The organism is Pseudomonas sp. C1C7 (genome assembly GCF_013359595.1).
Classification (GTDB): Bacteria; Pseudomonadota; Gammaproteobacteria; order Pseudomonadales; family Pseudomonadaceae; genus Aquipseudomonas.
In genome coordinates this window covers 87,599-134,655 of the sequence record NZ_JABFMP010000017.1, presented here as the reverse complement: position 1 = coordinate 134,655, position 47,057 = coordinate 87,599, and the positions used below count along the sequence as shown (strand labels likewise).

The 47,057-nt window shown below is 61.2% G+C and carries 42 protein-coding genes; 16 read left to right on the top strand and 26 right to left on the bottom strand.

Features of this window, described 5'->3' with window-relative positions:
• Window positions 1-230 precede the first annotated feature (230 nt).
• Window positions 231-1,199: a LysR family transcriptional regulator gene (locus HNO86_RS16155; RefSeq protein WP_175377941.1), complete on the bottom strand. Its 969-nt coding sequence runs from the start codon at window positions 1,197-1,199 to the stop codon at window positions 231-233.
• 263 nt (window positions 1,200-1,462) lie between these two features.
• Between HNO86_RS16155 and HNO86_RS16150 the strand changes: the two genes are divergently transcribed.
• The 4 genes from HNO86_RS16150 to HNO86_RS16135 are packed head-to-tail and all read left to right on the top strand — an operon-like array spanning window position 1,463 to window position 6,286.
• Entirely contained in the window at window positions 1,463-2,974 is a 1,512-nt protein-coding gene (locus tag HNO86_RS16150) for an efflux transporter outer membrane subunit (protein ID WP_175377940.1), read from the top strand.
• Between the two features lie 52 nt (window positions 2,975-3,026).
• Entirely contained in the window at window positions 3,027-5,222 is a 2,196-nt protein-coding gene (locus HNO86_RS16145) for an FUSC family protein (RefSeq protein ID WP_175377939.1), read from the top strand.
• Window positions 5,212-5,412, top strand: a complete 201-nt coding sequence (locus HNO86_RS16140; protein ID WP_175377938.1) for a DUF1656 domain-containing protein — start codon at window positions 5,212-5,214, stop codon at window positions 5,410-5,412. Before HNO86_RS16145 ends, HNO86_RS16140 begins: the two co-directional genes overlap by 11 nt.
• Before the next feature lie 10 nt (window positions 5,413-5,422).
• A complete protein-coding gene (locus HNO86_RS16135) occupies window positions 5,423-6,286 on the top strand; it encodes an HlyD family secretion protein (protein WP_175377937.1) in 864 nt (287 codons plus the stop codon).
• Window positions 6,287-6,412: 126 nt separating this feature from the next.
• Here the strand turns inward: HNO86_RS16135 and HNO86_RS16130 are convergent, their stop codons facing one another.
• The 15 genes from HNO86_RS16130 to yaaA all read right to left on the bottom strand — a co-directional run bounded on the left by HNO86_RS16130 (window position 6,413) and on the right by yaaA (window position 26,122).
• Window positions 6,413-7,237 carry an SDR family oxidoreductase gene (locus HNO86_RS16130; protein WP_175377936.1) on the bottom strand — a complete coding sequence of 275 codons (825 nt, stop codon included), beginning with the start codon at window positions 7,235-7,237 and terminating at the stop codon, window positions 6,413-6,415.
• Between the two features lie 35 nt (window positions 7,238-7,272).
• Window positions 7,273-7,737, bottom strand: a complete 465-nt coding sequence (locus HNO86_RS16125; RefSeq protein WP_175377935.1) for a multidrug transporter — start codon at window positions 7,735-7,737, stop codon at window positions 7,273-7,275.
• 233 nt (window positions 7,738-7,970) lie between these two features.
• On the bottom strand, window positions 7,971-9,422 hold the full coding sequence (locus tag HNO86_RS16120) for a mannose-1-phosphate guanylyltransferase/mannose-6-phosphate isomerase (protein ID WP_175377934.1): 1,452 nt from the start codon (window positions 9,420-9,422) through the stop codon (window positions 7,971-7,973).
• A 106-nt stretch (window positions 9,423-9,528) separates the two neighbouring features.
• Complete coding sequence (locus tag HNO86_RS16115) at window positions 9,529-10,185, bottom strand: alginate O-acetyltransferase AlgF (RefSeq protein WP_175377933.1); 657 nt, start codon at window positions 10,183-10,185, stop codon at window positions 9,529-9,531.
• Window positions 10,186-10,202: 17 nt separating this feature from the next.
• On the bottom strand, window positions 10,203-11,378 hold the full coding sequence (locus tag HNO86_RS16110) for an alginate O-acetyltransferase (RefSeq protein WP_175377932.1): 1,176 nt from the start codon (window positions 11,376-11,378) through the stop codon (window positions 10,203-10,205).
• Between the two features lie 11 nt (window positions 11,379-11,389).
• Window positions 11,390-12,955 carry an MBOAT family protein gene (locus HNO86_RS16105; protein ID WP_175377931.1) on the bottom strand — a complete coding sequence of 522 codons (1,566 nt, stop codon included), beginning with the start codon at window positions 12,953-12,955 and terminating at the stop codon, window positions 11,390-11,392.
• Between the two features lie 212 nt (window positions 12,956-13,167).
• Complete coding sequence (locus HNO86_RS16100) at window positions 13,168-14,307, bottom strand: mannuronate-specific alginate lyase (RefSeq protein WP_175377930.1); 1,140 nt, start codon at window positions 14,305-14,307, stop codon at window positions 13,168-13,170.
• 8 nt (window positions 14,308-14,315) lie between these two features.
• A complete protein-coding gene (locus tag HNO86_RS16095) occupies window positions 14,316-15,764 on the bottom strand; it encodes an alginate O-acetyltransferase (protein WP_175377929.1) in 1,449 nt (482 codons plus the stop codon).
• Between the two features lie 10 nt (window positions 15,765-15,774).
• Window positions 15,775-17,361, bottom strand: coding sequence for a mannuronan 5-epimerase AlgG (algG, locus tag HNO86_RS16090; protein WP_175377928.1), 1,587 nt, complete (start codon window positions 17,359-17,361; stop codon window positions 15,775-15,777).
• Between the two features lie 26 nt (window positions 17,362-17,387).
• Entirely contained in the window at window positions 17,388-18,872 is a 1,485-nt protein-coding gene (locus HNO86_RS16085; RefSeq protein WP_175377927.1) for an alginate export family protein, read from the bottom strand.
• Window positions 18,869-20,395 carry an alginate biosynthesis TPR repeat lipoprotein AlgK gene (gene algK, locus HNO86_RS16080; protein WP_178131236.1) on the bottom strand — a complete coding sequence of 509 codons (1,527 nt, stop codon included), beginning with the start codon at window positions 20,393-20,395 and terminating at the stop codon, window positions 18,869-18,871. Before algK ends, HNO86_RS16085 begins: the two co-directional genes overlap by 4 nt.
• Window positions 20,396-20,404: 9 nt before the next feature.
• Window positions 20,405-21,574: an alginate biosynthesis protein Alg44 gene (locus HNO86_RS16075; protein WP_175377925.1), complete on the bottom strand. Its 1,170-nt coding sequence runs from the start codon at window positions 21,572-21,574 to the stop codon at window positions 20,405-20,407.
• A gap of 36 nt (window positions 21,575-21,610) precedes the next feature.
• Window positions 21,611-23,092: a mannuronan synthase gene (alg8, locus tag HNO86_RS16070; RefSeq protein WP_178131235.1), complete on the bottom strand. Its 1,482-nt coding sequence runs from the start codon at window positions 23,090-23,092 to the stop codon at window positions 21,611-21,613.
• Between the two features lie 109 nt (window positions 23,093-23,201).
• Window positions 23,202-24,518 carry a nucleotide sugar dehydrogenase gene (locus tag HNO86_RS16065; RefSeq protein ID WP_175377924.1) on the bottom strand — a complete coding sequence of 439 codons (1,317 nt, stop codon included), beginning with the start codon at window positions 24,516-24,518 and terminating at the stop codon, window positions 23,202-23,204.
• Between the two features lie 824 nt (window positions 24,519-25,342).
• Window positions 25,343-26,122 (bottom strand): peroxide stress protein YaaA, encoded by a 780-nt coding sequence (gene yaaA / locus HNO86_RS16060; protein WP_175377923.1) that lies wholly within the window; start codon window positions 26,120-26,122, stop codon window positions 25,343-25,345.
• 250 nt (window positions 26,123-26,372) lie between these two features.
• On the opposite strand from yaaA, the gene HNO86_RS16055 reads away from it, so the two are divergent.
• From HNO86_RS16055 to HNO86_RS16030, 6 genes are all read left to right on the top strand, one after another.
• Window positions 26,373-27,506: a polysaccharide deacetylase family protein gene (locus tag HNO86_RS16055; protein WP_175377922.1), complete on the top strand. Its 1,134-nt coding sequence runs from the start codon at window positions 26,373-26,375 to the stop codon at window positions 27,504-27,506.
• A gap of 386 nt (window positions 27,507-27,892) precedes the next feature.
• Complete coding sequence (locus HNO86_RS16050) at window positions 27,893-29,287, top strand: PhoH family protein (protein ID WP_175377921.1); 1,395 nt, start codon at window positions 27,893-27,895, stop codon at window positions 29,285-29,287.
• Window positions 29,288-29,476: 189 nt separating this feature from the next.
• Window positions 29,477-29,950, top strand: coding sequence for a cyclic pyranopterin monophosphate synthase MoaC (gene moaC, locus HNO86_RS16045; RefSeq protein ID WP_175377920.1), 474 nt, complete (start codon window positions 29,477-29,479; stop codon window positions 29,948-29,950).
• A complete protein-coding gene (gene moaD, locus HNO86_RS16040) occupies window positions 29,947-30,189 on the top strand; it encodes a molybdopterin converting factor subunit 1 (protein WP_175377919.1) in 243 nt (80 codons plus the stop codon). The genes moaC and moaD overlap by 4 nt, the downstream gene beginning before the upstream one ends.
• A gap of 4 nt (window positions 30,190-30,193) precedes the next feature.
• Complete coding sequence (moaE, locus tag HNO86_RS16035) at window positions 30,194-30,646, top strand: molybdopterin synthase catalytic subunit MoaE (protein WP_175377918.1); 453 nt, start codon at window positions 30,194-30,196, stop codon at window positions 30,644-30,646.
• Between the two features lie 305 nt (window positions 30,647-30,951).
• The gene (locus HNO86_RS16030; protein WP_175377917.1) at window positions 30,952-31,728 is read left to right on the top strand and encodes an ABC transporter substrate-binding protein; all 777 of its coding nucleotides are present in this window, start codon (window positions 30,952-30,954) and stop codon (window positions 31,726-31,728) included.
• Window positions 31,729-31,834: 106 nt separating this feature from the next.
• Here HNO86_RS16030 and HNO86_RS16025 read toward each other — a convergent pair whose 3' ends face one another.
• From HNO86_RS16025 to HNO86_RS16005, 5 genes are all read right to left on the bottom strand, one after another.
• Window positions 31,835-32,476, bottom strand: coding sequence for a transcriptional regulator (locus HNO86_RS16025; protein WP_175377916.1), 642 nt, complete (start codon window positions 32,474-32,476; stop codon window positions 31,835-31,837).
• 105 nt (window positions 32,477-32,581) lie between these two features.
• Complete coding sequence (locus HNO86_RS16020; protein WP_175377915.1) at window positions 32,582-33,709, bottom strand: FAD-binding oxidoreductase; 1,128 nt, start codon at window positions 33,707-33,709, stop codon at window positions 32,582-32,584.
• A gap of 179 nt (window positions 33,710-33,888) precedes the next feature.
• Entirely contained in the window at window positions 33,889-34,836 is a 948-nt protein-coding gene (locus HNO86_RS16015; protein WP_175377914.1) for an ornithine cyclodeaminase family protein, read from the bottom strand.
• 127 nt (window positions 34,837-34,963) lie between these two features.
• Complete coding sequence (rhlB, locus tag HNO86_RS16010; protein ID WP_175377913.1) at window positions 34,964-36,451, bottom strand: ATP-dependent RNA helicase RhlB; 1,488 nt, start codon at window positions 36,449-36,451, stop codon at window positions 34,964-34,966.
• A 111-nt stretch (window positions 36,452-36,562) separates the two neighbouring features.
• Window positions 36,563-37,219, bottom strand: a complete 657-nt coding sequence (locus tag HNO86_RS16005) for an alpha/beta hydrolase (protein ID WP_175377912.1) — start codon at window positions 37,217-37,219, stop codon at window positions 36,563-36,565.
• 467 nt (window positions 37,220-37,686) lie between these two features.
• Between HNO86_RS16005 and HNO86_RS16000 the strand changes: the two genes are divergently transcribed.
• The 4 genes from HNO86_RS16000 to HNO86_RS15985 all read left to right on the top strand — a co-directional run bounded on the left by HNO86_RS16000 (window position 37,687) and on the right by HNO86_RS15985 (window position 41,866).
• A complete protein-coding gene (locus HNO86_RS16000) occupies window positions 37,687-38,718 on the top strand; it encodes an amino acid ABC transporter substrate-binding protein (RefSeq protein WP_175377911.1) in 1,032 nt (343 codons plus the stop codon).
• Window positions 38,719-38,783: 65 nt separating this feature from the next.
• A complete protein-coding gene (locus HNO86_RS15995) occupies window positions 38,784-39,965 on the top strand; it encodes an amino acid ABC transporter permease (RefSeq protein WP_175377910.1) in 1,182 nt (393 codons plus the stop codon).
• A gap of 10 nt (window positions 39,966-39,975) precedes the next feature.
• Entirely contained in the window at window positions 39,976-41,073 is a 1,098-nt protein-coding gene (locus HNO86_RS15990; protein WP_175377909.1) for an amino acid ABC transporter permease, read from the top strand.
• A gap of 28 nt (window positions 41,074-41,101) precedes the next feature.
• On the top strand, window positions 41,102-41,866 hold the full coding sequence (locus HNO86_RS15985; protein WP_016771581.1) for an amino acid ABC transporter ATP-binding protein: 765 nt from the start codon (window positions 41,102-41,104) through the stop codon (window positions 41,864-41,866).
• Window positions 41,867-41,968: 102 nt separating this feature from the next.
• Here the strand turns inward: HNO86_RS15985 and HNO86_RS15980 are convergent, their stop codons facing one another.
• A complete protein-coding gene (locus tag HNO86_RS15980; protein ID WP_175377908.1) occupies window positions 41,969-42,451 on the bottom strand; it encodes a type II toxin-antitoxin system MqsA family antitoxin in 483 nt (160 codons plus the stop codon).
• The gene (locus HNO86_RS15975; protein WP_175377907.1) at window positions 42,448-42,759 is read right to left on the bottom strand and encodes a type II toxin-antitoxin system MqsR family toxin; all 312 of its coding nucleotides are present in this window, start codon (window positions 42,757-42,759) and stop codon (window positions 42,448-42,450) included. The genes HNO86_RS15980 and HNO86_RS15975 overlap by 4 nt, the downstream gene beginning before the upstream one ends.
• A gap of 164 nt (window positions 42,760-42,923) precedes the next feature.
• Here HNO86_RS15975 and HNO86_RS15970 point away from each other — a divergent pair, with 164 nt between their 5' ends.
• Together HNO86_RS15970 and HNO86_RS15965 are read left to right on the top strand one after the other, a co-directional pair.
• The gene (locus HNO86_RS15970; protein ID WP_175377906.1) at window positions 42,924-43,583 is read left to right on the top strand and encodes a FadR/GntR family transcriptional regulator; all 660 of its coding nucleotides are present in this window, start codon (window positions 42,924-42,926) and stop codon (window positions 43,581-43,583) included.
• Window positions 43,573-44,880, top strand: a complete 1,308-nt coding sequence (locus HNO86_RS15965) for a CynX/NimT family MFS transporter (protein WP_175377905.1) — start codon at window positions 43,573-43,575, stop codon at window positions 44,878-44,880. The genes HNO86_RS15970 and HNO86_RS15965 overlap by 11 nt, the downstream gene beginning before the upstream one ends.
• Here the strand turns inward: HNO86_RS15965 and HNO86_RS15960 are convergent, their stop codons facing one another.
• The 3 genes from HNO86_RS15960 to HNO86_RS15950 all read right to left on the bottom strand — a co-directional run bounded on the left by HNO86_RS15960 (window position 44,881) and on the right by HNO86_RS15950 (window position 46,942).
• Complete coding sequence (locus tag HNO86_RS15960) at window positions 44,881-45,531, bottom strand: DUF1120 domain-containing protein (RefSeq protein WP_175377904.1); 651 nt, start codon at window positions 45,529-45,531, stop codon at window positions 44,881-44,883.
• A gap of 82 nt (window positions 45,532-45,613) precedes the next feature.
• Complete coding sequence (locus HNO86_RS15955) at window positions 45,614-46,237, bottom strand: DUF1120 domain-containing protein (protein WP_175377903.1); 624 nt, start codon at window positions 46,235-46,237, stop codon at window positions 45,614-45,616.
• 78 nt (window positions 46,238-46,315) lie between these two features.
• Window positions 46,316-46,942, bottom strand: coding sequence for a DUF1120 domain-containing protein (locus tag HNO86_RS15950; protein WP_175377902.1), 627 nt, complete (start codon window positions 46,940-46,942; stop codon window positions 46,316-46,318).
• Window positions 46,943-47,057: the final 115 nt, after the last annotated feature.

Here is a 47,057-nt window from a genome sequence, read left to right as displayed (position 1 = left end):
CTCCTCTCGATGTGTGCGGCTTCGCCGCACGGCGCTACGCGCCTCACCCCCGGATGAACGCCTCCACTCAGCCTGCCGAAGGGGCGGGTGGATCAAAATCAAAAGCAAAAGCGGTTTCGTGTAGGAGCTGCCGAAGGCAGCGATCTTTTGATCTTGTTTTTAAAAATCAAAAGATCGCAGCCTCGTTTCACTCGACAGCTCCTGCACGGGGGTTGTGAATGCCGGGTGGATCAGGTGGCCACCCGAGCCCCCGCCAGGCTGCCGCTCAGTTCATACGCCGCCAGTTCCGCCTGGTGCGCCGCCAGCAACTCCGGCAGGGATCCGCGCAGGTATTCGACCCAGGTTTTGATCTTTGCATCCAGGTACTGCCGGGACGGGTAGATGGCGTAGAGGTTCAGTTCCTGGGAGCGGTAGTTGGGCATCATGCGAACCAGCGAGCCGTTGCGCAGGCCTTCGATGGCGGCGTACAGCGGCAGGACGCCGACGCCCATGCCACTGGTGATTGCGGTTTTCATGGCGTCGGCGGAGTTCACCAGGAAAGGGGAGCTGTTGATGGTGACCATTTCCTGGCCGTCCGGGCCGTCGAAGGCCCATTTTTCCAGGGGAATGACCGGGCTGACCAGACGCAGGCAGGAGTGGTTGAGCAGGTCGGCGGGTTTTTGCGCGCAGCCGTTGGCTTTGACGTAGGCCGGGGAGGCGCAAACGATGCTGTAGGTGATGCCCAGGCGTTGGGAGACGAAACCCGAGTCCGGCAGTTCGCTGGCGAGGACGATGGACACGTCATAGCCCTCGTCGAGCAGGTCCGGGACGCGGTTGGCCAGGGTCAGGTCGAAGGTCACGTCCGGGTGGGTCTTGCGGTAGCGGGCGATGGCGTCGATGACGAAGTGCTGGCCGATACCGGTCATGGTGTGCACTTTCAGTTGTCCGGCCGGGCGGGCGTGGGCGTCGCTGGCTTCGGCTTCGGCCTCTTCGACGTAGGCCAGGATCTGTTCGCAGCGCAGCAGGTAGCGCTTGCCGGCTTCGGTCAGGGCGATGCGTCGGGTGGTGCGGTTGAGCAGGCGGGTTTGCAGGTGGGCTTCCAGGTTGGAGACCGCGCGCGAGACGTTGGCGGTGGTGGTGTCCAGTTGCACGGCGGCGGCGGTGAAACTGCCGGCCTCGGCCACGTAACTGAAGGCGCGCATGTTTTGCAATGTGTCCATGGGGTGCTCTCGGGTTCGATGGCAAATTGTGACACGAAGTTTCAGGGGCTGAGACCCCCGACTTAGGGATTATCTCGTTAACGGTAACAAAGAATCACAGGAATCCCAGCTTATCGCCTGAAACGGCTCCCCATAGAATTTCGCCCATCTCTGTAGAAACTGCCGAAGGCTGCGATCTTTTGATTTTCAAGATCAAGATCAAAAGATCGCAGCCTTCGGCAGCTCCTACACGGGCCATCTATCAGCCTCAGGAATCTTCAGCAGTGCCGCGTCGCATCAGCAGAGCGCTCGAGTCGCTCAGTGTTTTGGCTTTAACCCTGGCAATCAGCGGCTGCATCGGAACCGGAGGTATTGCCCCGCAGGGCAAGGCGCTGGAGGCCAATTCACTGGCCACCGACGAAGCCATCCAGAGCGCCGCTCAGGATGCGCACTGGCCCACCGCCCAATGGTGGCAGGCCTATGGCGACCCGCAACTGAATCGCTGGATCGACCTTGCCGTACAAGGCAGCCCGACCATGGCCATGGCCGCGGCGCGGGTGCGTCAGGCCAAGTCGATGGCCGGTTTCGCCGAGTCCGCCGAATCGCTGCAGATCAATGGCGAGTCCACCCTCAAGCGGCACAACTGGCCCACCGACCCGTTCTACGGCCCGGGCGATCTGGCCAACACCACCACCTGGGACAACAACGCCGCGCTGGGTTTCAGCTACGCCCTCGACCTGTGGGGCCGCGAGAGTAACAACACCGAGCGTGCGGTGGACATCGCCCACATGACCGTCGCCGAAGCGCGTCAGGCCCAGCTCGAATTGCAGAACAACATCGTGCGGGTCTACATCGAGCTGTCGTTGCATTACGCGCAGCGGGACATCGTCGAAGCGACCCTGCATCAGCAACAGCAGATTCTCGATCTGGCGCAAAAGCGTCTGAACGGCGGCATAGGCACTCACTTCGAAGTCAGCCAGGCGCAGACGCCGCTGCCGGAAACCCATCGGCAAATCGATGCGCTGGACGAAGAGATCGCCCTGAGCCGCAACCAACTGGCCGCACTGGCGGGCAAGGGGCCGGGCGAGGGCGCGCAGTTGCAGCGTCCGACGCTGAAGCTTGGCGCCGCGCTGAAATTACCCTCGGCGTTGCCCGCGCAACTGCTCGGCCAGCGTCCGGACGTGGTCGCCAGTCGCTGGCAAGTGGCTGCGCAGGCCCGGGGTATCGATGTGGCCCACGCCGGTTTCTACCCCAACGTCGATCTGGTCGGCAGCCTGGGCTACATGGCCACCGGTGGCGGGGCGCTGGAGTTCCTGACCGGCAAGAAACTCAACTACAGCGTGGGCCCGGCGATTTCCCTGCCGATTTTCGACGGCGGCCGTCTGCGCGCCGAACTGGGTGAGGCTTCGGCGGGGTACGACATGGCGGTGGCCAGGTACAACCAGACTCTGGTCAATGCACTGAAGAACATCTCCGATCAGTTGATCCGCCGCGAATCGATGGACAAGCAGCAGTCCTTCGCTGCCGAGTCGGTGGCCACGGCGCAGAAGACCTACGACATCGCGATGATCGCCTATCAGCGTGGGCTCACCGATTACCTCAACGTGCTCAATGCGCAGACGTTGTTGTTCAAACAGCAGCAGGTCCAGCAGCAGGTGCAGGCGGCGCGGTTGAGCGCCCATGCGGAGTTGGTGACGGCGCTGGGTGGTGGGTTGGGGGCGGGGAGTGATGTGCCGCAGGAGAGCGAGACCGTTGCGCCTAAAACTCCGCGCCTATTGCAGAGCCTCGTCAATTGAACACAAACCCAGTTGTTCTGTGCCATGACTGATATTTACTGAGCAGGTTCCCATGACCCCCATGCCCGCCCCTCTGCGCTGGCTCCACTCCCTCGAATGGCGCCGGGGTTTCTTTGACTGGGCACGCAGCGACGGCGTGACCTGGGTCTACATCTTCAAGGTGCTGATCGCCGCGTTCCTCACGCTCTGGCTCGCCATGCGCCTGGAGCTGCCGCAGCCGCGCACGGCGATGATCACTGTGTTCATTGTCATGCAGCCGCAATCCGGCCAGGTGTTCGCCAAGAGCTTCTATCGCTTCCTCGGCACCCTGGCAGGGTCCGCGGTGATGGTGGCGCTGATGGCCCTGTTCGCGCAGAACACCGAGCTGTTCCTCGGCGCGCTGGCGATCTGGGTCGGTGTCTGCTCGGCGGGCGCGGCGCGCAGTCGCAACTTCCGCGCCTACGGTTTTGTGCTGGCCGGTTATACGGCGGCGATGGTGGGATTGCCGGCCCTGGCCCATCCCGACGGCGCGTTCATGATGGCGGTATGGCGGGTGCTGGAAATCTCCCTGGGGATTCTCTGCTCGACCCTGGTCAGCGCCGCGATCCTGCCGCAAACCTCCAGTGCCGCCATGCGCAATGCCTTGTACCAGCGCTTCGGCGTATTCGCCCTGTTCGTCACCGATGGCCTGCGCGGGCGCAGCAAGCAGGAGGCATTCGAAGCCGGCAACGTACGCTTCATCGCCGAGGCGGTGGGCCTGGAAAGCCTGCGCAGCGTCACCGTGTTCGAAGACCCGCACATGCGTCGGCGCAACGGTCGACTCAGTCGGCTGAACAGTGAGTTCATGGGCATCAGCACCCGTTTCAACGCCCTGCATCAGTTGCTCGAACGTTTGCGCGGCAGTTGCAGCGAGCAGGCGGCCGCGGCGATCAAACCGGGGCTGCAGGACCTGGCCGAAGTGCTCGACGGCTTCAGCGGTCGCGCCCTGACCAACGCCGATGCGGCGCGTCTGGTCACCGCCTTGACCGCCTACAAGGAAGGCTTGCCGGCGCGGGTGCGCAGCCTGCGCGCAACCTTCCAGGCGAGCCAGCCGAGCGACGCCGAATTGCTGGATTTCCACACCGCCTACGAACTGCTCTATCGCTTCGTCGACGACTTGCACAGTTATGCACAGACCCACGCTTCCCTGGCCGATCACAGCCACGAGCGCGAGCACTGGGACGAGCCTTTCACTCCGCAGACCAACTGGCTGGCGGCCGCCGCTTCGGGCATTCGCGCCTCGTTCATTCTGCTGGTGCTGGGCAGTTATTGGGTGGCCACCGCGTGGCCGAGCGGGGCGACCATGACCCTGGTGGCCGCTGCCACCGTTGGCCTGTCCGCCGCCACGCCGAACCCGAAACGCATGGCCTTCCAGATGGCCTGCGGCACCTTCCTCGGGGCGCTGATCGGTTTTGCCGAGATGTTTTTCATCTTCCCGCACATCGATGGTTTCCCCTTGCTGTGCGTGATGCTGGCGCCGGTGTTCGTGCTCGGCGCGTTCCTCGCCTCACGGCCGCAATACGCCGGGGTCGGGGTGGGCTTGCTGATCTTCTTCAGCATCGGTTCGGTGCCGGATAACCTGACCATCTACAACCCCTACACCTTTATCAACGACTACATCGCCATGGTGATCGGCATGCTGGTGTGCGCGGCGGCGGGGGCGATCATCCTGCCGCCCAACAGCCGCTGGTTGTGGCGCCGGCTGGAGCAGGATCTGCGCGGCCAGGTGGTGTACGCCATCAGCGGCAAGCTCAAGGGCCTGGCATCGAGTTTTGAAAGCCGCACCCGCGACCTTGTCCACCAGGCCTATGGCTTCGCGGCGGGGCAGCCGCAGGTGCAGCGCAATCTGCTGCGCTGGATGTTCGTGGTGCTCGAAGTCGGTCACGCGATCATCGAGTTGCGCAAGGAACAGGCGACGTTGCCAGTACACCCGGCCTATGCCGAAACCCAGCCGTGGCGCCAGTCGATCCGCGTGATGGGCCGCGCGCTGGTGCGACTGTTTTTGCAACCGGGGCAGAGCAATCTGGAGCGTGCACTGGTGGCGGTCGATCATGCGATCAGTCGCGTGCAGGCCACCGACGAGCCCTTCGCCCCGCACTTCGACACCTCGGCGTTACGCCGGGTGAAAAGCTACCTGCACTTCATCCGCACTTCGCTGCTGGACCCGCAATCGCCACTGTCGCAATACGCCCGGGCGACCCAGCCCCAAGGACTCGAACATGCCCCGTGAAATCGCCTTCCACGGCGTGTACATGCCGACCATGACCCTGATGTTTCTGATTGCCGCGGCACTGGCCTGGGGGCTGGACCGGTTTTTTTCAGGCCTGGATCTGTACCGCTACTTCTGGCACCCGGCGCTGCTGCGCCTGAGTCTGTTTACCTGTCTGTTCGGCGCCATGGCGCTGACTGTCTACCCTTGAGAACGCCCTGATGAAAAAGCTTTTCAGCCTGCTTGCGACCCTGCTGGTACTGGCCCTGGCGATATGGATCGGCCGGACCCTGTGGGTGCATTACATGGAGACGCCGTGGACCCGCGACGGACGCGTGCGCGCCGACATCATCAACGTGGCTGCCGATGTCACCGGCGAAGTGGTGAACGTGCCGGTGCGTGACAACCAGCTGGTGAAGAAGGGCGATCTGCTGATGCAGATCGACCCCGAGCACTATCGCCTGGCGGTCAAGCAGGCGCAGTCGCTGGTGGCGTCGCGCAAGGCGACCTGGGAGATGCGCAAGGTCAACGCCCATCGCCGCGCGGACCTGGACAACCTGGTTATCTCCAAGGAAAACCGCGACGACGCCAGCAACATCGCCGACTCGGCGCTGGCCGACTATCAACAGGCCCAGGCGCAACTGGAAGCGGCCGAGCTCAATCTCAAACGCACCGAAGTTCGGGCGGCGGTGGACGGATACGTGACCAACCTGAACGTCCATCGTGGCGACTATGCGCGCATCGGCGAAGCGAAAATGGCCGTGGTCGACATGAATTCGTTCTGGGTCTACGGCTTCTTCGAAGAAACCAAGCTGCCCCACGTGCGGGTCGGTGACAAGGCCGATATGCAGCTGATGAGCGGCGAGGTGCTCAAGGGCCATGTGGAGAGTATTTCCCGGGGCATCTACGACCGCGACAACCCGGAAAGCCGCGAGCTGATCGCCGACGTCAACCCGACCTTCAACTGGGTGCGCCTGGCACAGCGAGTGCCGGTGCGGATCCACATCGATGAAGTGCCGGAAGGGGTGCTGCTGGCGGCGGGGATTACCTGCACGGTGGTGGTCAAGCAGGGTGATGGTGCATAACCGGCAGACCGGGTCGCCCCAATCGCGGGCAAGCCCGCTCCCACAGTGATCGTCGGTGAACCGGGATTTTTTATTCACCACGAAACCTGTGGGAGCGGGCTTGCCCGCGATTGGGGCGACTCAGTCTCAAAGCTGCCCGCGCAAGCCGAACCGCTTCATCAACGTCGACTCCAGCAACCCCTTGGGCAACAGGGTCGCCAGCAGCGGCAACGCCCGGCTGCCATTGCCCAGGCGAATCAGGCGCGGCGGCTTGCTCTGCTGCACGGCCTTGAGCAGCCCGGCGGCGAATTCACTGGCGGGCGTCGGCTTGTCCTGGGACGCCCTGGCCCGCGCACGAATGCCTTCGCGCAGCGGGAACCATGGCGATTGTTCGCTGATCAGTTGCTCGGCTTCATGACCGGCGTTCTTGGCAAAACTGGAAGCGATGGCGCCGGGCTGCACTTCCATGACCCGCACGCCGAACGGCGCCAGTTCCATGCGCAAGGCATCGCTCAAGGCATGCACGGCGGCCTTGGACGCGCAGTAGGCGCCAGCGAACGGGGTGACCAGCACGCCGGATACGCTACCGACGTTGACCACGATGCCCTTGGCCCGGCGCAGTACCGGGAAGAGGGCGCGGGTCACGCCGACGATGGCGAACACATTGGTTTCGAACTGGCGCTGCATAGCCGGCACACCGCCATCGAGCAACGGACCCATGGCGCCGTAACCTGCGTTGTTGATCAACACATCGAGGCCGCCATGTTGCTGGTTGATCCGCTCGCTCAGTTGCTCGAGCGCCTGGCCATCGTTGACGTCCAGTTGCACGGCGTTGAAGCCGGCAGCAGCCAACATCGCTACATCTTCAGGCTTGCGGGCGGTGGCCCAGACTTTGTAGCCGGCGACCTTGAACGCATCGGCCAGGGCGCGGCCGATGCCGCTGGAACAACCGGTAATCAACGCAACGGGCATGGCGCGGTCCTTGTGCAATCAGTTGGGAAAAGGGGTCAGTCGGAGAAGCTGCCTTGCAAACGCTCGGCGCGAAACTCCAGGGTTTCCGGGCGATAGCCGGGGCGTAGTGGCGGCAGCGGCAGGCAGTCGTCCCAGCTATCGCCGGCCTGTAATTCGCCGGGGCCACGGTAGCGTGGGGCGGTGTATTGGTTATCGGCGAGGTTGACGGTGTCACCCGGCGCGTAGGCCGCCACCCGCCAGCGCAACTCGGTCAGGGGCACGTCGTTGCCGTTTTTCATGGTGAGTTTCAGCGGACGGTCGGCGGGGCACTGTTGCGGTGCGTAGCTGATGCGCAGCTCCAGGCGTTGCAGTTGCTTGAGTTCGCGGTGATCCATCCAGACCACCCAGGTGGCGACCAGGCCCAGGCCGATGGCGGCCGCCAGTGAAACCGGCAGGGCCTTGGCCGGATAGCGCAGCAACAGGATCACCCAGGTGATGACCAGCAGGATGCCGATGAGCATGACGCAAAACCTCGGGAGCAGAGGAGAGCATCCTACCTAAGGGTGGGTGAGGTTGGCGATGGGAAGGGCAAAGTCAAAAGATCGCAGCCTTCGCCAGCTCCTGCAGGGAAATGCATTCCAATGTAGGAGCTGGCGAAGGCTGCGATCTTTTGCTTTTTAAAAAAGCCCCTGACCAACCCACCGCGGATAGGGAACGCGGCAGGCCGGTCAGGGGCTCAAGGTCTTGCCGGAACCTACTGCGCGATCGTCTTCACCGACACACCGCGCTCAATCGGCGTCGAGCGCCCGTAGATATCTTCGAACCGCTCGATATCGTCCTCGCCCAGGTAGCTGCCCGATTGCACTTCGATGATTTCCAGCGGGATCTTGCCCGGGTTGCGCAGGCGGTGAACCGAGGCGATCGGGATGTAGGTCGACTGGTTTTCGGTCAGCAGGAACACGTTTTCATCGCAAGTCACTTCGGCGGTGCCGCTGACGACGATCCAGTGCTCGGCGCGGTGGTGGTGCATCTGCAGCGACAGACACGCGCCCGGCTTGACCGAGATGTGCTTGACCTGGAAGCGACCGCCCATGTCCACCGAGTCGTAGGAACCCCACGGACGATAGACTTCGCAGTGGTTCTGGGTTTCGCTGCGGCCCTGTTCGTTGAGGGTGTTGACCAGCTGCTTCACGCCTTGGACCTTGTCCTTGTGCGCGATCATCATGGCGTCCTTGGTTTCGACCACCACGATGTTTTCCAGGCCGATCACCGACACCAGCTTGCCGTTGCCGTGGATCATGCAGTTCTTGCTGTCCTGCACCACCACATCGCCCTTGGTGACGTTGCCGTTGGCGTCCTTCTCGTTGACTTCCCACAGTGACGACCAGCAGCCGACATCGCTCCAGCCGGCGGTCAGCGGGACCACGCAGGCGCGCTGGGTCTTTTCCATCACCGAGTAGTCGATGGAGTTGTCCGGGCAGCAGGCGAAGGTGGCTTCGTCGAAGCTCACGGTGTCCATGTCCTGCTCGCTGCGTTCCAGGGTCAGCAGGCAGTTGTCGTAGATGTCCGGATCGTGCTTTTTCAGCTCTTCCAGGAATCGGCTGGCGCGGAACAGGAACATGCCGCTGTTCCAGAAATAACCGCCGGACTGGACGAACTCGGTGGCGCGCTTCACGTCGGGTTTTTCGACGAAGTGCGACACGCGGCTGACGCCTTCGGGCAGCAGCGAATCGTTGGTCGACTTGATGTAGCCGTAGCCGGTTTCCGGTTTGGTGGCTGGTACGCCGAACAGCACCATTTCGCCGTTTTCGGCGGCGACGGTGGCCAGGGCCAGGGCGCGTTGCAGGGCTTTCTGATCGTCCAGCACGTGGTCGGCCGGCAGCACCAGCATCAACTCGTCGCGACCTTCATTGACCAGCATCATCGCGGTCAGCGCCACGGCCGGCGCGGTGTTGCGCCCGAACGGTTCCATCAGGATGCGCTGGGTTTCCAGTTTGCGGGCGGCCAGCTGCTCGTTGACGATGAAGCGGTGGTCCTTGTTGCAGACCACGATCGGCGCGTCCATGCCTTCGAACACCAGGCGCTCCAGGGTCTGCTGGAACAGGGTGTGCTCGCCGGTCAGGGCCAGGAACTGTTTCGGGAATTGCTTGCGCGAAAGCGGCCAGAGACGGGAACCGCTACCACCTGACAAAATCACCGGAATCATGTTGTTACTCCTTAAAAGCAGTTGGGAGCTACAAGCTGCAAGAGGCAAGTCAGAGCCGTTCTGTGCATAGCTTGTAGCTTGTAGCTTGTGGTTCGAAGCTCGCGCTTCAGCGCGTGGACACCGGGCGTTTCACCCAGACAGGCGACAGGCTGCTGCCGCTGCCGGTGACGTACAGCACGGCGGCTTCACCGCGTTCCAGGGCGACCGGTTTCACGTCGCCGACTTTCGTTGCGCCATCGTATAGCGCCAGGCTGACTTTCACCGGGTTGATTTCACGTTCGCCACGGCCCTTGGCCGCGACGTTCGGCACCACGTCGGTCTTGCCGTCTGCGGTTTTCAGGGTCAGCGCCTTGTCGCTGAGGTTCTGTACGCGTACCAGGGATTTCTGTTTGTTCTTGAACGGCGGCTCTTCGATCAGTTGCGGCGCGCCGCTGGCGTTGTTGACCAGGGTGTAATAGTGATCGCTGGCCAGTTTCACCGGCAGGTTCTGGCTGCCGACCTTGGCGCTGTAGTCGCCGCCGGGCATGAAGCTGAAGTCACTGCTCGACAATGGCGCGACATCGCTCAGGTTGGTGCTGCCCACGGTGGCGCTGACCTCGCTGTTGCTGGCGTTGTAGATGCGCACGAAGGACGAGCCCTTCGGCGCGGTCGGGCCGTACAGCGCCGCGTCGCCACCGGCGAAGGCCTGCATCGAGAGCACACTCATACCAGCAACCAGTGCAAAGGTCTTGGCGAGACGACGAGGAGTAGTCTTGAAAGTCATGGAAGTACCTCTCTCTTTCAGTTTTGCGCCCGGTCGGGCGTCTCGGATTTAGTGTTTACAGCTACGTTCTGTTGGCGCGCGCCGGCTTGTTTGAGCTCTGCGACCCACTGCGGGTCGGCGTCGCCGATTTCGTTGTTCACAGGCAGATATCGTTCAGGGAACTCCCAGATCAGCACCTGGGGCGGGCTGTTCTTGAAAGCGTCGCTTTTCAGGTAACTGAGCATCGGCAGGATCGGGCCGTGGCCGTCTTCGGCGTAATTGACCACGTCGCTGCGCAGGGCTTGCTTGAGCGCGCCCACAAAATTCCAGCTGGGGTTGGCGCTGTAGCTGGTGCCGACCAGTGCGACGGGCACTTCGGTGTTGGCGAACAGCGCGTCGTCGCCGGCAGGCTGACCTTCAGCCGCCACGGTGTTGCGCTTCTGCAGGGGTTCCTGCGCCGGCATCATGTTTTCGAACAGCGGGTCCAGCGGCAGGAACAGGCGCAGGTCGCCCTTGTGCGTGACCTTCTCGGCAGGTTCAGTGACGAAGTCCTGCGGTTCGCCGCTCAGCGGGTATTTGTCGGCGATGGTCCTGGCCAGGCGGTTGGCGGCAATCTCGGCGCCTTCCGGAGTCCAGTGGGTGTCGGTGCGCAGGAACACCTGCTTGCCGTTCTGCTTGGCCGTTTGCAGCGGGCCGAGCAGGTCAGGCGCCGGAATGCGGTCGGCGGCCAGGCGCTTGTGGAAGTCCTGGTAGAGGTTGGCGTGAATGCTCGCCGGTTTCACCTCGCCCAGATGCTCCGGGTACAGGCGCACCTTGGCCGGCACCACCGCCATCACAAGCTGAATACCCTTGGCCTTGAGAGTCTGGCGCACGCCTTCGACCAGTGCGTAGTTGCCTTGCAGGTTCAGCTCTTCGTTGACGCTGGGGTGGAATTCCTCATCGCTGTACAACCACTGGTCGCGACCGAGCACCACGCCCGGACGACCTTCGTTGAACAGTTTGAAATCCAGCGCCGCCCAGAGGTTGGTGCCCAGGCGCTTGATCGGGAATTCGTCGTCGTAGTGGGTCTCCACCGCCTTGGTCCAGCGGCCGTTGAGCACCGTCGCATCAGCATTGGTGCTGAAGCCCAGGAAGCTGCGAACCGACCACAGGCCCAGGGCCAGCAGGGTCACCAGGAACAGGGCGATGTAGAAGATGCGTAATGAGCGGGTCATGGTCAGATCCCTCAGAACTGGAAGTAAAGGAACGGCGAGAAGCTTTGCGCCGAGAGTTTGAGAATCGAGGCGATGAACAGCAGCAGTACCAGGGCGCGCATCACGTAGCGCGACCAGTCGGCACTCCAGTAGGCCGGTTGCACCTGGGCTTCGACGCCGACGGTGTAGCCAGGCTGGTGGATGCTGGCCGGGTTATCCCCAGGCACGGCCTTGATGGTGCCGGTGGTCGCGGCAGCCGGGCCGTCGGCATCGACGTTCACTTCAGGCTTGGTCTTGACCGGTGGCTGGTTGCTGTAGAAATCGCGCAGGCCGAAGAACGCCAGGGTCACGTAGGCCACGATCAGGGTCGCCACTTGCAGACCGGTCAGGTTGGCCTGATTGAGTTCCGACAGGTTCCAGTCGCCGAAGCTGAACATCGCGCCGTACATGCGGCCGGCGACGTGCAGGTTCTCGGCACGGAAGATCACCCAGCCCATCACCACCAGCAGGAAGGTCAGCACCCAGCGGATCGGGTTGAAGCTGCGCGGCGAGGTGTTCAGGCCGATGGCCTTTTCAATCGCCAGCCACATGCCGTGCCACGCACCCCAGACGATGTAGGTGATGTTCGCGCCGTGCCACAGACCACCGAGCAGCATGGTCAGGAACAGGTTGCGATAGGTCGTCAGCGTGCCTTTGCGGTTGCCGCCCAGGGTGATGTACAGGTAGTCGCGCAGCCAGGTCGACAGGCTGATGTGCCAGCGGCGCCAGAACTCGGTGATCGACTGGCTGACGTAGGGCTGCTTGAAGTTTTCCATGAAGCGAAAACCCATCATCAAGCCCAGGCCGATGGCCATGTCGCTGTAGCCGGAGAAGTCGAAGTACAGCTGCGCGGTGTAGGCCAGGGCGCCGAGCCAGGCATCGCCCGTGGTCGGGTTCTGCAGGGCGAAGCAATGGTCGGCGACCACCGCGAGGGTGTCGGCGATGAAGACTTTCTTGATGAAGCCCTGCATGAACCGCGTGCAGCCCTCGGAGAACTTGTCGAGGGTGTGGGTGCGGTTGTTGAACTGATCGGCCAGGTCGCGAAAACGCAGGACGGGGCCGGCGATCAGGTGCGGGAAGATCGCCACGAACGCCGCGAAGTCGATCAGGTTGCGGGTCGCCGGAGTGTCGCCACGGTAGACGTCGATGATGTAGCTGATGGACTCGAAGATGTAGAACGAGATACCGATCGGCAGCAGCACGTGGGTCAGGATGAACGGCTCCAGGCCCACCGAGGTCATCATCGCGTTGATGCTGTCGACGCCGAAGTTGGCGTATTTGAAGTAGCCCAGGATGCACAGGTCGACGGCCACGCCGAGCAACAGCCAGCGCTGCGCGGGTTTGGTCCTGACCCCGGCGGCACCGACTTTCAGGCCGATCCAGTAGTTCCACACGGTGACGGCGGCGAACAGCGCCAGAAAGTCCACACGCCACCAGGCGTAGAACACGTAGCTGGCGATCAGCAGCAGCAGATTGCGATAGCGTTGCCCGCTCAGGTAGTACAAGCCGAGAAAGATCGGCAAGAACAGAAACAGGAACACGTTGGATGAGAAAACCATCCCGATCTCTCCTTGTTTAACCAACAGTCAAGGGCTCACGGCCCCCCCAAACCCCCCACTGAAAACCGGGGGGATAACTCATATCTCACAGCTGACAATTGACTCTGTGGGAGCGGGCTTGCCCGCGATAGCGGTGGGTCAATCGACATCAATGTTGAATGTCTGATTGCAATCGCGGGCAAGCCCGCTCCCACAGGGATTTGTGTCTGCCTTCAAGAACCTTTATTGCCTTTTTCATTGGCCGGGTCATAGACCCTGGTCAGGTCACCCCCCAGGCGGAAGGTCTTGAACGGTTGCATGGAGTGCTTCTTCTCCAGCACATCCGCCGAGCAGCTGTAGAGGCTGCAGAACGGTTCGAGCCAGGCGAATTTCATGTCCTCTTTCAAGTCGGTCATGTCCTGTTTCTTGCCGTTCTTCTGCTCGAATTCATCCGGGTCTTTCACACCCGCGAGCACACGGTCACCCAGGCGTTTCAGGGCGCCGTTGTTTTCCTGGCGCAGGTCCACACCGTTGACCTGGGCGAAGCTGGCGATCATGGCCAGCGGCGGCAGGGCGTAGTTGTGGTAGGCGAGGGCGCGTTGCTGGCGCTTGAGTTCGTTGGGCAAGTAACCCTGGGCGTCGATCTGGTTGGCGCCGACCTTGAACTCCTTCACCGCCCAGTCGAACAGGTCGCGACGGTCGGTGGCGATGGACGTTGCCATCACCGACCAGGCGGCCCAGTACGAGTGGTTGTTGGTCTTGTCCAATGGCAGGTTGTCCCAGTCGCTGACCACCTGATCGGCCATCTTGCTGAACCAGGCTTCGATCAACTGCACCTGCTGCTGATGGTTGGCCAGCGGATGGGAGTCGGAGAACTTCAGGCGAAGGTACGACGACGCCATGCTGCCCAGGGCCCATTTGCGCATCGACTTGCCGGTGTGGTTGAAGTCCTTGGACATCAACGCATCGGCCTGGGCCCAGGCGGTCAGCCAGTTGAGCGTGCATTCCAGTTGTTCGGGGCGACCGTCACGCATGAACTGCATCACCCGCTTGGCGGTGCCGCGCTCGACCTTGGTGATGTCGGCGGTGCTGTCGCGGAAGGCTTTTTCCGATTGCACGTTCAGGGTCGCGCGGGCCTTGTCCGAGCCCTCGTACTTGCTGCGAAATTGCAGCGATCCGGTGTACGGCGTCGGCATTGCCTCGCAGCCTTCGCCGCCGTCGCCGGTCTTGACCTTCTCGATCGGCGCGAAGTAGCCCTGTGGCGGACGCAAGGGCGCCGCCGCCTGGGTCGCGCCGGCGAACATCGCCAGCCCCAGGAATGAAGAGCACAGCAGTGTCGGTGCCAACAGATTCGCAAGTTTCGGATTTCGCATGGCAGACCTCATTGCCCGACTGAAGCAGTGCGCTGCTCGGCGCCGGGGAATACGTTGCGTTTGCAGATTTTCGCTTCGACCTTCTGTGGCGCGGCGCCCGCTTCCGGACCCTGGACTTCGACGGCCAGCAGATTCTGCGAGGCCCAGTCTTCGTCGGTGCGCAATTCGAAGGCGAAACGCCCATCGGTTTCGGAGGTTTCCGGTTTCTCGATCTTGATGTCCTCGTGGCGCCCATTCATGTACCAGAGGGTGGCTTGCAGGGTTTTCACCGAGGTGTCGGCGAAGCGGATGTCGACCTGGTGACTGCTGTTCTGCAGGTTCAGGTTTTTGCTGTTGACCATCAGTTCGTTCTTGCCCGGTTTCAGGGTGGTGCTGCCGGACATCTGTGCATCCTTGCCTTCGCAACCGTTGTCCAGCAGCGCCATCATCTGGCGGTAGATGGTTTCCTGGTCCAGGCGGTAGAGCGGCGAGAATTCCCAAATGAGAATCTTCGGCGGGTTCTTCTGGAACTCGTCGCTGCCCAGGTACTGCAGCATCGAACCTTCCAGGCCGCCGCCGGGGAACGCCACGTTGAGAATGTCGGCGCCGATGGCCTCTTCGAGGAAGCCGGCGAAGTTGTAGTTCTTGCCACTGTGGGAGGTGCCGACGAGGGTGATCTGCGGGTTGCCGGAATCGCCGAACAGATCGCCGTCGCCTGCCTCGCCCTTGGGCTCGGTGGTGAACTGATCCATGTACTGGATCGCGTAGCTGGTGCCACAGAGTTGACCGGCCATGTTGTGCAATGTTCCGGTCTTGCCCATGCGACCCGACTTGTGGGTCTCGAATTCGCGCTTGGGAATGTCGGCGAACTCAGGCAGTTGCTTGACCTTCTCGGCGACGATCTTCGCCGTGCGCTGGGCGCCATACGGGGTCCAGTGCTGGTCGCCACGGAAGTAGAAATCGTGGGCGGGCAGGGTGTCCGGCAGTTGTTCGTTGGTGAGCGGCGAGAGGTCCGGCACCACGTAGCCCATTGCGGCGAAACGGCCGAGCATGGTCTTGTAGTTGCGCAGGGCCTTGTCGAAATCGAAGCTGGCTTTCTCCGCCGGGTTCAGCTTGTTGCGGTTCACCAGGCCACGGGTCGGCTGGTAGACGACCACCAGTTCCACGCCCTTGCTCTTGAACGCATCGTGCAGCTGCTTCATGCGCTTGTAGCCGGCAGGGGTGGTGTCGAATTCGGTGCGCAAGTCTTCCTGGGTCCGGAACAGCCAGTCGCCCTGGGCCTGGACCAGCGTGGTGAAGTTCTGCTGGTAGCGGGTGGTGTAGTTCTTCGCATCGTGGGCGGCCGGGCACAGGCTGCAGCAGGGTTCTGCCGAGAACTTCGGTGCTTGCACTTCATCTGCGCGAGCACCGGTGCTGGCGGCGAGAATGCCGGCGGTCAGGGCCGACAGACTGAGTAATTTGATCAGGTGTGGGTGCATAAAATTATCCTCAGTCCCGCATTTCGGTCTGGCGTTCGACAGGGTCGATCAGCACGGCTTTCTGCTGGCGCACCAGCAGGTCGAGAATTTCATCCTGGCGCTCGCCGAGAATCCCGCTGAAGCTGATGCCACTGGATTTGGTCGGTGCGAGCATGGACACGCGATACAGCTCCACGCTCAGAGGCGAGTCGATGGACAGCGGGCCGCTGCCGTTGGCCGCCAGTTCGCCGCCGACCACGATCAGCGAGACCTGGGCGTCGAAGGGGTCGAGCTTGATGTCACGGTCGGTGTCGGTCAGGTCCTTGATGTGCCCGTAGACACCGGTCAGGCCGTTGGCCATGGCGACGTTTTCATACAGGCGGATGTTCACGCTGTTACGAATGCGGATGCCGTGGCGGCGATTGCTCAGCACCTTGTTGCCCCACAGCAGGTTGTCGGCACTCTCGTAGAGGGTGATGCCGTCGGTGTGGTTCTGATAGACCTCGTTGTGGGCGATCAGGTTGTTGACGCTGTTACGGTCGATCACGATGCCCGACAGCTTGTTGTCGTAGGTGCGGTTGTTGAAGATGAAGCTGTCGTTGACCTCGCGGGAGATGATGATCCCGTGCTTCTTCTTCGTACCAAACACCGTGTTCTCGGCAATGATCAGACCGTGGGAACGGTCGTGGGGGTCGATGCCGTAGACGATGTTGTCCTTGTAGGTGTTGCCCTTGACCACAAAGCCTGTGGTCTCGTAGCAGTAGAAGCCGTACCACATGTCCGAGAACTCGGAGCCGACGATCCAGCCGGTCGGTTCAGGGCGCTTGAGCACCTTGGCCATGTTCGGCGTGTACTGGGAAATACTCACGCCGTAGGACTTACTGTTGGCGTAGCCGAAGCTGGCCATCTTGCTGTTGGCGATATAGGTCTCGGTGCCACCCCAGGCCAGCAGGAACGGACGGAATTCCTTGGGCGAACGGAAGGTGGCAGGAGCGTTTTCCTTCTCGCGCCAGCCGGTGATTCTGGTGTCACGCACGAACAGCTGGCCGTCGTTGACCAGGAACGAGCCGGCCTCCTGGGACAGGCGCAGTTCCTGGGTCTGCTTGTCGATTTCGAGGATGCCGTGGCGACCGACCACGATCGGCAATTTGGCCAGGAACACCCCCGGCGAGGTTTCGCTGAAGTACTGCTTGGGCAGCTTCTTCGCCAGGTCCTTGAGGTTCATGTAGCCGTCGTCGACGAAGATCGCCTGGGGGATGCCGTGCTGACGCACCACCCACTCGGCCATCTTGTTGTCGCCGCCGATGAAGTCCTTCAGGGCGTCTTCCTGCATCATCCGGCGCACGCTGATCTTGCCGGCCTTGCTGCGCACCACTTTGGCGGCGATGGCCTCGGCGGTGTAGCCCGAGAGGTCCGGCAGTTTCGGCGTCGCCATTTCCAGCGGCGCGGTGTCGGCGCTGCTGACGGTGTAGGTCTTGGCCTGTTGCAGTTCCTTGGCCATGGTCACTGGTTTACTGGGTTGAGAGGCCGGCTCCACATTGGCGAAGGCACTCATGCTGGCCAGCAGCATCGCGCCGGCCAACAGGCTGATCGAGCCTTTGAAGGCTTGATGATTCATCTGGGAGACTCCCTTCGCAATGTGCATCAGAAGCGCCAGATCACGTCGATGAACGCGCGGTGCATGTACGAATCGACTTCTTTGCCGTAGGCATCACCCGGCTTGAACACGCCGCCACGGAAACGCACCAGCGCCGAAGGCTCGTCCACCGCCTGGCTCAGCGAAGCCGGCAACAGGCCCTGCTTGAAGTACTTGGTGACCACCAGGTCCATTTCCTGACCCATGTCCTTTTCACCGTCGTTGAGCGGCAGCGACGTGCTGGATAGCACGGCGCCGGTCACGTCGTCGGTGTTGTTCTGCACTGCGTCGATACCGTTGCTGCCCACCGGCTTGTTGCCGTCGACACGCCAGAACTTGTGGTAGATCAGGCTGGCGTCGTACTGGTCGTTGAGCATCCACGAACCGAACAGGGTGGCGGTTTGCAGGTTGTTCATTTCGCCACGGAAGGCCTCGCCGAAACGGTGAACCCGCGAGCGGGTACCGGTGAAGTTCGAGCGGTTGCTTTCCAGGCCGTTCTGTTCGTAATCGGCGCTGGCACGGGCGTAGGCCGCACCCACTTGCCATTGCGGATCCAGACGCAGGCGCACGCCCAGGTCGGTGGCCCAGCCGTCGACGTCGCCGCTGCGCTTGGCTTGCGCGGGAGCGGTGCCATCGGCGTTCAGCGGGTTGACCGTGTCGCGGTCGCCGCTCATGCCGGTGATGCTGCCCCAGTAGTTGAGCTGGTTGGTGTTGCGCCAGTTGTAGGCGTCGCTGTCGGCGGTGAGGCCCAGCCAGCTGATGTCGCCGTTCTGTTTCTTGTCCAGGGTGTCGGCCGGTTCGCCCGGTGTCGGGTAGTCGAGCTTGCCGTCATCGTGGGTGTGATGGCCGCGGATGCCGACCCAGTTGCCCGGGGTCCACTGGTACGCGGCATCGGCGTAGGCGTGCAGGCGGTCCTTGTCTTGGGGCGACAGTTCCTTGAGGTCGGTGCGGTACTCGCTGAAGCGTTCGGCGATACCGGCGTTGGCGCGCAGCAGGGTGGTGTCGAAGGTCCAGTTCAGGGCTTCGATGTTGGTGTCGCGCCATTGGCCGTCGTCGTTGCGCAGGCGCTGGCGACCGAACTTGAGGATCTCGCCCGGGTAAGGCGTGAAGCCGCTGTAGCCGACCCAGAACTCGCGCATCGCCAGGTAGTTTTTCTTGGCCTTGCGATCGCCGTCGTCGGTGGTCTCGGTGCCGTCGGCCTGTTGCAGGGTGTCGGTCTCGATGATGTCGGTGGAGGTCACCGCCTGACCCATGGCGTAGGCGCTCCACGCGCCGCTTTCGCCATAGACCCAGGGACGCAGGTCCAGGCCCACGCCATTGACGTCGCCGCCGCCCTGGGTGCCCAGGTCACGGTCGTCTTCGGACTGGCCGGTGATTTTCACGTCCAGGCCGAAGTTCTTCGGCTCTTCAGTCATCGCCGCCAGTGTCGGGCAGGACCACAACACGGCGAATGTCAGGCCGATACCGGCTTGTACGAATGGATTCAACTTCATAGGGATTCCTCGCCGTCCTCTTCTTGCAGGGCGTGCAGTTGCAACGTGTTCTGACTCAAGGCGCCGCGGCTGGCCTGTTCCTGTTTCAACAGGCGCTGGGCCTCGGCAAGTTGCGCGGGCGGCAACTGGGCTTCGATGGTTTGCGCAAGTTCGGTGGCCTGCGGGGTGTTCTGGGCCTTGGCCAACTGGCTGAAGACGTAAGCGTTGAGCGGGTCGGGTTTGGTGCCCTTGCCTTGGGAAAACAGTTGGGCGATGGCGAAGTCGGCGCTGTTCTGGCCGTTGCGCGCAGCGGTCAGCAGATGGTCGAGGGCCTTCTGCGGATAGACCTTGCCCAGGTAACCGCGGCGATAGATCTGGCCGAGGTAGTAATCGGCGGCGACTTCACGGCCGACGGCTTTCTGGAAGTGTTCCTCGGCGACCTTGGCGTCGGCCGGGACCATTTTCCCTTCGTAGTACAGCTTGCCCAGCAGCAGTTCGGCGCGGGGCTGGTCGGCGGCGCGGCCGTTGTCCAGGTACTTCATCATCTGGTCGACGTCCCCCAGTTCCGGGAAGTCGTAGATCAGTTGCGCGAGGGTCACCCACGAGGCCGGGTAGCCCGGTGCGATCGGTTCGAGCAGCGACTGCGCGGTTTTCTCGTCGGTCTTGCCCAGGGTCGGATCGGCCAGCACGCGAGCGACGCTGTCCACGCGCTGAGCGGAGACGGTGCCGCGGCTGTGGGCCGCCTGCATTTGCTTGATCAACTCGGCCTGCTGTTCCGGCTGGGCCTTTTTCTGATAGACCGTGGCCAGTTCGACGTAGCAGATGTCGGTGGTGTTGATCGCTGCCTTGCAGATCTTTTCCACGTCATCCAGATGCTGGTCGTAGGTGCCCTGGGTGCGATACAGCAGCACTTGCGCCAGGCCCGCTTCCGGCTTGCCTTCGGCGCGCCACTGGCTGATCTGCTGCTGCGCATTCACGTTGGGAAAGCTGTGCGGGTATTGCAGGTACAGCATCGCCAGCGGAATCAGGGTGTTGCCTTCACCGGCGGCCGAGGCCTTTTTCAACAGGCCTTCGGCTTCGTGCTGTTCGGCTTCGGTGGAGCCGGGCTTGGCCACCAGCAGGCGACCCAGGCGTGCCTGGGCGCGGGGCGAGACGCTGGCCGCGGCGCGGTAAGTGGCCTCGGCCTGCTTCATCTGCGCCGGGTCGCGGCTGTCCACCTGGATATCGGCCAGACCGACCTGGGCTTCGCTGTAGCCCAGGTCCGCCAGCTGCTGATAGTTCGCCGCGGCGGTGGCGGTGTCGCCACGCTTGAGGGCTTCGTTGGCCAGGCGCTGGTCGGGCAGGCCGGCGCAGCCGGCCAGAGACACTGCCAGCGCCAGCGAGCACACCATATGACCCCTGTGGGAGCTGGCTTGCCAGCGATCAGCCGGGGTCGCGCTCGACCGGCTCGGTATTTCAGAAGGATTGAGGTGTCCCAATCGCTGGCAAGCCAGCTCCCACAGGGTATGTGGTGTTCTGAAGATGGATGGAATGGTCACAGGCATGTCCTCCGGTTACAGACCAGCAGCCATGGCTTTGTCGATCAGCCAGTTCAGGTTCGGGCCACGGTCGCTGTTCACTTCCACCGGGCGGCCGGCGAGGGTGCTGTCCAGGGCTTCGTCAGGCTGGATCAGTACGCGAATGTCGGAGGACAGGTCGGCGCTTTTCAGGCTGGTGCTGCTGACGATCTTGCCGGTGCGGGTCTTGTCTTCACCGGCGATCTGGAAGCGCACGGCGGTGCCTGGCAGCACGTCGCCGAACTGACGGTAGGAGAAGCGCGCCTCGACATTGGCTTCGGTGTTGCGTGGCACCAGTTGGAAGATCACGTCGCCCTTGCTGGCGTACTGACCGTTCGCGACCAGTTGCTGGCCCACGGTGCAATCGCACGGCGAAGTCAGGGTGCCGGTCATTTGCTTGCCGAACAGTTCCTCGACCTTGGCCGGCGCCAGTTGATCGCCTTCCAGGTGGCCCTTGAGCACGTCGAGCATGCTGGTGCTGAAGGTCGCCAGCGGTGCGCCCTTGGCCGCCACGCCGTCGGCTTTCACCAGGCTCTGCACGGTGCCGTCGCGCGGCATGGTGATGTTGATGCCCGGCACGCTGACCAGACCGGCCTGGGCGTGGCTGACGAAGTACATGCCGTACACCGATTTGAAAATGAAACCGAACGCCGCCACGCCGACAACGAAAACCCCCAGGCTGAAAGTCACGGCTTTCAGGCGCCCGAACGCGCTCATGCCATGGCCGCCGTCCTTGTTCTTGCGCGCCTTGGTGAAGTTGTCGCGCTGCAGGGTCGCGAGCATTTCGCCGATGCTGACGAGATCGCCGGCCAGGTGTGAAGTGATCAGGTGGCGCAGGGTCGAGATGTCCTGCGGCTCCAGGTTCTGGAACTGGCAACCGGCGCGACCGGTCTGGCGATCGTAGGAACGCACCTGCAATTCGACGTCCATGGCCAGGCCGAGGTTGTCGATGACAAATTGCAGGCGGGCCTTGTACACGTCGCCAGCCTTGAGCGGCAGCTGACCGGCGTTGAAGGCCAGGCCACCGGCGGACAGATCGATCACTCGTGCTTCGACCGGCGTACGGTCTGGGCCGAAAAACCGCAGCTTGGCCGGGATTTTGACCCGGGCGTGCTGGCGCTGGGCTTCGGATTCGTGCACTACGTTGGCGTTGACGGCGGTATTCATAAGGGGCGTTTTCCTAGTTAATTCAGGCGAGTTCGGTCAGACCATCATCAGCAGCACGGCGACGAAAATGCTGCCGGCGGAGAAGGTCATGGTCCGAGACGACCAGGTGTTGAACCAACGTTGAAAGCTGGCGAGATCACGGGACAGAGAGGTGGGCTGGCGAGTCCAGGACTGTTGGTCGAGGCGGAAGAACACGTAGATCTTCACCAGCGCGCCAACGATCTGGTTGTAATAGAGAATCGCCGGGTAAGCCGGCCCGATCCGGTGGCCGGAGCAGGACAGCAACAGGGTCAGAATCAGACGGGTGATGCCGATCCACAGCAGGTACACCAGGATGAACGCGGTGCCGTACTTGAAGCTGGCGAGCAGTGCCACGGTCAGGCCCAGAAGCGACGTCCACATCGACACGCGCTGATCGAACAGCACAACGGAAGTGAACGCACCCAGGCGCCGGATCCCCAGGCCCAGGGCACGGGAGTTCTGACGCAGGTTGTTGCCGTACCAGCGGAACATCAGCTTGCGGCTGGCCTTGACGAAGCTCTTCTCCGGCGGGTGCTCGACGGTGTTGATCGCGGCATCCGGCACGTAGAAGGTGTCGTAGCCCAGGCGCATCAGGCTGAACCAGCTGGACTTGTCGTCACCGGTCAGGAACTTGAAGCGGCCCAGGCGCCAGTGTTGCAGCGAGTCGCTTTCCACATCGGCGATGAATTCCGGGTTGGTCACCACGGTCGCGCGGAACACCGACATCCGCCCGGTCATGGTCAGCACGCGCTTGGACAGGGCCATCGAGCACATGTTGATGTGACGCTGGGCGAATCGCAGCTTGTGCCATTCGCTCATGATGTAGCCGCCGCGCACTTCGCAGAATTCGTTGGTGGTCAGGCCACCGACGTTGCCGAACATCTGGAACCACGGCACGGTCTTGCGCACCACGCCTTCGCCGAGCACGGTGTCGCCATCGATCACCGCCACCACGGCGCGGTCGTCCGGCAGGTGGCGGGAGATGGCGCGGAAACCGTAGGCCAGGCCGTCGCGCTTGCCGGTGCCGGGAATGCGCACGAAGTCGAGCTTGACCCGGGCAGGCGGGTTCATCCGCTTCCACAGGCTCTTGACCAGAAGCTCATCGGACATTTCCACGATGGAGCAGACCACGGTGGTCGGCAGCTCGCAGTCGATGGCTTCGCGAATCACCGAGCTGTAGACCTGCGCGGTGGTCAGCGCATCGATCCGGAAACTGGTGACCATCAGAAATACGTGGGACGGGTCCGCCGCCTTGCCCAGCTTGCGCACTTTGCGCCGCAGGTGCGGGTAGACCACGTACAGAAACAGCATGCCGCGCACAAAGTGCGTGGCCCCCATCGAGTAGCGCCAGATGCCGACGATACCGATCAGGAAAATGAAGTCCTTCGACTCGGGGTCGAACGTGGACACAGGCAGCGCAACGGCGATGCCCATCAACAGACTTAGATAAAACAGCCAACCGGCGGCCTGGAGCAGGCCGTGCTTTAGCCTGAGCATAATCGGAATCCTAAAGTCAGTTGCCTGAAGGCAGCTGTTAGCTTCAAGCCGCAAGCTGCAAGTGAAGAGCGGCTTACTTGCAGCTTGAAGCTTGAAGCTTGAAGCTGCCTTACCAGCAGATGCCTTCAGCGCGGCTTTGCGCGCTGGTGGCCTGAGACATGAAGCCCACCAGGTCGATCACTTGCTTGCCGTGCGGAACGTCCTGCACCAGGGCGCGGAACTTCTCGTCGCGGTTGCCCAGGATGATCACGTCGGAGCTGTTGATCACGTCGTCGAAGTCGGAGTTGAGCAAGGACGAGACGTGAGGGATCTTCGACTCGATGTAGTCCTTGTTCGCGCCGTGGACACGGGCGTATTCGACGTTGCTGTCGTAGATGCGCAGGTCGTAGCCCTTGCCGATCAGCATTTCGGCCAGGTCCACCAGCGGACTTTCACGCAGGTCATCGGTGCCGGCCTTGAAGCTCAGGCCCAGCAAGGCGACTTTGCGCTTGTTGTGGTTGGACACGATGTCGAAGGCGTTCTGCACCTGGGATTCGTTGCTGCGCATCAGCGAGTTGAGCAGCGGTGCTTCCACGTCCAGGGAGCTGGCGCGGTAGGTCAGGGCGCGCACGTCTTTGGGCAGGCAGGAGCCACCGAAGGCGAAGCCCGGACGCATGTAGTACTGGGACAGGTTCAGGGTCTTGTCCTGGCAGACCACGTCCATCACTTCACGACCGTCGACGCCGACGGCCTTGGCGATGTTGCCGATCTCGTTGGCGAAGGTCACCTTGGCGGCGTGCCAGACGTTGCAGGTGTACTTGATCATCTCGGCGACGGCGATGTCCTTGCGGATGATCGGGGCGTCGAGTTCTTCGTAAAGCGATTGCAGGACGTCGCCCGAGGCCTTGTCGAACTCGCCGATGACGGTCATTGGCGGCTGGTCGTAGTCGGCGATGGCGGTGCTTTCGCGCAGGAACTCAGGGTTCACGGCCACGCCGAAATCGACGCCGGCCTTCTTGCCGGAGCAGTCTTCCAGGATCGGGATGACCACGTTGGCCACGGTGCCCGGCAACACGGTGCTGCGCACCACGATGGTATGGCGGGTGGATTTTTCACGCAGGACAAAACCGATCTCGCGGCACACGGCCTCGATGTAGTTCAGTTCCAGGTCGCCGTTCTTCTTGCTCGGCGTACCGACGCAGATCATCGACAGGTCGGTGTCGCGGATCGCTTCGGAGAAATTGGTGGTGCCACGCAGGCGACCTGTCTGGATACCCTGTGCCAGAAGTTCGCCCAGGCCCGGTTCAACGATCGGCGATTTGCCGGCATTGATCATATCGATCTTGTCTTTGGCAACATCAACGCCAACGACGTCATGACCCCGTGCAGACAGGCAACCGGCACACACTGCGCCAACGTAACCCAAACCAAATATGCTGATGCGCATCGCAATTACCTCTCTATTATCAAGCCTGTAATAACTTCAGCCATTAGATGGCTATAGTTCATCGTTTTCAGCGTTTTAAATGCACTCGAAAGTGCGGCGCACAGGCGCAACAATGCCGTGTGGTGGCATGTAAGTTACGAGTGTCTAAATAAGTGCACTCAAGGTGTGCGTCGTCAGGGCTTATTGTTGTGGCGTGCCCTGTAGTGCAGCCAATCCTCTATTCGGAAGATATTCGTGCAACCTTTCTGTGCCATTGATGTCAGGCGAAAGCCATGAAAATCAAGTATTTGGGTGCTCTGCTGAGCACGCTATAGATGCGCTGCCCAAGCTCTGTTGGAAATAGCCATAGAGGGGTCTTCGCTGTCCGTTCAATATTGCCCAAATCAGGGATAAGTCTGTGGAAGTTACAGGGATAACTTCGCTACATGGATCTCTGTTCTGCGTAAGTTATTTCTCACAATCTCGAAGAAATTCGTTACCGGTGGTTCGAGCAGTGCATTCGGACATAGTTCCGATCCGGTCATCGTGATTTCTGAAATTTCTTGAAATATTGAGAAAGATGGCACTGCTTTCATATTGATAGCACTTGCCGTTTCGCCCTTTATATATAGGCGGATAATCGCAGGGGATAGTTTTTTGCCAGTACCGATAAAAATTTTCAGTGCCACTACTGAAAAAAATGATCGAAGTCGAATGAAACTAAAGTTAGAAAATTGACTGGTGTGTTTTTGGCGCCATAAAAATGGCGAATCGAGCGGGGAGCATAGGGGGTATCAGCAGAGCGGCGCAGAGTGGATTTCCACTGCTGCGCCGACTTTTACGGATCACTCGGGAGCGTGATCGCGCAGGAAAACCAGATTGTCCGGTTTGGATTGCTCGGCGCAGAAGCGATAGCCCTGGACGTCGAACTGTTTGAGGGCATCGGGATTATTGATCCGTTCCTCGATGACGAAGCGGCTCATCAGGCCCCGGGCCTTCTTGGCGTAGAAGCTGATGATCTTGTACTGGCCGTTCTTCAGGTCCTTGAACTCGGTATTGATGATGCGCGCGTTCAGGGCGCTGCGTTTGACCGCCGAGAAGTACTCGTTGGAGGCCAGGTTCAGCAACACATCGTCACCCTGATCGGCCAGGGCTTCGTTCAGCCATTCGCTGATTCGCGAGCCCCAGAAGGCGTACAGGTCCTTGCCGCGGGCGTTGGCCAGTTTGGTGCCCATTTCCAAGCGATAAGGCTGCATCAGGTCCAGCGGGCGCAGCAGGCCGTAGAGGCCGGAGAGCATGCGCAGATGCTGCTGGGCGTAATCGAAATCGGCTTCGCTGAAGGTTTGCGCGTTCAGCCCGGTGTACACATCGCCCTTGAACGCCAGCAACGCCTGTTTGGCGTTTTCCGGGGTGAATGCCGGGGTCCAGCTGCCGAAGCGTGCGGCGTTGAGCCCGCCGATCTTGTCGGAGACGTGCATCAACTCGCTGATCTGCGCCGGCGTCAGGTCACGCAGTTGCAGGATCAGCTCCTGGGAATGGTCCAGGTATTGCGGCTGGGTAAAGCGCTGGGTCGCCGGCGGTGTTTCGTAATCGAGGGTCTTGGCGGGTGAAATCACCATCAGCATGAAGTCGTCTCCTTTAAACGTGGGGGCGATTCTAGGGGGTTGTCGGTGTTGACTCCAGCTATCGGTGTGATAGGTGATCGGTGGTGTCATGGGACAAGATCGCAGCCTCGCTTCGCTCGACAGCTCCTACAGGTTCGAGTTGGCTTGGGAAGGCGGGACATTTGCAGGAGCTGTCGAGCGAAGCGAGGCTGCGATCTTTTGATCTTCCCGCGATATAGTGCCGCGCGGGTTTTGTTATGGAGACATCCCATTGCGTATCGCTTTTCTGTTCACGGCCTGGCTTCTGAGCCTGGGCGCCATGGCGGCGCCGGGTGAGGTGGCGACGCTCGATCGCGGCACCTGGCCGGAAAAACTCACTAATCCGACGCTGTTCGACGTGGCCTCGCGCGCCGAAATCCTCATGTTCGCCCGCGGACTGCTGGCCAGCGAAGCCCTGGATGAGCCCGCACTGGCCCAGCGCCTGGGCCTGCGCACGGTCAACATGGAATCGGTCAACCGCGTACGCGAACGGCTGTGGCAACGCCTGCTGACCAGCTTCAATTTCGCCCAGCAGAGCTGCGATCAGGATGCGTCCTTCTGTTTCCTGGTAGAGGACATGCCGACCCTGCGTGAGCAGGCCGGCAAATTCCAGATCGGCGAAGACAGTTACTACATCAAGTGGGCCGAACCCAGCCGCCTGTTCCACGCCCAATACCTGGACGAACAGCTGCGCAAGGCCGCGCTGTTCCCGCAGACCACCAGCGAAGTCGATCAATTCGGCGACTACGAACGCAATGGCGACGGCATGCACGACCGCCTGTTCCTGCTGACCTTCGACAGCGCCGCCAATGCCGCACCCGACAACACCGACTGGGTGGCCGATTACCTGCGCAAGGCGAACATGAGCGGCACTTTCTTCGTCCTTGGCAAGGACGTCCAGGCGCGTCTGGCGCAAGGGTCGGTGGCCAATCTGCAATCAACGTTTTCGACCCAGTGCGTCGGCGTGCAAGGCTGGGAATTCCGCTCCCACAGCCATTGGCAGGACTGGCAGGACTCGGTCCGGCGCAGCGTCGATCTGGTCAAGGGCAAGCTGCCGGAAAACTACGTCCCGTTGTTCCGTCCACCCGATGGCCAGCGCCGCGCGGACGCCGAGCCATTCTTCAAGTCCCAGGGCCTGCAGGTGGCCCTGTGGGACATCGACGCGCAGGACGGCGCCGGCAAACTCAAGGGCCCGCAGAGCGCGCAACGGGTGCTGACCCTGATGCTGCTATGGCGTCACGGCGTGATCAATTTCAATGTGAAGCAGGACGGGGTGAAAACCGCGTTGCCCTGGCTGCTGACGCAAACATCGCAGAGCGGGATCGGTTGGGAGGATTGCCAGGACGGATTTGCGCAGTCCCTGTAGCAGCCGGACGCAGGCTTCGCCAGCGGCTACAGGGGGCGCGTTTTGATTCAGAAGGGCAAAAGCCCGTAAACATTGGGTTCGGGGCGATTTTGGGAGGGATTTTGCAGCAGGTTGACTTCCGACTGTAAACGGATGATGGCAGTCCGCCAAGGGCTTTTCGTCACTCTGCAAAATAAACTTCAAAAAAGCGTCAAAGTGCTTTTTTCTGTCATGTGTTTTGGAGTATTACGAAGACAGACAGCCGAAACCTGCAGCACAGGTGGCGTCTTCCAAGACCCTACTCGTGTGCAGTTCACTTGAGTCCCCGCAGGTGAATTCGGCAGTCACTTCGAGGCGCATAACCGCCAAGGTATTGCGTCGAATGGCTCCCACAAAGGTGACCGAGTATGGATGATCACGGACGTAGCTCTTCTTCCAACCAGCCAATCCTTTATGTACTCGATACCAACGTATTGATTCACGATCCAAACGCGCTGCTCAATTTCGAAGAACACCACGTCGCCATCCCCATGACCGTGCTTGAGGAACTCGACAAGCTCAAGAGCGGGCATCACAGCGTTGCCGCCGAATGCCGCCAGGCCATCCGGCTGATCGACAAGACCCTGGGCGACGCCACGCCCGAGGATGTGGAACAGGGTGTGCCGATCCAGCGGGGCAAGGGTGGCCCGAAAGGCTTGCTGTCAATTCTGATGAGCAAGCAGGCGGAGCCGAATATCCTCCTGCCCGAACATCTGAACGACAACAAAATCATCAACCAGCTGATCGATCTGCAGGCGCGTCACCTGAAGAAGTCGGTGGTGCTGGTCACCAAAGACATCAACATGCGCCTCAAGGCCCGCGCCTGCGGGATTGAGGCCGAGGACTACAGCACTGACCAACTGGTAGACGACGTTTCGTTGCTGCCCAATGGTTATCACGATATCAAGGGCTCGTTCTGGGACCTGGTGAGCAAGGTCGAAACCCGTCAGGGTCATGGCCGCACCTGGCATCAGGTGAATCTGATCGACAACCTGCCGGCGGTGCATATCAACGAGTTCATCATCGACGAGCAGGGCTTCGTCGGCTGGGTCAAGGAAATCGACGGCGACCAACTGCTGATCCTGGACCTGCATCAGGAACCGCTGCTGCATCAGGAAGCCTGGGGCCTGAAACCCCGTGACATCTATCAGAGCCTGGCGCTGTTCGCCTTGCTCGATCCGGACATCCATCTGGTCAATCTGTCCGGGGCCGCCGGCTCCGGTAAAACCATCCTGGCCCTGGCCGCTGCGATCGAGCAGACCATGGTCAGCAAGCGTTATCGCCGTATCATCGCCACCCGCAGCGTGCAGGGCCTGGATCAGGAGATCGGTTTTCTGCCCGGCACCGAAGCGGAAAAAATGGAGCCTTGGCTGGGCGCCATCACTGACAACCTCGAAGCCTTGCACATGGATGACGAAAGCACCCATGGCAGCGTCGAGTACATCCTCGAGCGCGTCCCGCTGCAGTTCAAATCCCTCAATTACATTCGAGGCCGCAGCTTCCAGCAGAGCCTGATCCTGATCGACGAATGCCAGAACCTCACGCCGCACCAGATGAAAACCATCATCACCCGTGCCGGCGCCGGTTCCAAAGTGGTGTGCCTGGGCAACCTGGCACAGATCGACACCCCTTACCTGTCCGCGACCAGCTCCGGGCTTACCTACCTGACCGAACGCTTCAAGGACTTCCCGAACGGCGTGCACATCACCCTGCAAGGGGTGCCTCGCTCAATTCTGGCCGAATACGCCGAATCGCATCTCTAAGCTGCAAGCTGCAAGCTGCAAGCTGCAAGCTGCAAGCTGCAAGCTGCAAGCGGTACGAGTGATTTTCACTTGCCGCTTGAAGCTTGCAGCTTTCGGCTGCTTAAATGCTTGCTTCCATATTCACAGCTCAACAGCGCTTTTCACTTGCCGCTTGTAGCTTGCCGCTTGCAGCTGCCTCAAGGAGGCCCCGTGCTAACTCATCTCGATTCCCAAGGTCGCGCCAACATGGTCGACGTCACCGACAAAGACGTGACGTTCCGTGAGGCGACGGCCCAAGCGCTGGTGCGCATGCTGCCCGAAACCCTGCAGATGATCGTCAGCGGCGGTCACCCCAAGGGTGATGTGTTTGCCGTCGCGCGCATCGCCGGCATCCAGGCGGCGAAGAAAACCAGCGATCTGATTCCGCTGTGCCACCCGCTGATGCTGACCGGGGTCAAGGTCGAACTCGGTGCCGAGGGCGACGACAGCGTCCGCATCGTCGCGCGCTGCAAGCTGTCCGGGCAGACCGGGGTGGAGATGGAAGCCCTGACCGCCGCCAGCGTCGCGGCCCTGACCATCTATGACATGTGCAAGGCGGTGGATCGTGGCATGACCATCGAAAGCGTCAAGCTGCTGGAAAAGCTCGGCGGCAAGAGCGGTCACTTCCAGGCGGAGCAGCCATGAACGTCACCGTGAAGTTTTTCGCCCGTTATCGTGAAGCCCTGGGCATGGATTCGCTTGAGGTCCAGGGCCCGTTCGCCACGGTCGACGACGTGCGTGCGTTGCTGGCCCAGCGTGAAGGCGCCGAGGTGTTGAGCGAGCAGAACCTGATGTGTGCGCGCAACGAAGACCTGTGCCAGCTCGATGAGCCGGTGGCCGACGGCGATGAAGTGGCGTTTTTTCCGACCGTGACCGGGGGCTGAAACCATGGCGATCCGTGTCCAGCCCGAGCCGTTCGATCCAGGGGTTGAGGTGAACGCCATGCACGCCGCCAACGTTGGCGTGGGGGCGGTGGTGAGTTTTGTCGGTTATGTGCGCGACTTCAATGACGGGCTCGATGTGGCCGGGATGTTCCTTGAACACTATCCGGGCATGACCGAAAAAGCCCTCGGCAAGATCGTCACCGAGGCCGAGCAGCGCTGGCCGTTGCTCAAGCTCGAAGTGCTGCACCGCATCGGCGCGCTGGAGCCCGGCGAGCCGATCGTCTTCGTCGGCGCCGCCAGCGCCCATCGCCAGGCCGCCTTCGATGCCTGCGCCTTTGTCATGGACTACCTGAAAACCCGCGCGCCGTTCTGGAAAAAAGAGAACACCCCCGAAGGCCCGCGCTGGGTCGAAGGGCGCGACAGCGATCATGCGGCGGCGGATCGCTGGAAGCAGTAAGGCCTGTATCGCTCTCAAGTACGCCATCGCGGGCAAGCCCGCTCCCACAGGTTCAATGGTTTACACATATTCCGTGTGCGACACGGACACTGTGGGAGCGGGCTTGCCCGCGATGGCTTCAGACGAAACACAAAAAATCCTGCTGACTCACCTCCCGACCATTGGTCGGGTCCAACCCCGTTTGCCTCATTGACGGTTTGTACCTAAAAGTCCAATATGGATTTATAAGTACAAAAAAGGCTGTCCACCGCTATCGCTTTTTCTTCTGTCTTGCAAAACCAACAACAACCCGCGAGAGAACGAATATGAAGAAGTTCCCCCTCATCACCGGTCTGGCCCTGAGCCTGTTGGCGTGCTCCAGTCTGTATGCCGCCGAGAAAACCCTGCGTATCGGTATCGAGGCCGCTTATCCACCGTTTGCTTCCAAGACCGACAAGGGCGAAATCGTCGGTTTCGACTACGACATCGGCAACGCCCTGTGCGCCGAGATGAAGGTCAAGTGCGTGTGGGTCGAAGGTGAGTTCGACGGCCTGATTCCTTCGTTGAAAGTGAAGAAGATCGACATGGCCCTGTCGTCCATGACCATCAACGACGACCGCAAGAAATCGGTGGATTTCACCCACAAGTACTACTTCACGTCCTCGCGCCTGGTGATGAAAGAAGGCGCGGTGGTGGATGACCAGTACGCCAGCCTCAAGGGCAAGACCGTCGGCGTGCAGCGTGCGACCACCACCGACCGCTACGCCACCGAGGTGTTCGAGCCCAAGGGCATCATCGTCAAGCGTTATGGCAACAACGAAGAGATCTACATGGACCTGGCGGCCGGTCGCCTGGACGCGGTCTTCGCCGACACCATCCCGCTCAACGACTTCCTGTCGATGCCGCGCGGCAAGGGTTACGCGTTTGTCGGGCCTGAGCTCAAGGATCCGAAGTACGTGGGCGAGGGCGCCGGGATTGCCGTGCGCAAGGGTAATGCCGAACTGGTCAGCCAGTTGAACACGGCCATCGATGGCATTCGCGCGAATGGCGAGTACCAGAAGATTTCCGATAAGTACTTCAAGTCCGATATCTACGGCGATTGATAGCCAGTCTTCGCGGGCAAGCCTCGCTCCTGCAGGATTTCGCGTGACCTGCAGGAGCGAGGCTTGCCCGCGAAGGCGTCAGACCAGGCAACGCAAATTCCAGGGTTTAACCCTTCAACTCCTTCAAATGCTTATAAACCGTCGCCCGCCCCATGTTCAGCACATTGGCCACATAGTTCGACGAGCTTTTGCCTTTGAACGCCCCTTCGGCATGCAGGGCCAGCACCAGTTCGCGTTTGTGATCGCGGGTCAGCAGGTTCAGGCTCAGCTGGCGTTCGCGCAGCCAGGCGTGGAGGAAGGTGTTGATCCGTTCCTGCCAGTCATCGCGAAACAGCGCGTCCGGTTGCGGGATCAGTTTGGTCGGTGACAGGAACAGGTCCAGCGCGGCCTTGGCATTCTCGAACAGCGAAATATTCAGATTGATGCACAACACGCCCAGCGGATGACCTTCGCTGTCGCGCAGCACGGTGCTGACGCTGCGAATGTTCTGACCATCCCAATTGAGCTTTTCGTACGGCCCGATGTTTCGTTCGTCGACATCTTCGCTGAGCATGTCTTCCAGCGCCGAATCGTCGCCGACCACCCGCTTGGACAGGTTGTTGGCGATGTAGTCGACCTTCTGCGTGCGCAGGTCGTGCAGCACCACCTCGGCGTGGGGGAAGAACAGGGTGGCGATGGCATCGGCGATCGCCCGGAAGTTATCCAGGGCGGCGTCGTTCAAGGCCGGGTCTTTTTCGGGTGCGTTCATGCAGGGGGCTCCGGGCAGCATCAGCGCCCCGTGGAACGGGGCTCTGAAAGTGTGCCGCAATCGTGTCGGCGCGTCACGCGAGGCTGGCTCAGGTGGAGGTAGCGATCAGCCCAGGCGAGCGGGGGAGAGCATCTCGGCGTTCAGGCCGAAGCGGGTCAGTTGCTCGGGCAGCGCCGCGCCGCGAACCAGGGCGGCGCTGGCCTGGCCCATGGCCGGCGAGGTCTGGATGCCGTAGCCGCCTTGCGCCGCGACCCAGAACAGGCCAGGCACCTGCGGATCGAAACCGGACAGCAGATCGCCATCGCTGACGAAGCTGCGCAAGCCGGCCCAGGTGCGGGTCGGACGGCGGATGGTCAGGGTGGTGGATTCTTCGATCTGGTAGATGCCCATGGCGATGTCCAGCTCTTCAGGCTGTACGTCGTGGGGCTCGACCGGGTCGGCGTTGGCCGGCGAGCCGAGGAACATGCCGGCGTCCGGTTTCATATAGAAGGACTCGTCGAGGCTGACCAGCATTGGCCAATGGTGGATGTCCACGCCCTCGGGGCCGGCGAAGATGAAGGCCGCGCGACGCTTGGGTTGCAGGCCCAGCGGGCGAGCGCCGGCCAGTTCGCCGATCTTGTCGGCCCAGGCGCCGGCGGCGTTGATGATGATCTTCGCGCTGAAGGTGCCGGTGGAGGTCTGCACCTGCCACAGCCCCAGGGCGTCGCGGCTCAGGCCTTGCACTTCGCAGTCGGTATGGACTTCGCCCTGATTGCGACGGATGCCGCGCAGATAGCCCTGGTGCAGGGCATCGGTGTCGATGTCGCTGGCGGTCGGGTCATACAGCGCGCCGTGGACTTTCTCGCGGCGCAGGATCGGCACCCGCTCGCAGGCCTCGTCGGCGCTGAGCAGCTGCATCTCGGGCACCGTGGACTTGGCGCTCTGGTATTGGCTGTTCAGCTCGGCGGGATCACCGGTGAAATCCACAGTCATCTCGCCGCGCGGGGTCAGCAGCGGGTGTTCGCAGAAACCGCTGGGCGGGGCGTCGAAGAAATCACGGCTGGCCAGGGTCAGGGCGCGTACCTGGGGTGTGCCATAGGCTGCGGTGAACAACGCCGCCGAGCGCCCGGTGGAGTGATAGGCCGGGTGCGACTCGCGCTCGAGCACAATCACGCGCCCGTGCTGCGACAGCCAGAAACCGGTGGAAGCGCCGGCAATCCCGCCGCCGATGATGATGAAGTCTGCCTGGCTCATAGATAACTCCAGTGTGAGTGCAAAGCCGAAGATGTAAAAAAATCCTGTGGGAGCGGGCTTGCCCGAATCAGTTAAACCGCTGCAGGACCTGTAGCAGCTGGCGAAGCCTGCGTTCGGCTGCTACATGGAACGCGTTTTTCCTTAGTTGACCGGCAAGCCGGCTCCCACAGAGTTATGTGTCAGGCCTGCAGGCGATAGATGGCATTCGCCAACGCAATATCTTCCAGCCCCAAACCAATGGAACGGAAGAACACATGCCGGTCATACGCCGGGCGCTGCACTTTTTCGCTGAGCAGATCCGGCAGGTCGCCGAGGATCGCGCTCTTGTTCCAGCCATGCTGTTCGCCGGCGATCAGCATTTCCCCGGCCGAGCCCGGGGTGGTCACGCGGTAGTCGCAGAACACCTGCATGTCCTGGAGGCTCTGCGGCGGTACTTCGTGGGCGCGCGGGGCGTTGGTGCTGATGGAAGTAATCAGCGCTGGTTTGCTCAAGGTGGACGGGTCGATCACAGGGCCCGCCGACGAGGTGCACAGCATGATCACATCCGCATCGGCCATCGCCACTTCACGGCTGTCGACGATGTTCAGTCGCGGGTCGAGGCTTCTGATCTGCGCCTGCTCCTCGGCGCTGCTCTCGCTCAGGCCCGGCGAGTAAATGCTGATGCTCTGCCAGTCACGCAGACCCTTCACGTAATGCACATGGGCCTGGGCCACCTTGCCACTGCCGATGATCGCCAGACGCGAGGCCTTCAGCGGCGCCAGGGCATCGATGGCCACGGCGGTGGTCGCGGCGGTGCGTGCAGTGGTCAGCTCACCGGCATCGCACAGCAGCAGCGGCTGACCGGTCTGCATCGACATCAGCAAGGTCCAGGCCGTCACCAGCGGCTCCTGTTCGCGAACGATGTAGGGCGAAGTCTTGACCCCGTACACGCCATCTTCCGCCAGCACGCCCAGGTAGTTGATGAAATCGCCGGCCCCTTGTGGAAACTCCACCAGTTGCTGAGCCGGCTGCACCGCTTGCCCGGTAGCGAGGTCGCGGAACAGTTTGCGCAGGATCTGCGGTACGTCGACCTGGGCCAGCAACTCGCGGGCCTGAGGTTGGGTGATCACGTAGGGGGTGCTGGACATGGTCGACTCCGGAGGCGATTTATAAACTAATTTGTCCATTATGGACTTTTAGTCCTGATGAGCAATATCCGGGCGAAAAAAAAGCGCAGTCCGTTTCCGGCTGCGCCTCTTTCCCGCAACTCATCCGTCAGTGACGTTTGCGCTCAACCGCCCGCAACAGATGGGTCGGCGGCATTTCGCAGCTGATCTTCTTGCCCAGCATCTCTTCGATGGCCGGTAGCTGGTAGGAGTCGTCTTCGCCGGCAAAGCTGATGGACACGCCGTCGGCGCCTGCACGACCGGTCCGGCCGATACGGTGCACGTAGTCGTCCGGCACTTCCGGCAGGGTGAAGTTGATCACGTGGCTGATGCCGTCGATGTGGATCCCGCGACCGGCCACGTCGGTGGCCACCAGCACGCGGATCTTGCCTTCGCGGAAACCTTCCAGGGTCTTGATGCGCTTGTGCTGCGGCACGTCGCCCGACAGTTGCGCGGCGTTGATGCCGTCGCGCACAAGGCGTTCCTCGATGCGTCGCACTTCATCCTTGCGGTTGGCGAACACGATCACCCGCTCCCAGCCGTTGTCGTTGACCAGGTTGTAGAGCAGTTTGTATTTGTCGGCGCCGGCCACCGCATAGATGTGCTGTTCGACGTTGTCGCTGGCCACGTTGGTGGCTTCGATTTCGACGATGGCAGGATCGGTGGTCCACTGCTTGGCCAGGTTCATCACGTCGTCGGTGAAGGTCGCGGAGAACAGCAGCGTCTGGCGTTCGGACTTGGGCGGTGTCTGGCGAATGATCTGGCGCACTTGCGGGATGAAGCCCATGTCGAGCATGCGGTCGGCTTCGTCCAGCACCATCACTTCGACCATGTCCAGGTGCACGTCGCCGCGCTGGTTGAAGTCCAGCAGGCGGCCGGGGGTGGCCACGAGGATGTCGCAGTGACGGGCTTCGAGGTGCTTGAGTTGCTTGTCGAAGTCCATGCCGCCGACGAACGTCATGACGTTCAGGCCGGTGTACTTGGTCAGGTCCGCGGCGTCCTTGGCGATCTGCACCACCAGTTCGCGGGTCGGCGCGATGATCAGCGCCCGTGGCTCGCCCATGTAGCGCTCTTTCGGCGGCGGGGTCTGCAGCAGTTGGGTGATGATCGAAATCAGGAACGCGGCGGTCTTGCCGGTGCCGGTCTGGGCGCGGCCGATGGCGTCCTTGCCGGCGAGGGTGAAGCCCAGCACCTGTGCCTGGATCGGCGTGCAATAAGGAAAGCCCAGGTCCTGGATGGCGTGCATCAGTTCCGGGGAGAGTTTGAAGTCGTGGAAGCGGGTCTTGCCTTCCTGGGGCTCGACGACGAAGTCTTCGAGTTTCCACGGGATCACCGGGGCCTTGGGCTTCGGTTCGCGGCGGGGTTTGGCGGGTTTGGGCGTTTCGCTGCGTGGCTGCTCGGGCGCCGGATTGGCTGAGGGCGTACGCTTTGGCTCAGGTCGCGGTTCGTCTTTCGGTGCCGCTGTGGGAGCGGTCCGGCCAGGCTGATTACCGTCGGTGCGGTGGCTGGGCTGGTGAGACGGAGCGCTGGGGGCTGGCGCGAGTTGTTCGGTCTCGCTTTTACCGAACATTTTCTTGAGTGCTTTGAGCACGGTCATCTCATCAATTGGTTAAGGAATGTACGCCGGCCAGTGTAATGCAAGAAACGGGCGCGGCGTAGTGGGATGGATCAAAGGGCGCTTTTAAACACAAAAACGCCGGTAAAACGTTTAGCGCAAACGTTCAGCAAGCCACACACCGATGTCGCGAATTTCCTCGGGTAACACTTCGTGGGCCATTGGGTACTCCTGCCATGTCACGGTGACACCATGGGACTTCAAATACTCGTAAGCGGTGCGCCCCATCGAGTTTTGCACCACGTCGTCGTACTGACCGTGCAGCGACAGCACCGGAATGCGCTGCTGGCTGGCGGACAGTTCCAGCTCATCGCTGAAGGTCGGGGCATAGGTGGAGAGGGCAAGTACGCCACCGAGCGGACCCTGCCATTTCAGGAACGCGGTGTGTAATACCACCGCGCCGCCCTGGGAAAAACCTGCCAGGAAAATCCGCGAGGCGTCTATTCCGCTGGCTCGCTGTTGTTCGATCAGTTCGATTATGCGATCGGCGGAGGCTTCCAGCTGATCGCGGTCGATCGCTCGCGCCGGGCTCATGGCCAAAATGTCGTACCAGCTCGGCATCTCGTAACCGCCGTTGATGGTCACGGCGCGGGTCGGTGCCTGGGGCAGCACGAAGCGGGTGGTGGTCAGGCTTTCCTGCAGGGCTTCGGCCACCGGCAGGAAGTCGTAGCGATCGGCGCCCAGGCCGTGCAGCCAGATGACGCAGGCGTCTTCTGTCTTGGCGGGGTGAAGAATCAAGGGCTCGGACATGTCTGCTCCAATTGTGTGCGTGCGCTCTCATTAAGTGCGGGGCTTGAGGGCGCGTCTGGTTGATCAGTTACGAAGATGTCGCAAGGTTACAAGTTTTGCTATTGACCTGTCGCTTTCCCGCTTAATTGGTCGGTGTGGTACGGGCCTTGCTATAGGGGAGCTGGTACGAAGATCCCACATCTGGCGGTAACACTATCAGGCCATTTCTGGCGGTGGGATAGCAAAGAATCCGGTGATGGATGTTCGCCACAGGCCGCTACGGGCTTCGCGAACGTGAAAGGGCTACAGCCCGTTCGGCCGATTGGTGAGAAGTGAGTTGTCCATTATGTGGATTTTCTCCTACTAGACTCATAGCTACGGTCTCTGGTCGCTTGACCCCACAACAAGCCAACTCGGGTCAACAACGCCTCAAAAGGGTGCGGCAGGACTCACGCTCCGACACAACAAGAGCAAAACTGGAGGTTTGAATGAAGATGTTGAAATCCACCCTGGCCATCGTGACTGCTGCAACAGTTCTCGGTGTCAGCGGGTTCGCTCAGGCGGGTGCAACCCTGGATGCAGTGCAGAAGAAGGGTTTCGTGCAGTGTGGCGTCAGCGATGGTCTGCCGGGCTTCTCGGTTCCGGACTCCACCGGCAAGATCGTCGGTATCGACGCTGACTACTGCCGCGCCGTGGCCGCTGCCGTGTTCGGCGATGCGACCAAGGTCAAGTTCAGCCAGTTGAACGCCAAAGAGCGTTTCACCGCCCTGCAGTCGGGCGAAATCGACATCCTGTCCCGTAACACCACCATGACCAGCTCCCGTGACGCGGGCATGGGTCTGAAATTCCCTGGCTTCATCACTTACTACGACGGCATCGGCTTCCTGGCCAACAACAAGCTGGGCGTGAAGAGTGCCAAGGAACTGGATGGCGCGACCATCTGCATCCAGGCCGGTACCACCACCGAACTGAACGTTTCCGACTACTTCCGCGCCAACGGCCTGAAGTACACCCCGATCACTTTCGACACCTCCGATGAAAGCGCCAAGTCGCTGGAATCCGGTCGTTGCGACGTGCTGACCTCCGACAAGTCCCAGCTGTTCGCCCAGCGCAGCAAGCTGGCCGCGCCGAAGGACTACGTGGTGCTGCCGGAAACCATTTCCAAGGAGCCACTGGGCCCGGTCGTGCGTAACGGCGACGACGAGTGGCTGGCCATCGTGCGCTGGGTTGGCTACGCCATGCTCAACGCTGAAGAAGCCGGCGTGACGTCCCAGAACGTCGAAGCTGAAGCCAAGTCCACCAAGAACCCGGACGTCGCTCGTCTGCTGGGTGCCGACGGTGAATACGGCAAAGACCTGAAAGTGAAGAAAGACTGGGTTGTGCAGATCGTCAAGCAGGTCGGCAACTACGGTGAAGTGTTCGAGAAAAACCTCGGCAAGAGCACTCCGCTGGAAATCGACCGCGGCCTGAACGCGCTGTGGAACGCTGGCGGCATCCAATACGCACCACCAGTGCGCTGATGGTTCTATCACCCGGCAGGCCAACTGCCGGGTGATGTTCTGTTCCATTATTACCGGGGCACTTCATGCAAAATTCAATCGGCGCACCAAAGCAGAGACTCAGTCTCAGCGATCCTAAAGTGCGTGCGTGGCTCTTCCAGATCATCACCATTGTCGCGGTGGTCTCGATGGGCTGGTACCTGTTCGACAACACCCAGACCAACCTTCAGCACCGGGGCATCACCTCCGGTTTCGACTTTCTGGAGCGCAGTGCCGGCTTCGGCATCGCTCAACACCTGATCGACTACACCGAAGCGGACAGCTATGCCCGGGTGTTCGTCATCGGCCTGCTCAACACCTTGCTGGTGAGCTTCATCGGCGTGATTCTGGCGACCATCCTGGGCTTCATCATCGGCGTGGCCCGTCTTTCGAAGAACTGGATCATCGCCAAGCTGGCGACCGTCTATGTGGAGGTTTTCCGTAACATCCCGCCGCTGCTGCAGATCCTGTTCTGGTATTTCGCGGTGTTCCTGACCATGCCGGGGCCGCGCAACAGCCACAACTTCGGCGACACCTTCTTCGTCAGCTCCCGTGGCCTGAACATGCCGGCCGCGCTGATGGCCGACGGTTTCTGGCCGTTCGTGGCCAGCATCGTGGTGGCCATCGTCGCCATCGTGCTGATGAGCCGCTGGGCCAACAAGCGTTTCGAGGAAACCGGCGAGCCGTTCCACAAGTTCTGGGTCGGCCTGGCCATGTTCCTGGTGATCCCTGCGTTGTGCGCGCTGATCTTCGGCTCGCCCGTGCATTGGGAAATGCCGGTGCTCAAGGGCTTCAACTTCGTCGGTGGCTGGGTCCTGATCCCGGAACTGCTGGCACTGACCCTGGCGCTGACCGTGTACACCGCGGCATTCATCGCCGAGATCGTGCGCTCGGGCATCAAGTCCGTCAGCCACGGCCAGACCGAAGCGGCGCACTCCCTGGGCCTGCGCAACGGTCCGACCCTGCGCAAGGTGATCATCCCGCAAGCCCTGCGCGTGATCATTCCGCCGTTGACCAGCCAGTACCTGAACCTGGTGAAAAACTCCTCCCTGGCCGCCGGTATCGGTTATCCGGAAATGGTGTCGCTGTTCGCCGGTACCGTGCTGAACCAGACCGGGCAGGCGATCGAGGTGATTGCGATCACCATGAGCGTGTACCTGGCAATCAGTATCAGCATTTCCCTGCTGATGAACTGGTACAACAAGCGCATTGCGCTGATCGAGCGGTAAGGAAAAGCGCATGAGCACTCATACTTTCAAACCTGACATGCCGCCACCGAGCAGTAGCATCGGTGTGGTGGCGTGGATCCGCGCGAACATGTTCTCCAGCTGGCTCAACACCCTGCTGACCCTGTTCGCGTTCTACCTGATCTACCTGGTGGTTCCGCCGATCATCCAGTGGGCGATCCTCGACGCCAACTGGGTCGGCACCACCCGCGCCGACTGCACCAAGGAAGGCGCCTGCTGGGTGTTCATCCAGCAGCGTTTCGGCCAGTTCATGTACGGCTACTACCCGCCGGAACTGCGCTGGCGCGTGGACCTGACCGTGTGGCTGGCGGTCCTCGGTGCGGCACCGCTGTTCATCTCGCGCTTCCCGCGCAAAGCGGTGTACGGCCTGTGCTTCCTGGTGCTGTACCCGATCATCGCCTGGTGCCTGTTGCATGGCGGCGTCTTCGGCCTGCCGCAAGTGGCGACCAGCCAGTGGGGCGGCCTGATGCTGACCCTGGTGATCGCCACCGTCGGTATTGCCGGTGCGTTGCCGCTGGGGATCGTCCTGGCGCTGGGCCGTCGTTCGAACATGCCGGCGATTCGTGTGGTCTGCGTGACCTTCATCGAATTCTGGCGCGGCGTGCCGTTGATCACGGTGCTGTTCATGTCCTCGGTGATGCTGCCGCTGTTCCTGCCTGAAGGCATGAACTTCGACAAGCTGCTGCGGGCACTGATCGGCGTGATCATGTTCCAGTCGGCCTACGTGGCCGAGGTGGTGCGCGGCGGTCTGCAGGCGATTCCGAAAGGGCAGTACGAAGCGGCCGCGGCGATGGGCCTGGGTTACTGGCGCAGCATGGGCCTGGTGATCCTGCCGCAAGCCCTGAAGCTGGTGATCCCGGGCATCGTCAACACCTTCATCGCGCTGTTCAAGGACACGAGCCTGGTGATCATCATCGGCCTGTTCGACCTGCTCAACAGCGTCAAGCAAGCCGCCGCCGACCCGAAATGGCTGGGCATGGCCACCGAAGGCTACGTGTTCGCCGCCCTGGTGTTCTGGATTTTCTGTTTTGGCATGTCGCGCTATTCCATGCATCTGGAACGCAAGCTCGACACAGGCCACAAGCGCTAAGTCGCTACCTAATTTAGGAAGTTTTCCGATGAGCGAAGCAATCAAGAAGCCTGTGGGCCCTGAAGGCATTATTCAGATGCAGGGCGTGAACAAGTGGTACGGCCAGTTCCACGTGTTGAAAGACATCAACCTGAACGTCAAGCAGGGCGAGCGTATCGTGCTGTGCGGTCCGTCGGGTTCGGGCAAGTCCACCACCATCCGCTGCCTCAACCGTCTGGAAGAGCACCAGCAGGGCCGCATCGTGGTCGATGGCGTGGAGCTGACCAACGACCTCAAGCAGATCGAAGCGATCCGCCGTGAAGTCGGCATGGTGTTCCAGCACTTCAACCTGTTCCCGCACCTGACCATTCTGCAGAACTGCACCCTGGCGCCGATGTGGGTGCGCAAGATGCCCAAGCGCAAGGCCGAAGAAATCGCCATGCATTACCTGGAACGCGTACGCATTCCGGAGCAGGCGCACAAGTACCCGGGGCAACTGTCCGGCGGTCAGCAGCAGCGTGTAGCGATTGCCCGTGCGCTGTGCATGAAACCGAAAATCATGCTGTTCGACGAACCGACGTCGGCACTCGACCCTGAGATGGTGAAAGAGGTGCTGGACACCATGATCGGCCTGGCCGAAGACGGCATGACCATGCTCTGCGTGACCCACGAAATGGGCTTCGCCCGCACCGTGGCCAACCGCGTGATCTTCATGGACAAGGGCGAAATCGTCGAACAGGCCGCGCCGAACGACTTCTTCGACAACCCGCAGAACGATCGCACCAAGTTGTTCCTGAGCCAGATCCTGCATTGATCGGCACTGGGTAACGAAACTGGTAACGAAATAAACCCGGACCTGGTCCGGGTTTATTTTTGGGCGCGATTTACCGTCGCATGCAAACGTGTAGGGATAGCGTCAGGATGTGGTGAGGGTTTCGTGCTCTTTGTGCACGATGCTTTTCGAACCCCGCAAATCCGCACCTTCAGCCAGGGATTTCGCATCGACCAGTAAGTGCGGATACCGATCGAGCAGGCGCATCAGCAATACCAACGTCTTCGGCGCTAGCACCTCGCCGCGTTCGTAACGGGAAAAAGCGTTGTGCCCGCCTCCGGAGAGCAGAAGTACGGCTTCCCTTTGCGACAAATTCAGCTTGCGACGGATCTGCTTCATTTCGTTGCCGATCATCCGTCTGGCGGCAAGGACCAATTCATCACATGCGTCTGAATATCGCTCTGCGGAATCCGGATCGTGTATGACTTCCCCGCAGGCTTGGCATTCCCAGCCAGACAAGTCATCCAGCCGACGCTCCATGCCTTTGACGATCATGGTTTCACCACGACCTTCGAAATGCGTCATTCCGTCACGTCTGCCACAACTGAGGCATTGCTTTGTTTTCATGATTTTCTCTCCTTGAAAGAGATCACCGGAGGTTCACCGTTTGTGCAGCAGGTCACCTTGATGTAGATCTCCAAACCGCACGAATGAGTGTGATAGACGTCCTGCCAGACTCTGTGATCGTCATAGGTGGTCATCGATTTGTACAACATGTCGCGTTCCAGTTCGAAGACAGCTTCCTGCATTTCCGTGATGCTGAAACCGAGATCCCTGGCGTTTTCCCTCGCCGTCCTGGTAAACGCTTTTGCCCCCAAACGCCGCACATCCGCCTTTATCAACGCGAGGTTGTAATGAGGTGTTTTCTTTTCCATAAGAAACCAAACCCTGTCCCTGAAATTACCCTTAAAGGGTAATTTTGACTAATCGAAAATCCCGCTCTTTTCCCTCCCTCTGACCGTAGGCAGTTGCCGTCCTACTCGTAGCTGATTACCCTGTAGGAAAATTCATCCTATGATTGGATGAAAGGGCGAATTCCATGTCAGACATTTCTCCACTAGTAAAACGATCCTTGGTTGACCAGGCCCTGGATCAGTTGCGTCAGCGCATCAATCAGGGCGTTTGGGTGGTCGGCCAGCGCTTGCCCACCGAACCCGAGTTGTCAGCCGAACTGGGCATCAGCCGTAACACCGTGCGTGAAGCCATGCGCGTTCTGGCGTTTTCCGGGTTGATCGAGATCCGCCAGGGCGACGGCAGTTATCTGCGGGGGCTGGTCGATCCGCTGGACACCCTGAAGGTGTTGTCGCAGTGCTCGCTGGAGCATGCGCGGGAGACCCGGCACATCCTCGAGGTCGAGGCGATTGGCCTGGCGGCGTTGCGCCGGACCGAGGAAGACCTGGTGGCCTTGCGTGAAGCGCTGGGTGTCAGCGGCAGTCACTACCACGGCGATCTCGACACCTACATCGCCTGCGATCTGGTGTTCCACCGGCGTCTTGTCGACGCCGCGCACAACCCCACCCTCAGCGAGCTGTATCGCTACTTCTCCAGCGTCGTCGGCGAGCAATTGCGTCACTGCCTGAATGTCACCCCGCGGCGTCAGGCAGTGTTCGACCTGCATATCGAACTGCTCGATGCCGTCGAGCAACGCGACCCGGAACGGGCCAAAGCCTTGTCGAGGCAGTTGATCAATGAACCTTGAAACCGAGAACGCCATGTCCAGCAGCAACAGCCAGATCACCGAAGCCAAACGCAAGACGGAGCTCGAAGAGCTGCTGATCGATGCCGAGGCCGACGACGAGCAGGTCCAGCAGAGCCATCCGGTACTGCGGCGGCCATGGCTGTTGTTGCTGGGATTGATTCTGGTGGCGCTGAACCTGCGACCGGCGCTGTCGAGCATGGCGCCGATGCTCAGCGAAGTGTCCAAAGCCCTCGGTTTGTCGGCATCCCAGGCCGGTTTGCTGACGACCCTGCCGGTGCTCTGCCTTGGTCTGTTCGCGCCACTGGCGCCGGTGCTGGCGCGACGTTTCGGTGCCGAGCGCGTGGTGCTGGGCATTCTCCTGACGTTGGCCTGCGGCATCATCCTGCGCAGTTCTTTCGGTTCGATCGGCCTGTTCGCCGGTAGCGTTCTGGCCGGTGCCAGCATCGGTGTGATTGGCGTATTGCTGCCGGGCATCGTCAAGCGCGACTTCCCGAAACAGGCCGGGACCATGACCGGTGTCTACACCATGGCCCTGTGCCTGGGCGCGGCGATGGCGGCGGGGGCGACCGTGCCGCTGAGTGAGCATTTCGACAAAAGCTGGGCGCTGGGCCTGGGGTTCTGGGTAATCCCGGCGCTGGTCGCGGCGCTGTTCTGGCTGCCGCAGGTCGGCCAGAAACACGGCACGCACAACGTGGCCTACAAGGTTCGCGGTCTGCTGCGTGATCCATTGGCCTGGCAAGTGACCCTGTACATGGGCCTGCAATCGTCCCTGGCGTACATCGTGTTTGGCTGGTTGCCGTCGATCCTGATCGGTCGCGGCCTGACCCCGACCCAGGCCGGGCTGGTGCTGTCGGGTTCGGTCATCGTGCAGTTGCTCAGCTCTCTGGCCGCCCCGTGGCTGGCGACCCGGGGCAAGGATCAGCGCCCGGCGATCGTGATCGTCATGGTGATGACCCTCGGCGGCCTGTTCGGTTGCCTGTACGCACCGATCGAAGGTCTGTGGGGCTGGGCGATCCTGCTTGGCCTGGGGCAGGGCGGCACATTCAGCCTGGCGTTGACCCTGATCGTGCTGCGTTCGCGCGATTCCCATGTGGCGGCCAACCTGTCGAGCATGGCCCAGGGCTTCGGCTACACCCTGGCGTCCATGGGGCCGTTCGCGGTCGGCATCGTGCACGACTGGACCGGTGGCTGGAACGCCGTGGGCTGGATCTTCGGTGTGCTCGGCGTCGGGGCAATCGTTGCAGGACTCGGTGCCGGACGCTCGCTGTATGTGCAGGTGGTCAGCGAAAAGGTTTGATCACAAGTACACCACGTCCAGCGTCGCCGAGCCGTCGAGCAGCACATCGACGCTCAGGTCCAGTTCGGCAGTCGGCGCTATGACCGTCTCGACCGTCACCCGGCTCGTCAGCTGCTGGAGGGCAATCGGGCCCGCGCTGCTGCCGGCTACGTCGGTAAAGCCCAGGTAGCTGCGGGCGCCAATGGGAATGGATCGGCTATTGGATGAGCTCCAGGCCAGGCCGCCAGTGGTGGAGTCGGTTCGAAACACCTGCGACCAGCCATCCACCACCGTGGCGAGCGGATCGAAATTCAGCGAATACAGGCCGATCTTGTTGCTGCCGTTGTCGTAATTCAGGCCGTAGTAAATCTCGCTGTTGACGATGGCCGAGCCTTCGCGATTGTCGCGCATCGTCAGGGCGAAACGCGCAGGCGCGCTGCATTGGATGCTGAAGTCGAGCATCTGGTCGCGCAGTTGTGTGCGCTTGTCGACACTCAGGTCCTGCCGGGAGATCTTGCCGTAGTCGACAAGGCCATGGTTGGACAGGCTTGGGGTGCAGGCGGCGGGGGTGATGAGGCCATTGACCGTCAGGTCCACGGCGGACGCCGCGTGAACCATGGGCGTGATGCCCATGAGGAAGGTTGTCGCAAGCCATGGGGATCGACTGTGCATCGTGAGATCCTTTTCTTGAGTTTGTATGGTCGGGTGCCGAGATCGGTCTTTGCCCGGCATCCGATTCCGGGCAAAGACGGCGTTACAGGTACTTCATTTCAAGGGTGGCAGAGCCGTCGAGGTATACCTGCTGACTAAGGTCCAACTCACGGGCTGGCTTGATCCACGTCAGAAGTCTCAGAACAAAGGTCAGGTCTTGAACACTGATCGGCTGATTCCCGGTATCCCCTTGGGCTGCCACCGACACGTACTCTCCCGGCTCCCAGATCATGTGGTAGTGCCAGCCGGTTTCACCGTCAGGGGACTTGACCGTCCGTACCACTGCACCGTCGGCAAGCGCCGTGTGCATATTCAAACTGTACATTCCGATGTTCTGGGTGCCATTGATTTTTCCCAGGCCGAAAGTGGCATTTGAATCGTTCGAGTCGGCACGATTGTCGACACTCAACAGTGCGACCCGGGTAGCCCCTTCGCACTGGACTGACAGAGTCAACTCACGTTGTTGCAGTGCGGTATAGCCGTTCTGATTCAGATCTCTGGCCAAAATTTTTCCGTAGTCGGCGATACCACCATCCGACAGGTTCGGTGTGCATGCACTGGGCGTAATGCTGCCGGTGACAGACAGGTCGGTGCTCGATGCTGCCTGTGTAATAGGTGCCGCACTGATCATTGCGGCATAGGTAAATGCTGCGAAGTAATATTTCATTTGTTCATGCTCAATTTTTGAGAAACATTTTTCAGCCGGCGCCTGAGCCACTCATAGGGGTGATAGAGGAGCAGCGGGTTAAAGGTACTTGACCTCGAAAGTGGTCGAGCCATCGAGGCTGACTTCGTTGCTGAGGTCAAGACCGTCGGCGCGAGCGATGGCGGCGGTCAGATTCAGCTGAATTTTCATGTTCTGCACCGCAACCGGCTTGCTCCAGTCATCGCTGGCGGCCACCGCCAGGTAGTGGTCACTGCGCAGAATGATATTGGTGCTCCAGCTTGCCCCTTGGTCCAGTGAGACAATGGCCTGCCCTGGCATGCCGTCAGCTTCCGCGCGTTCTGTGAACATCGTGTAATGCCCCAGCTTCTGCGTGCCGTTGATCAGACCGAGGCCGAAAGCCCAGGGTGCGATCAAAGACGCCGTGCCTTTGCGGTTGTCGAACAATTGAGCCGCGAGCAGCGCCGTGGCAGGGCAATTCACTTCGAGGTTCAGTGTCTTCGGCTCCAGAATGGTGTCTGAGGTGAGATTCAGATCCCTGGCCGCAATCTTTCCAAAGTCAACCACGCCACCGTTGGGCAGGGTGGGCATGCAGGCGACGGGCGTAATGGTGCCGGTGACCGTCAGGTCGGTGCTCGAAGCCGCGAGTACATGGGGGGCCAGGCCGATCAGTACGACGGCGGTAAAAGCTGCGAAATGGTTTTTCATTTTGATACTCGATTTTCAAGAAGTTTTTTTAATCGCAGCAGAGCTGCCCGCGCGCGGCGAGCAGCTCAGCGGCGAGGGCGTTAGAGGTACTTCATTTCAAAGGTCGCGGAGCCGT

Bases quoted from the DNA above. Each gene is read 5' to 3' on its own strand.
- HNO86_RS16130 (WP_175377936.1), bottom strand. From the start codon at position 7,237: ATGCCCGTTGCGTTGATTACCGGTTGTTCCAGCGGCATCGGCCGCGCC.
- HNO86_RS16085 (WP_175377927.1), bottom strand. From the start codon at position 18,872: ATGAAGTTGAATCCATTCGTACAAGCCGGTATCGGCCTGACATTCGCC.
- HNO86_RS15955 (WP_175377903.1), bottom strand. From the start codon at position 46,237: ATGAAATATTACTTCGCAGCATTTACCTATGCCGCAATGATCAGTGCG.
- HNO86_RS16020 (WP_175377915.1), bottom strand. From the start codon at position 33,709: ATGAGCCAGGCAGACTTCATCATCATCGGCGGCGGGATTGCCGGCGCT.
- moaE (WP_175377918.1), top strand. From the start codon at position 30,194: ATGGCGATCCGTGTCCAGCCCGAGCCGTTCGATCCAGGGGTTGAGGTG.
- HNO86_RS16005 (WP_175377912.1), bottom strand. From the start codon at position 37,219: ATGTCCGAGCCCTTGATTCTTCACCCCGCCAAGACAGAAGACGCCTGC.
- HNO86_RS16155 (WP_175377941.1), bottom strand. From the start codon at position 1,199: ATGGACACATTGCAAAACATGCGCGCCTTCAGTTACGTGGCCGAGGCC.
- HNO86_RS16030 (WP_175377917.1), top strand. From the start codon at position 30,952: ATGAAGAAGTTCCCCCTCATCACCGGTCTGGCCCTGAGCCTGTTGGCG.
- HNO86_RS16065 (WP_175377924.1), bottom strand. From the start codon at position 24,518: ATGCGCATCAGCATATTTGGTTTGGGTTACGTTGGCGCAGTGTGTGCC.
- algK (WP_178131236.1), bottom strand. From the start codon at position 20,395: ATGCCTGTGACCATTCCATCCATCTTCAGAACACCACATACCCTGTGG.
- HNO86_RS16145 (WP_175377939.1), top strand. From the start codon at position 3,027: ATGACCCCCATGCCCGCCCCTCTGCGCTGGCTCCACTCCCTCGAATGG.
- moaD (WP_175377919.1), top strand. From the start codon at position 29,947: ATGAACGTCACCGTGAAGTTTTTCGCCCGTTATCGTGAAGCCCTGGGC.
- HNO86_RS16140 (WP_175377938.1), top strand. From the start codon at position 5,212: ATGCCCCGTGAAATCGCCTTCCACGGCGTGTACATGCCGACCATGACC.
- HNO86_RS15995 (WP_175377910.1), top strand. From the start codon at position 38,784: ATGCAAAATTCAATCGGCGCACCAAAGCAGAGACTCAGTCTCAGCGAT.
- HNO86_RS16000 (WP_175377911.1), top strand. From the start codon at position 37,687: ATGAAGATGTTGAAATCCACCCTGGCCATCGTGACTGCTGCAACAGTT.
- HNO86_RS16050 (WP_175377921.1), top strand. From the start codon at position 27,893: ATGGATGATCACGGACGTAGCTCTTCTTCCAACCAGCCAATCCTTTAT.
- HNO86_RS15990 (WP_175377909.1), top strand. From the start codon at position 39,976: ATGAGCACTCATACTTTCAAACCTGACATGCCGCCACCGAGCAGTAGC.
- HNO86_RS15985 (WP_016771581.1), top strand. From the start codon at position 41,102: ATGAGCGAAGCAATCAAGAAGCCTGTGGGCCCTGAAGGCATTATTCAG.
- HNO86_RS16110 (WP_175377932.1), bottom strand. From the start codon at position 11,378: ATGACCCGCTCATTACGCATCTTCTACATCGCCCTGTTCCTGGTGACC.
- algG (WP_175377928.1), bottom strand. From the start codon at position 17,361: ATGAATCATCAAGCCTTCAAAGGCTCGATCAGCCTGTTGGCCGGCGCG.
- HNO86_RS15965 (WP_175377905.1), top strand. From the start codon at position 43,573: ATGAACCTTGAAACCGAGAACGCCATGTCCAGCAGCAACAGCCAGATC.
- HNO86_RS16135 (WP_175377937.1), top strand. From the start codon at position 5,423: ATGAAAAAGCTTTTCAGCCTGCTTGCGACCCTGCTGGTACTGGCCCTG.
- HNO86_RS15950 (WP_175377902.1), bottom strand. From the start codon at position 46,942: ATGAAAAACCATTTCGCAGCTTTTACCGCCGTCGTACTGATCGGCCTG.
- HNO86_RS15980 (WP_175377908.1), bottom strand. From the start codon at position 42,451: ATGAAAACAAAGCAATGCCTCAGTTGTGGCAGACGTGACGGAATGACG.
- HNO86_RS16125 (WP_175377935.1), bottom strand. From the start codon at position 7,737: ATGCTCATCGGCATCCTGCTGGTCATCACCTGGGTGATCCTGTTGCTG.
- alg8 (WP_178131235.1), bottom strand. From the start codon at position 23,092: ATGCTCAGGCTAAAGCACGGCCTGCTCCAGGCCGCCGGTTGGCTGTTT.
- HNO86_RS15960 (WP_175377904.1), bottom strand. From the start codon at position 45,531: ATGCACAGTCGATCCCCATGGCTTGCGACAACCTTCCTCATGGGCATC.
- HNO86_RS16015 (WP_175377914.1), bottom strand. From the start codon at position 34,836: ATGTCCAGCACCCCCTACGTGATCACCCAACCTCAGGCCCGCGAGTTG.
- yaaA (WP_175377923.1), bottom strand. From the start codon at position 26,122: ATGCTGATGGTGATTTCACCCGCCAAGACCCTCGATTACGAAACACCG.
- HNO86_RS15975 (WP_175377907.1), bottom strand. From the start codon at position 42,759: ATGGAAAAGAAAACACCTCATTACAACCTCGCGTTGATAAAGGCGGAT.
- HNO86_RS16115 (WP_175377933.1), bottom strand. From the start codon at position 10,185: ATGACTTTCAAGACTACTCCTCGTCGTCTCGCCAAGACCTTTGCACTG.
- HNO86_RS16095 (WP_175377929.1), bottom strand. From the start codon at position 15,764: ATGCACCCACACCTGATCAAATTACTCAGTCTGTCGGCCCTGACCGCC.
- HNO86_RS16025 (WP_175377916.1), bottom strand. From the start codon at position 32,476: ATGAACGCACCCGAAAAAGACCCGGCCTTGAACGACGCCGCCCTGGAT.
- HNO86_RS16100 (WP_175377930.1), bottom strand. From the start codon at position 14,307: ATGCGAAATCCGAAACTTGCGAATCTGTTGGCACCGACACTGCTGTGC.
- HNO86_RS15970 (WP_175377906.1), top strand. From the start codon at position 42,924: ATGTCAGACATTTCTCCACTAGTAAAACGATCCTTGGTTGACCAGGCC.
- rhlB (WP_175377913.1), bottom strand. From the start codon at position 36,451: ATGACCGTGCTCAAAGCACTCAAGAAAATGTTCGGTAAAAGCGAGACC.
- HNO86_RS16075 (WP_175377925.1), bottom strand. From the start codon at position 21,574: ATGAATACCGCCGTCAACGCCAACGTAGTGCACGAATCCGAAGCCCAG.
- HNO86_RS16105 (WP_175377931.1), bottom strand. From the start codon at position 12,955: ATGGTTTTCTCATCCAACGTGTTCCTGTTTCTGTTCTTGCCGATCTTT.
- HNO86_RS16120 (WP_175377934.1), bottom strand. From the start codon at position 9,422: ATGATTCCGGTGATTTTGTCAGGTGGTAGCGGTTCCCGTCTCTGGCCG.